The organism is Pseudomonas sp. BIGb0381 (assembly GCF_024809815.1).
Lineage (GTDB): Bacteria > Pseudomonadota > Gammaproteobacteria > Pseudomonadales > Pseudomonadaceae > Aquipseudomonas.
The window spans coordinates 1-57671 of sequence record NZ_JANUEN010000018.1 but is presented as its reverse complement, the minus strand read 5'-3'; the positions used below and the strand labels follow the sequence as shown (position 1 = coordinate 57671).

Annotated in this window: 44 protein-coding genes and 3 pseudogenes (1 of these 47 running past the window's edge); 27 read left to right on the top strand and 20 right to left on the bottom strand. The window is 63.4% G+C overall.

Annotated elements, in window-relative coordinates; genetic code table 11:
- Positions 1-943 carry the 3' portion of an L-arabinose ABC transporter permease AraH gene (gene araH / locus M2397_RS29055; protein ID WP_131700749.1) on the top strand. Its footprint begins 26 nt before the window's first position, so 943 of the gene's 969 nt are visible here — the last part of the coding sequence; its start codon lies off the left edge, out of view; it ends in the stop codon at positions 941-943.
- A gap of 125 nt (positions 944-1068) precedes the next feature.
- On the opposite strand, the gene M2397_RS29050 is transcribed toward araH, so the two are convergent.
- Positions 1069-2217: an aldose epimerase family protein gene (locus M2397_RS29050; RefSeq protein ID WP_131700750.1), complete on the bottom strand. Its 1149-nt coding sequence runs from the start codon at positions 2215-2217 to the stop codon at positions 1069-1071.
- A gap of 136 nt (positions 2218-2353) precedes the next feature.
- Between M2397_RS29050 and M2397_RS29045 the strand changes: the two genes are divergently transcribed.
- Positions 2354-3121: an SDR family NAD(P)-dependent oxidoreductase gene (locus M2397_RS29045; RefSeq protein WP_131700751.1), complete on the top strand. Its 768-nt coding sequence runs from the start codon at positions 2354-2356 to the stop codon at positions 3119-3121.
- A gap of 138 nt (positions 3122-3259) precedes the next feature.
- Here M2397_RS29045 and M2397_RS29040 read toward each other — a convergent pair whose 3' ends face one another.
- Together M2397_RS29040 and M2397_RS29035 are read right to left on the bottom strand one after the other, a co-directional pair.
- Positions 3260-3856: a glutathione S-transferase family protein gene (locus M2397_RS29040; RefSeq protein ID WP_259244923.1), complete on the bottom strand. Its 597-nt coding sequence runs from the start codon at positions 3854-3856 to the stop codon at positions 3260-3262.
- A gap of 113 nt (positions 3857-3969) precedes the next feature.
- The gene (locus tag M2397_RS29035) at positions 3970-4932 is read right to left on the bottom strand and encodes an AraC family transcriptional regulator (protein WP_131700768.1); all 963 of its coding nucleotides are present in this window, start codon (positions 4930-4932) and stop codon (positions 3970-3972) included.
- Positions 4933-5032: 100 nt separating this feature from the next.
- On the opposite strand from M2397_RS29035, the gene M2397_RS29030 reads away from it, so the two are divergent.
- Entirely contained in the window at positions 5033-6268 is a 1236-nt protein-coding gene (locus M2397_RS29030) for an MFS transporter (RefSeq protein WP_259244922.1), read from the top strand.
- A 46-nt stretch (positions 6269-6314) separates the two neighbouring features.
- On the top strand, positions 6315-7142 hold the full coding sequence (yghU, locus tag M2397_RS29025) for a glutathione-dependent disulfide-bond oxidoreductase (protein ID WP_131700753.1): 828 nt from the start codon (positions 6315-6317) through the stop codon (positions 7140-7142).
- 68 nt (positions 7143-7210) lie between these two features.
- Here yghU and M2397_RS29020 read toward each other — a convergent pair whose 3' ends face one another.
- Genes M2397_RS29020 through M2397_RS29010 form a run of 3 tightly spaced genes read right to left on the bottom strand, consistent with a single transcriptional unit; the run spans position 7211 to position 9952 of the window.
- Complete coding sequence (locus M2397_RS29020) at positions 7211-8137, bottom strand: sugar ABC transporter substrate-binding protein (protein ID WP_053139452.1); 927 nt, start codon at positions 8135-8137, stop codon at positions 7211-7213.
- A gap of 19 nt (positions 8138-8156) precedes the next feature.
- Positions 8157-8936: a TIM barrel protein gene (locus M2397_RS29015; protein ID WP_259244921.1), complete on the bottom strand. Its 780-nt coding sequence runs from the start codon at positions 8934-8936 to the stop codon at positions 8157-8159.
- Positions 8936-9952 (bottom strand): Gfo/Idh/MocA family oxidoreductase, encoded by a 1017-nt coding sequence (locus M2397_RS29010; RefSeq protein WP_167654889.1) that lies wholly within the window; start codon positions 9950-9952, stop codon positions 8936-8938. Before M2397_RS29010 ends, M2397_RS29015 begins: the two co-directional genes overlap by 1 nt.
- 185 nt (positions 9953-10137) lie before the next feature.
- Between M2397_RS29010 and M2397_RS29005 the strand changes: the two genes are divergently transcribed.
- Entirely contained in the window at positions 10138-12111 is a 1974-nt protein-coding gene (locus tag M2397_RS29005) for a sigma-54-dependent Fis family transcriptional regulator (protein ID WP_259244920.1), read from the top strand.
- 342 nt (positions 12112-12453) lie between these two features.
- Here M2397_RS29005 and M2397_RS29000 read toward each other — a convergent pair whose 3' ends face one another.
- Positions 12454-12750: a DUF6124 family protein gene (locus M2397_RS29000; RefSeq protein ID WP_259244919.1), complete on the bottom strand. Its 297-nt coding sequence runs from the start codon at positions 12748-12750 to the stop codon at positions 12454-12456.
- A gap of 463 nt (positions 12751-13213) precedes the next feature.
- Positions 13214-13762 (bottom strand): annotated as a pseudogene (locus M2397_RS28995) (substrate-binding domain-containing protein); the annotation flags it as partial.
- On the opposite strand from M2397_RS28995, the pseudogene M2397_RS28990 reads away from it, so the two are divergent.
- Both M2397_RS28990 and M2397_RS28985 read left to right on the top strand, forming a co-directional pair.
- A pseudogene (locus tag M2397_RS28990) lies at positions 13762-14016 on the top strand (sugar phosphate isomerase/epimerase); the annotation flags it as partial. The pseudogenes M2397_RS28995 and M2397_RS28990 overlap by 1 nt on opposite strands.
- Before the next feature lie 49 nt (positions 14017-14065).
- On the top strand, positions 14066-15028 hold the full coding sequence (locus tag M2397_RS28985; RefSeq protein WP_259244918.1) for a Dyp-type peroxidase: 963 nt from the start codon (positions 14066-14068) through the stop codon (positions 15026-15028).
- A gap of 78 nt (positions 15029-15106) precedes the next feature.
- Here M2397_RS28985 and M2397_RS28980 read toward each other — a convergent pair whose 3' ends face one another.
- Entirely contained in the window at positions 15107-15979 is an 873-nt protein-coding gene (locus M2397_RS28980; RefSeq protein WP_259244917.1) for an undecaprenyl-diphosphate phosphatase, read from the bottom strand.
- Between the two features lie 178 nt (positions 15980-16157).
- Between M2397_RS28980 and M2397_RS28975 the strand changes: the two genes are divergently transcribed.
- A complete protein-coding gene (locus M2397_RS28975) occupies positions 16158-16664 on the top strand; it encodes a GNAT family N-acetyltransferase (RefSeq protein WP_184745992.1) in 507 nt (168 codons plus the stop codon).
- Here M2397_RS28975 and M2397_RS28970 read toward each other — a convergent pair.
- Positions 16642-17586: a GlxA family transcriptional regulator gene (locus M2397_RS28970; RefSeq protein ID WP_053128789.1), complete on the bottom strand. Its 945-nt coding sequence runs from the start codon at positions 17584-17586 to the stop codon at positions 16642-16644. The genes M2397_RS28975 and M2397_RS28970 overlap by 23 nt on opposite strands.
- A gap of 172 nt (positions 17587-17758) precedes the next feature.
- Between M2397_RS28970 and M2397_RS28965 the strand changes: the two are divergent.
- The 3 genes and pseudogenes from M2397_RS28965 (at position 17759) to M2397_RS28955 (ending at position 20263) form a co-directional block, all read left to right on the top strand.
- Positions 17759-18386 (top strand): annotated as a pseudogene (locus tag M2397_RS28965) (TetR/AcrR family transcriptional regulator).
- Positions 18383-19060: a type 1 glutamine amidotransferase domain-containing protein gene (locus M2397_RS28960; RefSeq protein WP_145338738.1), complete on the top strand. Its 678-nt coding sequence runs from the start codon at positions 18383-18385 to the stop codon at positions 19058-19060. The pseudogene M2397_RS28965 and the gene M2397_RS28960 overlap by 4 nt, the downstream one beginning before the upstream one ends.
- Before the next feature lie 78 nt (positions 19061-19138).
- A complete protein-coding gene (locus M2397_RS28955) occupies positions 19139-20263 on the top strand; it encodes an alkene reductase (RefSeq protein ID WP_145338737.1) in 1125 nt (374 codons plus the stop codon).
- A gap of 1014 nt (positions 20264-21277) precedes the next feature.
- On the opposite strand, the gene M2397_RS28950 is transcribed toward M2397_RS28955, so the two are convergent.
- Positions 21278-22276, bottom strand: a complete 999-nt coding sequence (locus M2397_RS28950; protein ID WP_090405799.1) for an NAD(P)H-quinone oxidoreductase — start codon at positions 22274-22276, stop codon at positions 21278-21280.
- Positions 22273-23505, bottom strand: coding sequence for an MFS transporter (locus M2397_RS28945; protein ID WP_259244916.1), 1233 nt, complete (start codon positions 23503-23505; stop codon positions 22273-22275). The genes M2397_RS28950 and M2397_RS28945 overlap by 4 nt, the downstream gene beginning before the upstream one ends.
- 112 nt (positions 23506-23617) lie before the next feature.
- Between M2397_RS28945 and M2397_RS28940 the strand changes: the two genes are divergently transcribed.
- A complete protein-coding gene (locus M2397_RS28940) occupies positions 23618-24493 on the top strand; it encodes a LysR family transcriptional regulator (protein ID WP_131700659.1) in 876 nt (291 codons plus the stop codon).
- A gap of 81 nt (positions 24494-24574) precedes the next feature.
- Positions 24575-24961, top strand: coding sequence for a DoxX family protein (locus tag M2397_RS28935; RefSeq protein WP_184745984.1), 387 nt, complete (start codon positions 24575-24577; stop codon positions 24959-24961).
- A gap of 42 nt (positions 24962-25003) precedes the next feature.
- Here the strand turns inward: M2397_RS28935 and M2397_RS28930 are convergent, their stop codons facing one another.
- From M2397_RS28930 to M2397_RS28920, 3 genes are all read right to left on the bottom strand, one after another.
- On the bottom strand, positions 25004-25822 hold the full coding sequence (locus tag M2397_RS28930) for an alpha/beta fold hydrolase (protein WP_131700660.1): 819 nt from the start codon (positions 25820-25822) through the stop codon (positions 25004-25006).
- Positions 25823-25912: 90 nt separating this feature from the next.
- On the bottom strand, positions 25913-27298 hold the full coding sequence (locus tag M2397_RS28925) for an alginate export family protein (RefSeq protein WP_259244915.1): 1386 nt from the start codon (positions 27296-27298) through the stop codon (positions 25913-25915).
- Positions 27295-28191 (bottom strand): VOC family protein, encoded by an 897-nt coding sequence (locus tag M2397_RS28920; protein ID WP_259244914.1) that lies wholly within the window; start codon positions 28189-28191, stop codon positions 27295-27297. Before M2397_RS28920 ends, M2397_RS28925 begins: the two co-directional genes overlap by 4 nt.
- Positions 28192-28337: 146 nt before the next feature.
- Here M2397_RS28920 and M2397_RS28915 point away from each other — a divergent pair, with 146 nt between their 5' ends.
- Positions 28338-29405 carry an NAD(P)-dependent alcohol dehydrogenase gene (locus M2397_RS28915; protein ID WP_259244913.1) on the top strand — a complete coding sequence of 356 codons (1068 nt, stop codon included), beginning with the start codon at positions 28338-28340 and terminating at the stop codon, positions 29403-29405.
- Between the two features lie 137 nt (positions 29406-29542).
- On the opposite strand, the gene mntP is transcribed toward M2397_RS28915, so the two are convergent.
- Positions 29543-30106 carry a manganese efflux pump MntP gene (gene mntP, locus M2397_RS28910; protein WP_145338731.1) on the bottom strand — a complete coding sequence of 188 codons (564 nt, stop codon included), beginning with the start codon at positions 30104-30106 and terminating at the stop codon, positions 29543-29545.
- Positions 30107-30330: 224 nt separating this feature from the next.
- The gene (locus M2397_RS28905) at positions 30331-30630 is read right to left on the bottom strand and encodes a hypothetical protein (protein ID WP_131700665.1); all 300 of its coding nucleotides are present in this window, start codon (positions 30628-30630) and stop codon (positions 30331-30333) included.
- Between the two features lie 216 nt (positions 30631-30846).
- Here M2397_RS28905 and M2397_RS28900 point away from each other — a divergent pair, with 216 nt between their 5' ends.
- Genes M2397_RS28900 through M2397_RS28890 form a run of 3 tightly spaced genes read left to right on the top strand, consistent with a single transcriptional unit; the run spans position 30847 to position 32997 of the window.
- Positions 30847-31491 (top strand): secretin and TonB N-terminal domain-containing protein, encoded by a 645-nt coding sequence (locus tag M2397_RS28900; RefSeq protein ID WP_131700666.1) that lies wholly within the window; start codon positions 30847-30849, stop codon positions 31489-31491.
- A complete protein-coding gene (locus M2397_RS28895; RefSeq protein ID WP_027607555.1) occupies positions 31488-32033 on the top strand; it encodes an RNA polymerase sigma factor in 546 nt (181 codons plus the stop codon). Before M2397_RS28900 ends, M2397_RS28895 begins: the two co-directional genes overlap by 4 nt.
- Before the next feature lie 37 nt (positions 32034-32070).
- A complete protein-coding gene (locus M2397_RS28890; RefSeq protein WP_131700667.1) occupies positions 32071-32997 on the top strand; it encodes a FecR family protein in 927 nt (308 codons plus the stop codon).
- Between the two features lie 62 nt (positions 32998-33059).
- Here M2397_RS28890 and M2397_RS28885 read toward each other — a convergent pair whose 3' ends face one another.
- Both M2397_RS28885 and gspH read right to left on the bottom strand, forming a co-directional pair.
- Positions 33060-33671, bottom strand: coding sequence for a type II secretion system protein GspJ (locus M2397_RS28885; protein ID WP_259244912.1), 612 nt, complete (start codon positions 33669-33671; stop codon positions 33060-33062).
- Positions 33668-34120 carry a type II secretion system minor pseudopilin GspH gene (gene gspH, locus M2397_RS28880; protein ID WP_184745971.1) on the bottom strand — a complete coding sequence of 151 codons (453 nt, stop codon included), beginning with the start codon at positions 34118-34120 and terminating at the stop codon, positions 33668-33670. Before gspH ends, M2397_RS28885 begins: the two co-directional genes overlap by 4 nt.
- A 93-nt stretch (positions 34121-34213) precedes the next feature.
- Here gspH and M2397_RS28875 point away from each other — a divergent pair, with 93 nt between their 5' ends.
- The gene (locus tag M2397_RS28875; RefSeq protein WP_259244911.1) at positions 34214-34645 is read left to right on the top strand and encodes a type II secretion system protein N; all 432 of its coding nucleotides are present in this window, start codon (positions 34214-34216) and stop codon (positions 34643-34645) included.
- Here M2397_RS28875 and gspI read toward each other — a convergent pair.
- On the bottom strand, positions 34632-34997 hold the full coding sequence (gene gspI, locus M2397_RS28870) for a type II secretion system minor pseudopilin GspI (protein ID WP_092489620.1): 366 nt from the start codon (positions 34995-34997) through the stop codon (positions 34632-34634). The genes M2397_RS28875 and gspI overlap by 14 nt on opposite strands.
- A 148-nt stretch (positions 34998-35145) precedes the next feature.
- Between gspI and gspG the strand changes: the two genes are divergently transcribed.
- The 9 genes from gspG to M2397_RS28825 all read left to right on the top strand — a co-directional run bounded on the left by gspG (position 35146) and on the right by M2397_RS28825 (position 57265).
- On the top strand, positions 35146-35595 hold the full coding sequence (gene gspG / locus M2397_RS28865) for a type II secretion system major pseudopilin GspG (protein ID WP_099491840.1): 450 nt from the start codon (positions 35146-35148) through the stop codon (positions 35593-35595).
- An 8-nt stretch (positions 35596-35603) separates the two neighbouring features.
- Positions 35604-36482 (top strand): type II secretion system minor pseudopilin GspK, encoded by an 879-nt coding sequence (gene gspK / locus M2397_RS28860; protein WP_259244910.1) that lies wholly within the window; start codon positions 35604-35606, stop codon positions 36480-36482.
- Positions 36479-37549 (top strand): type II secretion system protein GspL, encoded by a 1071-nt coding sequence (gene gspL, locus M2397_RS28855; protein WP_184745964.1) that lies wholly within the window; start codon positions 36479-36481, stop codon positions 37547-37549. The genes gspK and gspL overlap by 4 nt, the downstream gene beginning before the upstream one ends.
- Positions 37542-38054: a type II secretion system protein GspM gene (gene gspM, locus M2397_RS28850; protein ID WP_131700673.1), complete on the top strand. Its 513-nt coding sequence runs from the start codon at positions 37542-37544 to the stop codon at positions 38052-38054. Before gspL ends, gspM begins: the two co-directional genes overlap by 8 nt.
- Positions 38051-40363 (top strand): type II secretion system secretin GspD, encoded by a 2313-nt coding sequence (gene gspD, locus M2397_RS28845; RefSeq protein ID WP_259244909.1) that lies wholly within the window; start codon positions 38051-38053, stop codon positions 40361-40363. The genes gspM and gspD overlap by 4 nt, the downstream gene beginning before the upstream one ends.
- Positions 40364-40535: 172 nt before the next feature.
- Positions 40536-41954 carry a type II secretion system ATPase GspE gene (gene gspE / locus M2397_RS28840; RefSeq protein ID WP_131700675.1) on the top strand — a complete coding sequence of 473 codons (1419 nt, stop codon included), beginning with the start codon at positions 40536-40538 and terminating at the stop codon, positions 41952-41954.
- Positions 41954-43165, top strand: coding sequence for a type II secretion system inner membrane protein GspF (gene gspF / locus M2397_RS28835; RefSeq protein ID WP_131700676.1), 1212 nt, complete (start codon positions 41954-41956; stop codon positions 43163-43165). The genes gspE and gspF overlap by 1 nt, the downstream gene beginning before the upstream one ends.
- Before the next feature lie 473 nt (positions 43166-43638).
- Positions 43639-44820, top strand: coding sequence for a substrate-binding domain-containing protein (locus M2397_RS28830; RefSeq protein ID WP_090405738.1), 1182 nt, complete (start codon positions 43639-43641; stop codon positions 44818-44820).
- Between the two features lie 205 nt (positions 44821-45025).
- Positions 45026-57265 (top strand): filamentous hemagglutinin family protein, encoded by a 12240-nt coding sequence (locus M2397_RS28825; protein WP_259244908.1) that lies wholly within the window; start codon positions 45026-45028, stop codon positions 57263-57265.
- Positions 57266-57671: the final 406 nt, after the last annotated feature.

Here is a 57671-nt window from a genome sequence, read left to right as displayed (position 1 = left end):
GACGGCACGCAAACCCCTCGATATGCGCGCACTGCTCGACAACTGGGCGATGCTGTTGGCTGCAGTGGGCATCTTTGTCCTGTGCGCCTTGCTCATCGATAACTTCCTCTCGCCGTTGAACATGCGCGGGCTGGGCCTGGCGATTTCCACGGTGGGCATCGCCGCCTGCACCATGCTGTTCTGCCTGGCGTCGGGGCACTTCGACTTGTCGGTAGGCTCGGTGATTGCCTGCGCCGGCGTGGTGGCGGCGATTGTGATGCGCGATACCGACAGCGTCATGCTGGGCATCGGCGCGGCGCTGCTGATGGGCCTGGTCGTGGGGCTGATCAACGGCATCGTGATCGCCAAGCTGAGGGTCAATGCGTTGATCACCACCTTGGCGACCATGCAGATCGTGCGCGGCCTGGCCTATATCTTTGCCGACGGCAAGGCGGTGGGGGTGTCTCAGGACCAGTTCTTTATCTTTGGCAATGGCCAGTTGTTCGGCGTGCCGGTGCCGATCCTGATCACCATCGTGTGCTTCCTGTTCTTCGGCTGGCTGCTCAACTACACCACCTACGGGCGCAACACCATGGCCATCGGCGGCAACCCGGAAGCGGCGCTGCTGGCGGGGGTGAACGTCGACCGCACCAAGATCCTGATCTTCGCCGTGCACGGTCTGATCGGTGCCTTGGCCGGGGTGATCCTCGCCTCGCGCATGACCTCGGGCCAACCGATGATCGGCCAGGGTTTCGAGCTGACGGTGATTTCTGCCTGCGTGCTGGGCGGCGTGTCGCTGAGTGGCGGCATCGGCATGATTCGCCACGTGATCGCCGGGGTGCTGATTTTGGCGATCATTGAGAACGCGATGAACCTGAAGAACATCGACACCTTCTACCAGTACGTGATCCGCGGTTCGATCCTGCTGCTGGCGGTGGTCATCGACCGCATGAAACAACGCTGAACTTCTTGTCATGTGAGGCTCAAAATGTGGGAGGGGGCTTGCCCCCGATGGCGGTGTATCAGAAGCAAATATGCAGACTGACACTCCGCAATCGGGGGCAAGCCCCCTCCCACAGTAAAGCGGTTTTAATCGGCGGTGAATTTGAAGACGGTGTTCTGGGTATACGTCTGCCCTGGATTCAAACGGGTCGAGGCAAACGTCGGTTGGTTAGGCGCATCCGGATAGTGCTGGGTCTCCAAGGTGAAACCACTCCAGTGCAGGTAGGTCTTGCCACCTTTGCCCTTCACCGAACCATCCAGGAAGTTGCTGGTATAGAACTGCACGCCCGGTTCGCTGGTGTAGAGCTGCAAGCGCCGGCCTGACGCCGGGTCATGCACCTCGGCGGCCAGTTGCTTGACGTCGCCTTTGGTGTCCAGCGCCCAGTTGAAGTCAAACCCACCCTGTTTTGGCTCGGCAAACTTGAGCTGCGGATGATCCTCCTTGATGTGCTGCCCAATCGGGGTGGGCTTGAGGAAGTCCATCGGCGTGCCCTTGACCGGTGCGAGTTCGCCGGTCGGAATCAAGGTGGCGTTCACCGGGGTGTAATGGCTGGCATGCAAGGTCGCGACTTGCTTGAGGATGTCGCCGTTACCCGCACCGGCCAGGTTGAAGTAGCTGTGGTTGGTGAGGTTGAGCACCGTCGGTTTGTCGGTGGTGGCTTTGTAGTCGATGTGCAGTTCGTTCTTGTCGTTGAGGCGGTAGGTGACTTCGGTTTTCAAGTTACCGGGAAAACCCATCTCACCGTCCTTGGACAGGTAGCTCAGCTTCACGCCGACCGAGTCCTTGTCCTTGACCGACTCGGCCTTCCACACCTGCTTGTCGAAGCCCTGGGCGCCGCCATGCAGTGAGTTGGGGCCGTCGTTGAGCGGCACCTGGAAGCGCTTGCCGTCGAGTTCAAAGGCGCCGCCGGCCAGACGATTGCCGAAGCGGCCGATGGTTGCGCCGAAAAACGCCGTACCGCTTTGATAGCCTTGCACGTCGTCAAAGCCCAGCACCACATCGTCGACCTTGCCGTTTTTGTCCGGCACTTTCAGCGATTGCAACACGCCGCCGTAGGTGATCACCGTGGCTTGCATGCCGTGACTGTTGCGCAAGATGTATTGTTCGACGGCAGTGCCGTCGTTGGTTTTACCGAAAGGTTTTTGCTCGCTGCTCAGACCGGCCGCCTGGGCGCCGCCGCTGGCGATCATCATGGACAGCGCCAGGCCGGACAGCAGGTATCGAGGGTGCTTCATGGTCGAACTTCCTTTTGTTGTTTTGAGTGGAATAGTTCTACTAATAGCGATATTTTGTCGTTGTGACAGCGAATTTATAGCCTTTTACCCCGGTTTCGTAAAATAAAATAAGACTAATTGATCGAGGCATCCTTTTATGAGTACTGAACACGCCGTTTATCCCGACCTCAAGGGCAAGACCGTATTGATTTCCGGGGGCGCCTCGGGGATCGGCGAATTCATGGTTCGGGCCTTCGCCGTGCAGGGTGCCAAGGTCGGGTTTGTGGACCGCGCGCAAAGCCAGGGTGAACGCCTGGCGGCGCTGTTGAGTTCCCAGGGGCATGCCGTGGAGTTCGTGTGTTGCGACATCACCGATGAAATCGCCTACAAGGCGGCGATAGGGCGCTTCGAGCATTCCCTGGGGCCGATCACCGTGCTGGTGAACAACGCCGCCAATGACGTGCGCCACACCCTGGAAGAAGTCGATTCGGAAACCTTCGACAAGCTGATCTCAGTCAACCTGAAGCACGCCTTCTTTGCCGCCAAGGCCGTGGTGCCGATGATGAAACGCGCCGGCAGCGGCTCGATCATCAACCTCGGCTCCGTCGGCTGGATGATGGCCTCCGCCGGCTACCCGGTGTACGCCGCCAGCAAGGCCGCCGCCCACGGCATGACTCGCGCGCTGGCACGCGAGCTGGGGCCCAACCGTATCCGTGTGAACACGCTGGTGCCGGGCTGGGTGATGACCGAAAAACAGCTGGCCATGTGGGTGGATGACGCCGCCAAGGAACTGATCAGCCGCAGCCAGTGCCTGCCCGGCAGCGTACTGCCGGAACACATCGCCAATATGGCGCTGTTTCTTGCTTCCGATGCGTCGGCGATGTGTTCGGCGCAGAACTTTATTGTGGATGGCGGCTGGGTCTGAGCCGAACACCCTCTCTCAGACAACACAGACCAATGTGGGAGGGGGCTTGCCCCCGATAGCAGTCTTTCAGTAATACATCTGCTGACTGACACACCGCCATCGGGAGCAAGCCCCCTCCCACATTTGAAACTGTGTCGCTTATTCGATGGGGTAACGCTTGAACGCCGGATGCTGCTCCAGCCTTTCGGTATGCCGTTGCAGGTTGGGAAACGCATCCGCCTTGACCACCGACGCCACGGTGAACTGGCTGAACGACCACGCCACCGCCGCCGTAATCGACGCCTGGGTCAGTGCTTCGCTGTCGCCCAGTTGCTTGTCCAGCAACCCATAGGCCGCGAGCAATTGGCCGGTCACGCGCTCAAGCCACGGTGCATGCAGTTTCTCGGCCGGGCGCAGGTTGTGTTCATAGACGATCTGCACGCTCTTCTCACAGGCTGCCAGCGCCAGTCCCAGAACGTGCAAGTCCTTGGCCAGTGCCGCCGGTTGTTGGGGCAGCAGCTTCCTGTCAGCCGGGGCCAGGGCTTCGAGGTACTCCAGGATCAGGCTGGAGTCCATCAATACCGTGCCATCGTCCAGCACCAGGGTAGGGGCCTTGACCACCGGGTTGATCTGCGCAAATTCGTTGAAGGTGCGGAACACGGACAAGGGTTCATGCACGAAATCCACCCCGTACAGGTCCAGGGAAATTGCCACGCGGCGTACGTAAGGCGAGTCCAGCATGCCGACCAGTTTCATGAAGCCTCCATTGCTATCAGGGTGATGGGCTCAAGAGATTAAGGTTACTCGGTCACCCTGCGCAATGGCCGTTACGTCTCCACCCACTGCCCAATCGGTCGGCAAGGATGTCCTCATGCCGGGCTCCTGAAGCCTTGGCGGCTGGCGCCCGGCGGTTGCCCGGTGATGCGTTTGTAGGCGCGACTGAAGGCCGCCTGGGAGGTATAGCCGAGGCGGTACGCCACTTCTTCGATGGGCAGTCGCTCAAGGGTCAGCCACTGGCTGGCGAGGCGCATGCGCAGCTCGGTCACGTAACGCAGCGGCGGTACCCCCAGGGTCGCCTGGAAACGATCCGCGAACACCGAGCGTGAGGTATGACAGTGCGCCGCCAGTTCGGCCACGCTCCAGTCGCGTCCCGGTTGCTGGTGCAGGGCGAGCAGGGCGCCGGCCAGGCGGGTGTCGCGCAACGCGGCCGCGAGGCCCGACGCATTAGCGCAGGCGCACTCGACCCAGCCCCGCACGATCATCGCCGCCACCACATCGGCCAGGCGCGCAAGGATGCCGGCATAACCGACGCGGGCGCTGGAGACTTCGCGTTCCATCACCGCCAGGATCGGCATCAAGCCGGGGTAACGCTGGCCTCCGGCGTCGATCAGCATCAAGGCCGGCATCAGGTTGCCGAGGCCCTGGATGCTGTCGAGCTCGAACTCCATGCAGGCGCTGAACAGCAGGGTGCTGGAGGGAGCAAAGGGCGAGGCATTCACCGCGCACACGGTATCGCCCAGCGGTGCAGCGTCGAAGCTGGCGATGTCCTGCACGGGATCATCCGGGTTGGACAGCAGCGCATGGGCGCCACCGTGGGCGATAAACACCGCATTGCCGGCCGACAACTCAAAGAGGCTGCCGTCGTGCAGGCGCAGGGTCGCGCAGCCGGCGGCCAGAAAATGGAAATACGCATGGCCTGGCTTGGCCGCAAAGCTGATGCCGAACACCGGCCCGGCCTGGATGCGCCGGTACTGCACGCCGCGCAGGCGCATGCTGCGCAGCAGCTCATTGATCAGCTCGGAGGACAGGGTGAATGCGTTGTCGGCTGGCATATTCGGGGTTTCGGTCAATAACTCAAGGGTTTTAATCATAGATCATCCTGATGGGCAAGCCTAGACTGGCGGTCACGTAAATGCCTGAGGATGTCCTGTGATGAATGATTGTGTGTCCCATGCCCCTGTCGATGGCAGGGCAGAACCGACCACGCCGGCCTGGATGGCGGTGTTTTCTCTGGCGATGGGCGTGTTCGGCCTGCTCACGGCGGAGTACCTGCCGGCCAGCCTGCTGACGCCGATGGCCTTGGACCTGGGCGTGTCGGAAGCGTTGGCCGGGCAAGCGGTCACGGTTACGGCGGTGGTGGCGTTGTTCGCGGGTTTGCTGGTGCCAGGCCTGACGCGCGGTATCGACCGGCGCTTGGTGCTGTTGGGGTTCTCCACGCTGATGATTGCGTCCAACCTGCTGGTGGCGTTCTCGTCCAGCCTCCTGGTGCTGTTGTTGATGCGTATCCTGCTGGGCATTGCCCTCGGCGGTTTCTGGAGCATGGCGGCGGCCGTTGCGATGCGCCTGGTACCGGCGGCATTGCTGCCGCGTGCCTTGTCGATCATCTTCAGCGGCATTGCGGTGGGTACCGTGGTCGCGGTGCCATTGGGCAGCTACCTGGGGGACCTGTATGGCTGGCGCAGTGCATTTGTGGCTGCGGCCGCCGTCGGCGTGGTGACCCTGGCCTTCCAGCTGTTCACGCTGCCGCGCCTGGCACCCAGCGGCACCGCGCGCCTGCGCACCGTGCTTGATGTACTGCTGCGCCCCGGCATTGCCATCGGCATGTTCGGCTGCGTGCTGGTGCACACCGGGCACTTCGCGCTGTTTACCTACATTCGCCCGTTTCTGGAAAGCGCCACCGGGGTCGGCCCCCAGGGGCTGGCGTTGATGCTGCTGGGGTTCGGCGCGGCGAATTTTGTCGGCACGCTGCTGGCCGGGTGGTTGCTGGTGCGCAACCCCCGGGGAACTCTGGTGTTGATGCCGGTCCTGGTGGGCGTCGCTGCGTTGGCCCTGGTGTTGCTGCCTGCGTCACTGCCGGGTCAGGCATTGCTCCTGGCGCTGTGGGGCATGGCCTTCGGCGGGGTGCCGGTGGCGTGGTCGAACTGGGTGGCCCGTGCGGTGCCGGATCAGGCCGAAAGTGCCGGTGGCATGGTGGTCGCTTCGGTGCAATCGGCCATCGCGGCGGGTGCGGCGGGCGGGGGCGCGATGTTCAGTGCCACCGGCATCGACGGGGTGTTTCTGGGCGCGGGTTGCTTGATGCTGCTGGCGGCCTTGTTGATCGCGCTGCGAGTGCAGGTGCCCCGGCACGCTGCGGCGGGGAGTGTGACGCACCACCCGTCTTTGGTTTAGTCTCAAGCGCTTCGCTGATCGCAAACGCTTCTGGAGCCGTAAGCACATGACCGAATATGTACCCCCGAAAGTCTGGACCTGGGACGCCGAAAGCGGCGGCACCTTCGCCAGCATCAACCGACCCATCGCCGGCGCCACCCATGAAAAGGAACTGCCGGTCGGCAAGCATCCGCTGCAGCTGTACTCCCTGGCCACGCCCAACGGGCAGAAGGTCACCATCCTCCTTGAAGAGCTGCTGGCCCTGGGGCACAGCGGCGCGGAGTACGACGCCTGGCTGATCAAGATCGGCGACGGCGACCAGTTCGGCAGCGGCTTTGTCGCGGTCAACCCGAACTCCAAGATCCCGGCCTTGATGGACCACAGCGGCGCCCAGCCGATTCGTGTGTTTGAATCCGGCGCGATCCTGCAGTACCTGGCCGAGAAGTTCGGCGCCTTCTTCCCCACCGAGCCTGCTGCCCGCGCGGAGTGCCTGTCGTGGTTGTTCTGGCAGATGGGCAGCGCGCCGTACCTGGGCGGTGGCTTCGGGCATTTCTATGCCTATGCGCCGAGCAAGATGGAATACCCGATCAACCGCTTTGCCATGGAAACCAAGCGCCAGTTGGATGTACTGGACCAGCGCCTGGCCGTGAGCGAATACATTGCCGGGGATGAATACACCATCGCCGACATTGCCATCTGGCCGTGGTACGGCGGGCTGGTCAAAGGCCGCTTGTATGGGGCGGCGGAGTTTCTGTCGGTGCACGAGTACAAGCACGTACAGCGCTGGGCCGACGCGATTGATGCGCGGCCTGCGGTGCAGCGTGGGCGGCGGGTGAATCGGGTGTCGGGCGAGGAACAGTTGCCCGAGCGGCATGACGCAAGTGACCTGGACTGAAGGCCTGCACTGTAAAAAATGTGGGAAGGGGCAAGCCCCTCCCACATTTGGATGTCCTTATCTTCGATTTACTTGTAGCGCTGTTCGAACACCGCCACCTGTTCCGGCTTAATGAGCTCGAACGGCACCCACACCTCCGACTCGATCGGCTCGCCCTTGATCATCTTGATCGCCGACTGCACCGCTTGCGTGGCCTGGGCCTTGGGGTCCTGGAACACCGAGGCGGTGAGCATGCCTCGCTTGATCGCCGCCAAACCGTCGGGCAAGCCGTCGATGCCAATAATCGCGATCTCACCCTTGGCCTTGCCCGACTGTTGCAAGGCCATGGCCGCGCCAATCGCCATTTCATCGTTGTTGGCGACGATGGCATCAAACTGCGTGCCCGCCAGCAGCCAGTTGCTGGTCAGGTCCATGCCCTTGCTGCGTTGCCATTCGGCGCTTTGCTGCTCGACCACCTTGATGCCGGGAAAGTCCTTGAGCACCTGCTTGGCGCCTTCGGTGCGGTCATGGGTGGCGTTCTGCGCGAGGTCGCCCATGATGATCGCCACATTGCCTTTGCCGCCGAGTTTTTCCGCGAGGTAGCGCATCTGCAATTGCCCGGCTTCGATATCGTTGGACGCCACGGTGACCACGCCCTTGGGCAAGGTGCGCTCATCCGGGTGGCGGTTGACGTACACCAGCGGCGTCTTGGCTGCCACGGCGGCGCGGGTCATGTTGGCGGTGGCGGCGGTGTCCACCGGCAGCACGATCACGGCGTCGACTTTCTGGTTGAGAAAGCCTTCGACCTGGTTGAGCTGGCGCACCACGTCGCCCTGGGCGTCTTCGAACTGGATCTGCACGTCCTGTTGTTTAGCGGCATTTTCCAGGCCGGTGCGCACGTAGGTCATGAAGTTATCGTCGACCCGCGCGATGCTCACGCCGATGCGATACGCGGCGAAGGTCCATTGGCTGAACAGCAGTAAAAACGCAGCAACAAGCAATGAATAGCGATGCATGAGGGTGTTCCTTTTATTGTTATAGGGTGAACGCTTGACGGAAACGCTCCAGGGCCAACTCGCTGTCGCCGCTGGCCCAGCCTTCGAGGCCGACCACGCCGTTGTATCCCATGGCGTGCAGGGCCCTGGCAATGGCCGGGTAGTGGATTTCGCCGGTGCCGGGCTCCTTGCGTCCGGGCACGTCGGCCACCTGGATTTCACCGATGGCGCTGCCTGCGCGCTGGATCAGCTCGATCAGGTTTCCTTCGCCGATCTGCGCGTGGTACAGGTCCAGGTTCATTTTCAGGTGCGGGCTGCCCACGGCTTCGATCAGCGCCAGGGTGTCGTCGGCGCGGGCGAACGGGGTGCCGGGGTGGTCGACCTCGGTGTTGAGGTTTTCCAGCAGGAACACGCGACCGGCGTCTTCGCCCAGGCGCGCGATTTTTTCCAGCGCCTTGCACGCGCTCAGCCACATGCGTCCGGTGGTCTGGCTCAGGGGCTGCACCGGCAGGCCGCCGTCCCCCAGGCCGGTGCCGTGCAGGTTGAGGCTGGGGCAGTTCAGGCGCTCGGCGACGCCGATGGATTCGCGCGCGCTGTCGAGCAGTTGGCGGATGCCGTCGGGGTCGGTGAGGGTACCGCTGATATAGCCGGTCATCGAGGTGAAATCGGCGCCGGTGGCGGCCAGGGCGCTGATGTCTTTATTGGTCCAATTCCAGATCTCCGCGCTGAAACCCAGTGCATGGATGCGCTTCACGCGCTCGATGAAGGGCAGGTCGAGAAACACCATCTCGGCACTGATCGCCAGTTTGAACGGGCTCATCAACGGGCTCCCTGCACGGCCACGGCCTTGCCGGTTTCGAACGACTCGATACAGGCGCGGGCGATCGCCAGGGCGGCACGCGCGTCTTCACCACTGGCCATGGGCTTGGCGCCGCTGCGCAGGCAGTCGACAAAGTGGTTGAGTTCGGCGATGTAGGCGTCGCGCAGCAGGTCGGTGTCCATACGCTGGGTGTCGGCCTGGATGCCCTGGGCCAGGTAGCGCACCAGGTCGGAGTCGTTGAGGCTGCCCATGCTCAGCATGCCGGCGCTGCCGAACACTTCGCCGCGTACGTCGTAGCCATACACCGCCTGGAAGTTGGCCTCGGCGGTGGCGATGGCACCGTTGTCGAAGCGGATCGCGACCACGGCGGTGTCGAGGAAACCTTTGCTTTTGTATTCCGGCGCGATCAGTGCGTCGGCCATCACATACACCTGCACCGCTTCGGCACCGGGGTTGAGGTAGCGCAGGGTGTCGAAGTCGTGGATCAGGGTTTCCAGGAAGATCACCCATTGCGGCGAATTGGCCGGGTTGTTGAGTGCCGGGTCGCGGGTCAGCGAACGCAACAATTGCGGCGTGCCGATGCGGCCGGCCGCCACATCGAGGTGGGCAGTGCGAAAACTCTTGGCGAAACGTCGATTGAAGCCGACCTGCAGCGGCACGCGCGCATCGGCCGCGGCGGCAATGGCGCGGTCGGCTTCGTCGAGGGTGATGGCCATGGGTTTTTCGCAGAAGATCCCCTTACCGGCGCGGGCGGCGCTGATCACCAGTTCGGCGTGGCTGCGGGCGGGGGCGGCGATGATGACGCCGTCGATGTCCGGGTCGTCGAGCAGCTGCTGCGGGTCGGTGTAGACCTTGTTCACGCCCAGTTCGACTGCCAGGCGTGCGGCTTGACCGGGAGTGGGGTCGGCGATGGCGGCGAGGGTCGCGCCGGGGATGTGTCGCGCGGCGGTCAGGCCGTGGAAACTGCCCATGCGACCAGCACCGATCAAACCCAGGCGGATGTTCTGTGTACTCATGAAATGACCCCTTTTTATTGTTGGCCGTAGGACAGTCCTGACTGGCAAAGGGGCAGGAGCAAAGGTTATGCCAATTTATAAGTGTCTGATAATTAAGGATTTATAAAATACAATAAACAAAATGTGTTCATTTTGATGACATGCCTATACTGACATGTCAAAAACATGAACATGGATACCTCCCGATGAGCATGGCGTTCAGCGTACAAGACCTCGACTACCTGACGGCCCTGGGGCCTGCGGCGCTGAACGACGGCCCCGTTGCTGCGCTGGAACAGGCGTGGCGCGCGTGCCTGGCCGGGCAGGTGCAGCGGCCGGCCGAGGTGCGGCAGGTAATCTGGGACTCGTGGCGGCGCAGCGTCGAAGCCGCTATCGACCCGCAGGACAGCCAATACCGCTTCGCCGCCGCCGACACGCTGGCGGCCACCCTGGCCAGCCATCGCGTGCTGATCGCCGCCGCCGCGCAAGTCATGCACGGCTTGTTGGCCTACAACCCTCGGGGCCATATCAACCTCACCGACGCCGATGGCATCACCCTGTATTTCTGCGGGCTGGACATCACCCCCGTCGGCAGTCGCCTGCTCGAATCGGTCCAGGGCACCAACTGCACCGGCCTTGCCCTGGCCGAGGACCGCCTGGTGTACGTGCTGGCCGAAGAGAACTTCGGCAGCGGCCTGCGCCAACGCCGCATGCACTGCGCCGCCGCGCCGATCAGGAATGCCCAGGGCCAAACCCTGGCGATGATGACCCTCACCGCCGAACCCGGCTGGTTTCACTTTCACACCCTCGGCACCGTGCAAGCGGCTGCCGAAGCGGTCTCCCGCCAAATGGCCCTGCAGGCGCTGTTGGCAGAGCAGCAAACCGTGCTCGAAGTCCTTAACGAAGGCCTGGTGGTGCTCGATGAGCATGGCTGCATCAAGGCGCTCAACCGTTACGCCCGGCAACTGTTCGGGGTGGGGCTGGAACTGATCGGCAGCTCCTTCCAGCACCTGGGCCGCAGTGAGTTGAGCGACGCCATTCTTTTACGCGGCGGTGAGCCGGTGCGCGACCTCGATTGCACCTTTCACCTGCACGACCGCAGCCAGCTCGCTTGCCTGGTCTCGGTGTGCCCGCTGGAGCAGGGCGGGGTGATCGTGTCGCTGCGCGAGAACCGCCGCATCCGTGAAATCACCCGGCGCATCATCAGCACCCAGGCCCGCTACACCTTTGACACCATTCAGGGCACGTCGCGGGCGATCCAAGACGCGCTGCACCTGGGGCGCATTGCCAGTCGCAGTGAATCCACGACCCTGATCCTCGGCGAAAGCGGCACCGGCAAGGAGCTGTTCGCCCAGGCCATCCACAACGCCAGCGACCGCGCCAACGGCCCGTTCGTGGCGGTCAACTGCGGCGCGATCCCGCGCGATCTGGTGCAAAGCGAGCTGTTCGGGCATGTCGAAGGCGCATTCACCGGCTCGGCCCGGGGCGGGTCGGCGGGCAAGTTTGAACTGGCCGATGGCGGCACCATCTTTTTGGATGAGATTGGCGATATGTCCTTCGACGCTCAGGTCAGCCTGTTGCGGGTGTTGCAGGAAGGCGAGATCACCCGCGTCGGCGCGAAAAATTCACGGCCAGTGGACGTACGGATCATTGCAGCCACCCACCGCAACCTCAGCCAGGCGGTGGCCGAAGGCGCGTTCCGTGAAGACCTCTACTACCGCCTCAACGTACTGAACCTGACCGTGCCGCCGCTGCGTATGCGCCGTGAAGATATTCCGCTGCTGGCACGGCACTTCCTCACGCGCTGCGCCCGTTCGCTGCGCAAATCGGTACAGGGTTTTTCCCCGGACGCGCTGGAACTGCTGTCGGCCTACGGCTGGCCGGGCAATGTGCGAGAGCTGGAAAACAGCATCGAGCGCGCCACCAACCTGGCGACGGGCGAACTGATCCAGGCGGCCGACTTACCCCTGGAAACCAGACCGCGCGCCACGCTGCGCCACTACGAACCCCAGCCTGCCCAAGACTTGAGCAGCCACGAAATGCACGCCATCGTCGCCGCACTCAAAAGCACCGGCGGCAACATCCGCCTGGCCGCCCGGCAACTGAACGTATCGCGCGGTGGGCTGTACAACAAGATGAGTCGATTCGGGCTGAGTGCCGGGGATTTTCGCGGGGCGTAAGGTCAAAATGTGGGAGGGGGCTTGCCCCCGATAGCCATAGGTATCTACACAACGTTGGCTCAACGCTGAAAGCGCGGCAGATAGGGCTGTTGTGGTGAGCGGGCTTGTCCCGCGTTGGGCTGCGCAGCAGCCCCAAAACCAGCCTCTACAGAGTATCTGATACACCGCGATCTTCTTGACTGGGGCTGCTACGCAGCCCAACGCGGGACAAGCCCGCTCGCCACAGGGAGATTTGTCAGGGGCTGAAAAGTTGTGTAGATACCCTTGCCCCGATAGCGGAGTGTCAGTTGACATCCACTTAACTGACCCACCGCCATCGGGGGCAAGCCCCCTCCCACATGTCTAACCGCGTTTCAGGCAGTTGATGGAGCGATCCACAGTGGTTTTGGCAATTTCCAGCAAATGCCACACCGCCAAGATCTTCGCCCGCTCCGGGCTTTCCAGCTGTTCCCCGCAATCCAGCGCAGTCGCCGACGCACTGTCGAGCAAACTGGCGGTGTAGAGCAGGGCATCTTCAAAGCTCAGGTCTTCGTTGACGGAGTGAAAGCCTTGGGTGGGGAGATAGTGATCGATGGCGCGGTTCAAGGCGGCGCGGTCTTTGGCGGGGTCGAAGGGTGGGTCGGGGACGACTTTATTCATTGTGCAACTCCTATTGAGTAAAGGAGCTACCGCCAACGCTGCTAAACGAGGGTGGCAGCTGTACGCGGGTTAGCAGACCGGTCAATAGGAAAACCAGCGCACCCGAAGGTGCCCCGCGCACAGCCACCATAAACGCAGATGTGAACCGTGTGCCTATTGACGTCAGGCTGCTAAACCCGATCACTGATGAGCAGTGACGGACCGCAGACTAGCCATCGATTCCAGCAGGCACAAGGCGGCCAGGATTGTCTAGGAAACGTCCTGCAATTAAAAGGGACCGGCCTTGCTGGCCCTTTACAAACCATGACAAAACGCCACCAAGCCAGCAATGGAACGCGGTCGATGTGGGAGGGGCGGTGCGACGATTCGACTTGCCCCCGATAGCTGAGTGTCAGTTGACATCTACTTAACTGACCCACCGCTATCGGGGGCAAGCCCCCTCCCACATTTTGATCTCCATGTATCAGGCACACATGTTCTCCGAGGTGACAATCTGCGGCGCGATATACACCCGATGCCGCCCCGGATCAAACCCCTCGGCACTCTGCAATTCCACCAGCAACTGCACCAGCGCGTTCGCTGTCTGCCTGGGCTGTGAATCCATCACCACATCGATCAACCCCTGGCTCAGCGCCTGGCGTGACAGCTGCGTGGACTCCTGCAAAATGCAGCACAACGCCGGGCGCTTGGGCAGTTGCGCGAGGGCGCTGATGATGCCGTCGCCGCCACCGCCCACCACGCACAGGCCACGCAGGTCGGTGTGGCGGGTGAGCAGGTCGAGAGTGGCTTCTTCGGTGATGTCGCAGTTGTCCAGGTTGATCAGCGGCTCCAGCGGTTTGAGACCGGGGGCGTGTTCGGTGAGGTAGCTGTGCAGGCCTTCGACCCGTGCCTGGTGACCGAGAAAGCGATGGCCGCCGAGCAGGATCCCCACGCTGCCTTTGCGTGCGCCACAGGTGCGGGCGAGCAGCCAGCCCATGGTGCGGCCGACCACGTGGTTGTCCTGGCCCACGTGAACAGGTGCAGGTGTCGCTGGACTTCCCCCAGCACCAGGCCTGGGTGCAGCGCTTTACCGCGTGGTGGCGCTACGGGATCGAAGACTGGCTGGCCCGCCCCGACACCCCGCACAGCCTGTCCTTCACCTGCGAACTTGGCCCGCCGCCCTATGCAATCACCGGCGCCGACGGGCGTGAAATCAGTGATCGCTGGGCCGAAGCATTGCAGCTCAAGGCATTGATTCGCGGAGTGTGGCAGGCGTGTCGGAAATGATCTGCTAACCTGCGCGGGTTCACTTCCGCCCCTAGCCTGGATTTGCCCCATGCCGACTTCCTCCGTTCAGCCGCCTCTTGAACCGCAGTCCGTCTGCCACCCGATCACCAGCAGCGCGATCTTTATGGTCGCCACCATCGCCCCCGGCAGTGAAGACGGCGTGCGCGCCTGGTGCGCAGACATCGCCGGGCTGGTGCGTTCGGTGGGCAAACGCGTGCCGGCGGGCAACCTGACCTGCGTTTGCGGCTTTGGCTCGCAGGCCTGGGACCGCTTGTTCGGCGCGCCGCGCCCGGCGGCGTTGCACCCGTTTCGGGAGTTCGGTGTAGAAGGGCGCATGGCGGTGTCGACGCCGGGCGACATCCTGCTGCATATCCGCGCCGAGCAGATGGACCTGTGCTTTGAACTCGCCACCCAACTGATGACAGCGCTGGGCGATAGCGTGAGGGTGGTGGATGAAGTCCAGGGCTTCCGCTACTTCGACATGCGCAGCATCATTGGCTTTGTCGACGGCACCGAGAACCCGGTGGGGCGCAAGGCCGTAGGCTTCACCATCGTTGGCGACGAAGATCCCGAATTCGAAGGCGGCAGCTACGTGCTGGTGCAGAAGTACCTGCACAACATGACCGCCTGGAATGGCTTGACGGTGGAAGCCCAGGAAAAGGTGATCGGGCGCACCAAGTTGTCGGATATCGAGTTGGATGATGCGGCCAAGCCGAGCAATTCCCACAGCGCGCTGACCGTGATCACCGACGAAGACGGCGAAGAAGTGAAAATCCTGCGCGACAACATGCCCTTCGGCCGCCCGGGTGCCGGGGAGTTCGGCACCTACTTCATCGGCTACGCACGCTCGCCGCAGCCGCTGGAATTGATGCTGGAAAACATGTTCGTCGGTCGCCCGGCAGGCAACTACGACCGCTTGCTCGATTTCAGCACGGCGGTCACCGGCGGGCTGTTTTTCGTGCCATCGGCCGACCTGCTCGAAGCACTGGCGGAGCGTACGGGCGGGCTGTAAGGCAAAGCAGTTCAAATGTGGGAGGGGGCAAGCCCCCTCCCACATGAGATTTATGCTGGGTTGAGACGGGGGTTTGTATCAACTCAGCAGCCCGGTACTTACCGCCACAATCAGGAACACCCCCAGCAGCGCGCGATAGATCACAAACGGCCAGGTGGAGAACCGCTCCAGGAACTTCATCAGGCCCCAGATCGCGAAGAACGCCGAGACGCTGGCCACCAACAGCCCGAACAGCAAATGCGGCCAGGCATGGGCGGGCATATCGGCATGCAGCAGCACCCACAGCTCCTTCAAGCCGGCGAGGGCGATGGCGGGCAGGCCCAGCAGGAAGGAAAAGCGTGCGGCTTCTTCGCGTTTGAAGTTAAGGAACAGGGCGGCGGTGAGGGTCGAACCCGAACGCGATACGCCCGGAATCAACGCGCCGATCTGCGCGACCCCGACGATCAGCGCATCGCGCAGGCGCATCTGGCTGACCTCGCGGGTATGCTGTGCACGCAGCTCGGCCGCCGCCAGCAACACCGCCATCACCACGCAGGAAATCCCGATCACCATCAGCCCGCGCAGCGGCGAATTGCAGGCGTTCAGGGTCGATGACAAGGCCAGCCCGGCAATCCCGATCGGGATAGTCGCCAACACAATCGCCACGGCCAGCTTGAACCATTGATCGTTGTAGTCGCCCCGGCGCACCGCGCCGATGCTGCCCGTGATCACTTGGCGCACATCGCGCCAGAAGTAACTGACCACCGCCGCCAGTGCCGCCAACTGCATGGCCGCCGAAAACGCCGAGCCGGGGTCTTGCCAGCCGAGCAGGGCGGGCACTACGCGCATATGGGCGGTGGAGGAGACCGGCAACAGTTCGGTAATGCCCTGGATCACGCCCAGGATGAAGATCTGCAAGTAGTCCAGGGAGGCGAAGCCCACATCCAGGCCGGCGGAACAGACGTTCGTCAAAATACGTGTCCTTGAGGAAAGGTAGAGATCGGCGAATTCTATTCGAAATGTTTCAGAGCTTTGGCAGGGGCCGCCGCTATTTGCAATCGGTTCAGCAAGTAGAAAGGTTCGTGGCGCTATTGGACTGCGCCGAGGTTTTGTGAACAATGGCGCCCTGCGTTTTTTGACCGAGAGCCCAATGCCTGAAACTACCGTGGAACTGATCCAGACCGGCCCTGAAGAATCCGAGTTGATCCGCAATCTCTACCAGTACTACGCCTATGAGTCGTCGGACTGGGAGCAGGAAGATGTCGAGGCGGACGGCCGTTTCTACATTCATGACGAACACCTGACGCGCTACTGGCAAGACCCGCAGTGGAGCGCCAACCTGTTGCTGGTCGATGGTTATATCGCCGGCTTCCTGCTGATCGAAGGCAGCGAGTTGCCGGGCATCGACGCCTTGGAACTGGCCGACCTGTTTATCCTCAAGCGCTATCGCCGCAAAGGCATCGGCCGCGCCATCGCCACCCAGGTGCTGTGCAGCGGCGAGGCGGATTGGCTGGTGCGGTTTTATGACCAGGACGAAGTGTCCCAGGCGTTCTGGCGCTCGGTGCTGGATAACCTGCCGCGCCCGGTGCAGGCCCTTGAACTGGCGGATGATCCGCAGTTGATGAGTTACCTGGTTACGCGGGCGGTGTTGCATTAAAGGTTTGCTGCATCGCCTGCGGCGGCTGCCCGAACGCCCTTAAAAACGCCTGGCGCATGCGCTCGCGGTCACCGAAGCCGGTTTCGCGGGCCACCACTTCCACCGGGTGCCGGCTGGTTTCCATCATCGCCCGCGCAGCCTCAACCCGCAGGGATTCGATGGCCTTGGCCGGGGTTTGCCCGGTTTCTTCGCGGAATACCCGGCTGAACTGGCGCGGGCTCAGCCGGGCCACGTCGGCCAGGGCGTCCACCGACAGGTCGTGTGTGAGGTTTTCACGGGCGTAGGCCAGGGCCAGTTGCACGCGGTCGGACTTGGGGTCCAGCTCCAACAGTGCAGACAACTGCGATTGCTCACTGCCCCGACGCTGGGCGATCACCAGCTTGCGCGCGATGCGCCGGGCGAGGTCGCTGCCCAGGTCGTTCTCCACCATGGCCAGCGCCATGTCCACCCCGGCACTCATGCCGGCGCCGGTCCATACCTGGCCGTCGACGATAAACAGCTTGTCTTCTTCCAGGCGGATGTCCGGGTAGCGCTTGCGAAAGGCAGGCGCGTGGATCCAGTGGGTGGTGGTGCGCTTGCCGTCGAGCAAGCCGGCTTCGGCCAGCACGAAGATGCCCATGCACAACGAGGCGACGCGCCGCGATTGGGCCGAGGCGGCCTTGACCAGTTCCAGCAGGTTGGCCTCCGGCAGGCGAAACTCCAGGTAACCGCTGACAATCAGCGTGTCATAGCCTTGTGGTCGCAGAGGCGAGGTGTTCACCGAGAAACCCTGGGACGTCATCACCGCGCCGCCGCTTTCCGACACCAGGTGAAACTCATAGGCAGGTTCACCGCGCAGCAGGTTCGCGCACTCGAACACCGAGCCGAGGCTGAGGCTCAGGGATTGGAAGTTCGGGTAAACCATCAGCGCAACGCTGTGCATCGCATGTCTCCAGGGGCGTGGGAGGGTGGATTGTCGGCGCGTGCCCGGTAAACGGCAACCCACTTCGGGTCATGTCCGGAATCCTTGCGCATATGACATTGTGAGGGTTTGGCGCCGCCCCTAACATTCCCTCAACGAACTAGACGACTGGTCTAATCGGACGGAGTGAAGCATGAACAGCGAAACTAAAAGTGCACGGCAGACCATTCTCGACACGGCGCAGTTGATTGTTGGCCGTAAAGGATTCTCTGCGGTGGGCTTGAACGAAATACTTCAAGCCGCCCAGGTGCCTAAAGGTTCGTTCTATCACTACTTCAACTCCAAGGATGGTTTCGGTGTCGTGTTGCTCGATACCTACTTCGACAACTACGTGCACGGCATGCAGCAACTGTTCGACCAGCCCGGCTTATCCCAGCACGCCAAGTTGATGCGTTATTGGCAGGCCTGGATCGACAACCAGACCGGCTGCACCGATGCGGGCAAATGCCTTGCCGTCAAACTGGGTGCTGAGGTGTCAGACCTTTCAGAGCCCATGCGCCTGGCGCTGGAACGTGGCACGTCGCGCACTATCGATTTACTCGCCATCGCCATACAGCGCGGCCTGGAGGACGGTTCCCTGAACGTCGATCAAGCCCCTGCAAGCCTGGCCCGGCGCCTGTACGCGCTGTGGCTGGGGACCAGCGTCATGAGCAAGATCACCCGTACATCCGCGCCTTTTGATGAGGCGTTGCTGCTGACCCGACAGCTGTTGGGTTGCCCTGGATACACTGACATTCACTGATCGAGGCACTGGAAAATGAAAGTATTAATGGTACTGACCTCTCACGACCAGCTTGGCGACACCGGCCGCAAGACCGGCTTCTGGCTCGAAGAATTTGCTGCACCCTATTACGTGTTCAAGGACGCCGGCGCCGAACTGGTGCTGGCTTCCCCGGCCGGTGGCCAGCCGCCGCTGGACCCGGTGAGTGACGCGCCCGACGCGCAAACCGAGCAGACCCGCCGCTTTGCCGCCGACCCTGCCGCGCAACAGGCCCTGGCCAACACCGTCAAGCTGGACACAGTCAACGCTGACGACTTCGACACCGTGTTCTACCCAGGTGGCCACGGCCCGCTGTGGGACCTGGCAGAGTCGCCGGTGTCCATCGCCCTGATCGAGTCCTTTGAACGGGCCGGCAAGCCCATTGGTTTTGTCTGCCACGCACCGGGCGCCTTGCGTCACGTCAAGGCCGTCAATGGCGAGCCGCTGGTCAAGGGCCGTCGCGTCACCGGCTTCTCCAACTCGGAAGAAGCGGCGGTGGGCCTGACCGAGGTGGTGCCGTTCCTGATTGAAAATGATTTCAAAGCACTGGGCGGCAACTATCAGAAGGGCGCCGACTGGCAATCCTTCGTGCTCGAAGATGGTTTGCTGATCACTGGACAGAACCCTGCCAGTTCCAGTGACGTGGCCAAGGCGCTGCTCAAACTCACCGCATAAGTTAATTAACCCTGCTAATCATTGGCGACTTGCAACAGTCGCCAATGCTTTTGTTCGTCCCGAATTTGGATTATCCCAATGACTAACAGCGTTTTAAGTACCCCGGTAAAACTGGGTCATCACACCTTGAACAACCGTATCGTATTGCCGCCGCTGACGCGCCAGCGCAGCGCACAACCCGGCGACATCGCGACCGACCTGATGGCCAAGTATTACCGCCAGCGCGCTACGGCCGGTTTCATGGTCAGCGAAGGCACGCAGATCGAACCGCGTGGCCAGGGCTATGCCTGGACGCCGGGCATCTACACCCCGGCGCAGATCGACGGCTGGCGCAAGGTCACCGACGCGGTGCATGCCGAAGGCGGGGTGATCTTTGCCCAACTGTGGCATGTGGGCCGTGTGTCCCATAACGCCTTGCAGCCTGAAGGCGCCGCACCGGTGGCACCGTCGGCCATTCAAGCCCAGCAAGCCAAGGCCTTTATCGAAACCGGGCCTGGCGAGGGTGAATTGAAGCAACCGCCGGTGCCTCGCGCCTTGAGCGTGCTCGAGATTGAAGAATTGGTCGGGCACTACGCCCAGGCCGCACGCAATGCCCTGGACGCCGGGTTCGACGGCGTGGAAATTCACTCGGCCAACGGTTACCTGGTCAACCAGTTCATCTCGGCCCATTCCAACCAGCGCGACGATGAATACGGCGGCTCGCTGCATAATCGCCTGCGCTTTTTGCGCGAGATCGTCGAAGCCGTCAGCAAGGTAGTCGGGCCGGAACGCCTGGGTGTGCGGTTCTCGCCGCTGTTCAGCGGCACCGACCAGGACCGTGTGTACATCGGCCTGGTGGAAGAAGATCCGCACCACACCTACATCGAAGCGATCAAGGTGTTGGAGGAATCGGGCATCGCCTACGTGTCCATCGCCGAAGCCGACTGGGACAACGCCCCCGTGCTGCCCGACAGCTTCCGTGAAGCCGTGCGCAGCACCTTCAGCGGCCGCATTATCTATGCCGGTCGTTATACCGCTGAACGCGGCGCGAAACTGGTGGAAGCGGGGCTGGCGGATTTGATTGCATTCGGACGGCCGTTCATTGCCAACCCGGACCTGCCGCAGCGGCTATTCAAGGGCTGGCCGTTGAACCCGCTGCGGGAAGAGGGGATGTATGGTGGGGGTGAGGTTGGCTACATCGACTACCCCACTTACTCCGAGTAAGAACGCGGTCAATGTGGGAGGGGGCTTGTTTCCCTGGCGGCCTTCGGGCCGACCATGTCGTTGGATTTGATTGAGTACATATCCGTTGCTGCGGTCACGGCCACTTAGGGTTCCGCTCTTACAGCGGGTCACTTTTGGAAGAGCGCCAAAAGTAACCAAAAACGCTTCGCCCCAACACTCGGCACCTCGCTTAGGCTCGGTGTACCCTCACTCCGGCTTTGGAGCGTGGGCCGCCGCAATGGGCCATCCTTGGCCCAGTGCGGCTAACCCGGCGTCCTGCCGGGTTACCCACGCTCCAAAGCCTGCGTTCGGCCAGCGTGTTTGACGGGGCGATTTTAGATCAAAAGCCAAAGCGCGGCGGCCTTAGAGCCGACCGGAGTTGGGTCTGGTTTACTGGGTTAAAAATGTGGGAGGGGGCTTGCCCCCGATTGCAGTGGGTCAGAACCAAATCCATCAACTGACACTCCCTCATCGGGGGCAAGTCGAATCGTCGCACCGCCCCTCCCACATTTGGATCTCCATCCAGCAGGTAGACCTCAGCCTGCTTTTGCTCTGCTTTTGCTCTGCTTTTGCTCTGCTTTTGCTCTGCTTTTGCTCTGCTTTTGTTCTGCTTTTGTTCTGCTTTTGTTCTGGCTTTTGATCTTGATCCTAGGCGCCCCGTTAACCACGCTGGCCGAACGCAGGCTTGAATCCGTGGGTAACCCGGCAGGACGCCGGGTTAGCCGTCCTGGGCCAGGGATGGCCCATGACGGCGGCCCACGGATTCAAGCCGGAGTGAGGGCATACCGAGCCTAGGCGAGGTACCGAGTGGTGGGGCAAGAGCCCTTTTGGTTACTTTTGGGGCTCTTTTCCAAAAGTGACCCGCCGTAAGGGCGGAACCATAGGTCGCCGTGACCGCAGCAACGGATATGTACTCGCTAAAACTCCAAAAAAGCGGTCGGCCCGAAGGCCGCCACGGGAGCAAGTCGAATCGTCGCACTGCCCCTCCCACATTGGCTTTGTAGTGCCTGCTGCTTACTCCACCCGCAACACAATCTTGCCGATATGGTCCCCACCTTCCATCCGCGCATGGGCCTGGGCGGCGTCCGTATATTCGTACACCTTGTCGATGATCGGCAGGCAACGCCCGGCCTCCAGCACTGGCCACACATACTCGCGCAGCTGCTCGGCAATCGCGGCTTTTTCAGCCTTGCTGCGCGCACGCAACAGTGAGCCGGTAATCACCGCGCGTTTGCCGAGGATGGTCAGCAGGTCGACGTCGTTGGCCTTGGCGCCGCCGAGGAAACCCAGCATCACCAGGTGGCCGTCCATGGCCAGGGCCTTGAGGTTGTTGTTCAGATACGAGCCGCCCATGATGTCGAGGATCACATCCACGCCCTGGCCGTCGGTCTGTTGCGCGATGACCTCGGCAAAATCCTGCTCGCGATAATTGATCGGCTCGCCGCCCAACTGGGCGATGGCCGCGCATTTGTCGGCGCTGCCGGCGGTGGCGAAGGCCTGGATGCCGAACTCGCGGCACAGCATCAGCGCGGTCGTACCGATGCCGCTGGTGCCGCCGTGGATCAGCACGCGCTGGCCGGTGTGCGCATCGCCGAGGCCGAACAGGTTGGCCCACACGGTGAAGAAGGTTTCCGGTACGGCAGCGGCTTGAATCCAGTCCATGCCTTCGGGGATCGGCAGCGCCTGGCTGGCGGGCACCGTGCAGAACTGCGCATAGCCGCCGCCATTGGTCAGGGCGCAGACCTTATCGCCCACGGCGTACTCGGTCACGCCGTCGCCCAGTGCGGCGACTTCGCCCGCCACTTCCAGGCCAGGCAGCGGGTTCATGCCGGGTTTCATCGGGTACTTGCCGGCGCGTTGCAGGGCGTCGGGGCGATTGACCCCGGCCGCGTGCACGCGAATCAGGATCTCGCCGGGGCCCGCCACCGGTACCTCCGCGCGGCGCGGCTGCAGCACCTCGGGGCCACCGGGGGTGGTGATTTCGATCAGGGTCATTTCTTTAGGAAGCGTCATTTCAGATTACCTGCAGCGATGAGCGTATGGGTTGGGACCGCGTCGGACGGTCGGCGGTTCAGCAGGCGCATGCCCGGTTCCAGTGCCAGGGCGACCACTATCGCCCCGGCAGCGATCATGAACAACAGCGCATGCTGACCACCGCTGACGTTGAACAGGGCGGAATAGGCAAACCCCGAGAGCGCCTGGAAAGTCGCAAAGGACACCGTGGCACGGCTCCACGCGACCTGCTGCTGATGATGGTTGGGGAGCAGTTCGTGCACCCGCGCCAGCGCCAACGGCACGATGCCCGGCGGGAACGAACCGAGGATCAGCGCGAGGACCGCCAGGCCAGTCAACGAGCCGGCAAACGGCAACGCCCCGACGGCAATCGCCTGCACCACCAGCACCACGCGGATGCTCAAGCGCGCCCCCAGTTTGTCTGCCAGGAACCCGTAGGTGACCGGCCCGACAATCGACCCCAGGCCGTACATCACCCAGATCATCGCGCCGATATGCGCCCCGGCCCCCAGGCCACGGGCGACGTAATCCACCAGGAACACCATCGCCGGTACCAGCCCCGCGGCCATAAAGGCGTATTGGGCGAACAGCAGGTACACGCCGGAAGGCGTCGCTACGGCCGTGTCGGATGGCGGTGTGTCTTCATGCAGCGTGCCCGAAGGCCAGGCGAACCAGCTGGCGGCGGTCAACACCACGGCCAGCAGGCCCAGGCCGAACCAGGTCTGCTGCAAGCCCAGGCTCAGCAGCGGCGGCACCAGCGTGCCGGAGCCGGCGATGCCCAGGCCGATGCCGAGGAAGATCGCGCCACTGGCCAGGCCCCGGCGTGCGGCCGGTACATGGGGCAACACGGTCGCCGCCACCAGCACCATGATTGCGCCACCGGCAATCCCCGACAGCAGGCGCCAAGCGAAGAACCACACCACCGACAGCGGGAAGCCACAGGCGAAGAACGCCAGGGTCACCGCCACCATCATGATGCGCAGCGCGGTTCTGTTCGAGGTGCGCTGGGCGATGGGCCGCCCGATCAGCGCGCCGATCAGGTAACCCACCAGGTTGGCGGCACCGAGGTACACCACGTCATTGGCGCTGAACCAGTGGGCCTGGATCAGCGACGGAATCAACGGCGTGTACGCAAAGCGCGCCAGGCCGATGCTGACCAGGCTGGCGCACAGGCCGGCGAAGATCGGCAGCCATACGGAGTGGCGGGGTGGGGCATGAGTGTCGAGCATGATGGCGGTCCTGGGTATTTTTCTCTGGTGCCCAGCATATCCAGGTTTATCGATGCAATAATGCAGCGATTACACGTCATGGCGATGCATATATGCAGCGCAAGGAGTCAGCATGAATTGGGATGATGCACGGGTGTTCCTGGCGGTCTGCCGCGAGTCGACGCTGCGCGGTGCCGCACGGGCATTGGGTGTCGACCAGGCCACCGTGGGCCGGCGGGTCAATGCCCTGGAAAAGTCCCTGAGTGCAACGCTGTTTCTGCGCACCTCCGAAGGCTACGCACTGACCGCCGTCGGCGAGGCCGCGTTGCTCTCGGTGGAAAAAATGGAACGCTCGGCGCTCGACCTGGAGCGTCAGATCCAGGGCCTGGATGACCGCCTGACCGGCACCGTACGGGTCAGCACCACCGACTCCCTGGCCATCGACTTCCTGATTCCTGCGATTGCGCGCCTGCACGCCCAGCACCCGGATGTGCGCGTGCAACTGGACGCGTCGACCCAGTTCCTGAGCCTGGCCAAACGCGAAACCGACATCGCCGTGCGCAACACGCGCCCGGACAGTCCTGACCTGATTGCCCGGCGTCTCGCGCGCTGGCCGGTGGGGTTGTTTGCGTCCCAGGCGTATATCGATCGCCAGGGCGCGCCGGAGCCGGGCAGCCTGTTTGAAGGGCATGACCTCGTGGTCTATCAACCGTACCTGCAAACCCAGAAGGACATGACCCTGGTCTCTGAACCCCTGGGCCGTGGGCGCATCGTCGCCGCCCTGAGTTCCAGCCTGCTGGTGCGCCGCGCCATCGCCGCCGGGATCGGCATCGGCGAAATCCCCATCCTCACCGGCGAGCGCGACGGGCTGGTGCGCCTATGGCCTGCGCGCACGCGGCCGTTGCCCTACGATGTCTGGCTGGTGACCCACGCTGACCTGCGCCACACCGCGCGGGTACGGGCGGTGATCGATGAAATCGTCGCGGGGTTTGCCGGCACCGGGGAGTGAGGTCAGCACACGGTTGCAAGCGTACGTACCGCTCTGTGGACACAATCGACGTCGATAACGTGTCAACCCACCGGAGCGCATATGAACGAATCAAGACACCAGGACCTGGGGCTGTTGTTTCTGCGGGGCAGCGGGGCGTTGTTCCTGCTGTGGGTGCATGGCTTGCCCAAATTGCTCAACTACAGTGAGCAGTTGAAGCTGATCGAAGACCCGTTTCACCTCGGCGCCCATATCACCTTGCTGCTGGCGATTTTCGCCGAAGTGCTGTGCCCGCTGCTGATCATCGCCGGGGTGCTGGTGCGCCTGGCGTGCCTGCCGATACTGGCGGTGCTGTTGATTGCGATGGTGGTGGTGCATCCGGAATGGACGTTGTTGGAAGGGCAATTCGGCTGGCTGCTGTTGATCATTTTCACCACGCTGCTGATCAGCGGGCCGGGGCGCCTGGTGCTGAGCCAGCGTTTCTCCTGAGCCAAAAAAGGCCGGGCGAGCCCGGCCAAAGGAGCGGGTGTTTCAGCGATTGAGGAACGCCAGCAGGTCCTCGTTCAGGGCCTGAGCGTGGGTAACGGCAAAACCGTGCGGCGCATCCTTGTACACCTTCAGCTCGGCGCCCTTGATCATCTCGGCGGCTACCTTGCCGGTGGTCTCGAACGGCACGATCTGGTCGCCGTCACCGTGGATCACCAGGGTCGGCACGTCGATCCTGGCCATGTCCGGGCGGAAGTCGGTCTCGGAGAAGGCGGTGACGCAATCCACGGTCGACTTGAGGGACGCCAGCATGGCGATCTGCAGGGTCTGGGTCAGCGTACCCTCGGAAACGACCTGGCCCTTGTTGATGCCGAAGAACGGCGTGTTGAAGTCAGCGATGAACTGCGCACGGTCTTTCAGCAACCCGGCCTTGATGCCGTCGAACACGTCGGTCGGCACGCCCTGGGGGTAATCGGGCTTCTGGCCGAAGATCGGCGTGACTGCGCCCAACAGCACCAGGCCTGCCACGCGTGCACTGCCGTGGCGTGCGATGTAGCGGGCCACGTCGCCGCCGCCCATGGAGAAGCCCACCAGGGTCACGTCCTTGAGGTCCAGGTGTTCGATCAGCTGCGCGATGTCGTCGGCGAAGGTGTTGTAGTCGTTGCCGGTCCACGGCTGGTCCGAGCGACCAAAGCCACGGCGGTCGAACGCGATGGTGCGAAAGCCACGGCTGCTGAGGTATTCCATCTGGTATTCCCACATGTCGGCATCCAGCGGCCAGCCGTGGCTGAACAGCACGGGTTTACCGCTGCCCCAGTCCTTGAAGTAGATCTGGGTACCGTCTTTGGCAACGAATGTGCTCATGGAAAACTCCTTGATTTGAGGGACTGAAAAACCAGCCTCACTATTGCCCTAAACCGGGCCAGGGGCTTGTACGGGTGTGCTTGCCTGGGGTCACCAACTGAACTTGAGCTCGACCCCCAGGTAATTGCTGTCATCGCCGCCGGCGTCGCGCAAGGTCCGGCCCACGGCGTAATGCACCGCTTCAACCGCGCCGGTGAGGTTCGGCGTAAACACATAGTCGGTACGCAGCTGACCATAGGCACCGGTCCAGCGTTCACCTTGGCCTGCGGTGCCGGCGACGGGCAGGTTCGGCTGGGTGTACAACGCGTCGCTGGTGGTCTGGCGCCACAGCAGGCCGACGGCGGTCTGCACGCTGAGTTTGTCGATGGGTTTGACGGTGATCGACGGTTTGACGTGAATCAGGTTGCTGTAGCCCGTATAGCCGGCCAGGGAAAAATAGTAGCCGTTGGGGAACAGCGGGTTGAACGTACCCACGGTGCCGTCCCCGGTTTTGCGGTCGCCCGAGGCAATGTCCAGCTGCAGGCCGATGCGCGGTTTCCACGCCAGGCTGTCGAAGGTGTAGCCGGTGCGGCTGCCGCCGGCCCAGGCGCGAATATCCTTGCTGCCCACCGAGCCGCTTTGCAGCATGGCTTCGATGTCCCAGTCGAATCCCTGGGCCGCACCGCCCAGGCGCGCGTCGAACAGATGGCGGGTTTCATCGCCGTCCGCATAGTGCGCAGCGCTGCGCTCGTATACGCCGTAGTAGGCCGACAGCTCATTCTTGCCGCCCACCAGCCGCTCGACCCGCAGCATGTGGAAGCGCGCGTCACGGTTGGATTTGTCGTCGAAGTGCCGCCCGTCCTGATACTGCACCGGCTGGCTGGCAATCCCGATAAAGCGCCAGTTGGACGTCTCCCAATCGGCCCACAGCGCATCGAAGGATTGCCGCACATTCGGGCCGTCCCGCGATGAGATGAAACGCTGCAAATCGAAGGCGAAGTCCTGGCGCCCGACACGCGCCTTGAGCGTGCCGCCGCTGAACGCGTTGACGTATTCGGCAAAGGCCAGGCGCAAATCGACGCGGTTCTGATCGGCGCCGCCGACCGTGGTCTTGTCGTAGGCGCGTACATCTTCGAGTTGGGTGAAGAGCCGCCAGTTTTCATTCAAGTGCAGGTCGGCGTGCACCTGGAAGCGCTGGATCAGGTAGCGATCTCGCTTCACGTCCTTCACCCCAAAACCACTGGCATCGTTCATCTCGAAGCGCTCCCGCAACGTCGCCCCCAATGACAAATAGGTGAACGGGTTGGCGCTGGACAGCGGGATGTACTTCAAGCTGTCCAGCGGCTGCGTGCGCAGCGCCGGATCCTTGAGCACCGACCAGTCCTCCTGCCAGCGGTTGGCCTTGATGGCCGGGCGTGTCGGTTGCTCGTCGGCATGCACGCCGCCGGTGAGCAACGGCCACAGCACGGCCAGGCCCCAGCCTGTACGGCGAATCATTTTGCGGCGTGGAGCTGGTGAATTTCCGCGACGTAGCCGCCGGGGAATTCAACCACGGCACTGCGACGGCCCTTGCTGTCAAAGGCCGGCACCAAGACCTTGGCGCCGGAGCCCGTGGCCTTGCCCAGCGTGGCCGTCAGGTCAGGCACTTGATAACCGGTGGTCTCGTGGCCGAAGGGGTAGGGCAGTTGGCCGTTGGTGACCAGCACCGCCATGCGTCCGAACGGTGACTCGATATCGACGCGACGATACGTGCCAGTGGCTTGACCCACATCGACGCCGGGCGCGTGCTTGTCATCGGCCAGGACTTTGCCGTGGGAGAAGCCCAGGAACGCTTTGATAAAGGCGTCAGCGCGATCGGTGGACAGGTACACGCGGTTTTCCGGTACGGTCTGGAACGCCGCGTAGTCCGGGGTCTTGGTGTGCCAGTAGAGCTGCATGTTCACGCCACCCGGCCATTGCACCACGGCGTCACGCCCGATCGGGTCCGGGAAGTCGCTGACGATAACGGCGGCGCCGTTTTCTCGCGCGGCTGTGAGCGCCGCGTCCATGTCCTTGACCAGGTAGCCGTTGCGTTCCTGCCCGAACGGGTGCGGGATGGGCGTGGTGAAACCGAACAGCGACACCGTGCCCGCCGGCGTCTGCAGCAGTTGCGAGGTGGTGCTGCTCGGCACCGGCAGCACGTTCACCACCACCTGGGGCGTGCTCTTGCCGCCAAAGGTGGCGAGGAAACTCTGGGCGAAACGGTCCACATCCGCCGGGGCCACATACACGTGGCTGGTGTCGTATTGCGGCGCCACCGCCACGCTTGGGGTTGCCGCAAAGGCATTGCCCATCATTGCGCTCGCCAGCAGCGTCAATGCCACAGATATCTTGATTACTTTGCTACGCATGCCCACTCTCCAACACTTCTACGCGATTGAAGCCGTGAGGTTAGGGGCAGGGGCGCGATGGAAATTGTACAGGCGTGCTTGGTTGAACGGTTCAGCGTCTATGCTGGTCCACTGACCTCTACCGTCAGATCACACAGGTGAACGAAATGGCCAAGACTTACAGCTACGCCGCCCAGAACGCCAAGGATGCTCTCAAGCCCTTTACCTTCGAGCGCCGCGCGCCGGGGGCGGACGACGTACAGATCGACATTCTCTACTGCGGCGTGTGCCACTCCGACCTGCACACCGCGCGCAACGAGTGGAACAACACCCTGTACCCGTCGGTCCCCGGCCACGAAATCGTCGGCCGCGTGACGGCAGTCGGCGCCAATGTCAGCAAATTCAAGGTCGGCGACCTCGCCGGCGTCGGCTGCATGGTCGACAGCTGCCAGCACTGCGCCTCGTGCGCCGAGGGCGAGGAGCAATACTGCGAGAGCGGTTTTACCGGCACCTACAACGGCCCGGTGTTCGGCGGTGAAAATACCTTTGGCGGCTATTCGGACAGCATCGTGGTCAAGGAGAAGTTCGTGCTGCGCATCTCCCACGACGATTCCAACCTGGCGGCCGTCGCGCCGTTGCTGTGTGCGGGCATCACCACCTATTCGCCGCTGCACCACTGGAAGGTCGGGCCCGGCAAGAAGGTCGGTGTGGTGGGCCTGGGCGGCCTGGGGCACATGGCGGTGAAGATCGCCCACGCCATGGGCGCCCATGTCACGCTGTTCACCACCTCACCCAACAAACGCGAAGACGGCCTGCGCCTGGGCGCCGATCAAGTGGTGGTATCGAAGAACCCGGACGAAATGGCCAAGGTCGCCAACAGCCTGGACTTCATCCTCAACACCGTCGCCGCACCGCATAACCTCGATGCGTTCCTCAACCTGCTCAAGCGCGACGGCACCATGACCCTGGTCGGCGCCCCCGACAGCCCGCACCCGTCGCCGACCGTGTTCAACCTGATCTTCAAGCGCCGCAGCCTGGCCGGCTCGCTGATCGGCGGCATCCAGGAGACCCAGGACATGCTCGACTTCTGCGCCAAGCACGGGATTGTCTCGGACGTGGAAATGATCGACATCCAGGGCATCAACGAAGCGTATGAGCGCATGCTCAAGGGCGATGTGAAGTATCGGTTCGTGATCGATATGGACAGCTTGAAAAAGGAAAGCCACGCGGCTTGAAAACCCGATCTCCAAACCACTGGAGAACCCCTGTGGGAGGGGGCTTGCCCCCGATAACGGTAGTACAGTCAGAGCATCATTGACTGACCCACCGCAATCGGGGGCAAGCCCCCTCCCACATTTGTCATGTGTGCACGTCAGACCGAGAGATGCTCGTAAAGAATCGTCGCACCCACCAGCATCAACACCACGCCACCGACCATCTCGGCACGCTTGCCCACCACCGTGCCCAGCACGCGGCCGAGCATCATGCCGATGGTCACCATGGTCATGGTCGCCAGGCCAATCGCGGCGGAGGCCACCAGGATATTCACGTCGACGAACGCCAGGCCCACGCCCACCGCCATCGCATCGATGCTGGTGGCGAACGCCGTGACGGCGAGGATCATGAACGAGTGCTGGGTCGGCTTTTCGGCTTCCTCATCATCGGCCTTGAGCCCGTTGTAGATCATATGCAGGCCCAACCCGACCAGCAGGGTGAAGGCGATCCAGTGATCCCAGCTTTCCACCCAACGAGTGGCCACATGGCCGATCGCCCAGCCGATCATCGGGGTGATGGCTTCGATCACACCAAAAATCACACCGGCACGCAAGGCTTCGGTCAAACGCGGTTTGTGCAGGCTGGAGCCTTTACCGATGGCCGCCGCAAAGGCGTCCGTGGACATGGCCAGGGCGAGGAGAATCAGGGAAATGGGGTTCACGGTCAGGCTTCCAGTCGGGCTATGGGACACAACGACACAGCCACACGCCCGACTTTAGGCATGGATGTGTCGCTGGTCTCACCAACCGAAAAGACGGTGTTCGCACCACGGCAGGTTGCCGAATATGTTGATACGAACGCTTCCAACAGGGTCAGAAGCCGGTTACTCCCCAACGAGGTGGGCGATCATAGGGGGGCAGAGATGAAAATTTTGTCAAAAGGCGCTCAAGGCCGCTGCGGCTTTACCGAGCTGCCGAACGTGTTGCCCATACGCACGCTGGTCGCCGCCGGGGTGGCCAGGCCGACCTTGTTGGGCTGGCGCTTGTCCACGGCAATGCCTTGCGCCTCGCGGTTTTTCTGCGCGGCTTTGGCCGCGTTCGTGTCGTTGCCCATCTGCTGGCTCAGGCAGCCATAGTCGGGCGCCTTGTAGCCATCCACCGAGACTTCGGCGCAGTTGCCGGCATGGGCGTGCAAGGGCAGGGCCGCGCACAGCAACAGGCTGGCGAGGATCGGTAAGCGTTTCATCACGGCCTCCTGGCGGGCCCGAAGGAGTGGGCCGGCAGGTGTGCAAGTCTAGTGCAGCGGGCCTCTCGTCACCGTGATGTTTTTTTTGCTATCACCGTAACATCAGGTTCATACACTGGCCTCAGGATGACGGTTTTCTAGGGCGCGTCGGCCGTGCAGCGATGCAGAACAGGGGGTGAACAGGGGGGCTGGAGGCGCGCCGTATGCGCCCTGGTCTTGCTGTTGCTGCTGGCCGGTGGTCGCGTCGCGCAGGCAGAGTCACCGCTGCTGCTGTTGAACCTGCCGGCGCAAGACCTGGAACATGCACTGCAAGCCTACAGCCGCGCCACCGGAATGGCAGTGCTGGTCGACCGCGAACTGACGCGGGGCCGGCGTTCCATCAGTGTGCGCGGGCATTTTACGGCGCAGGAGGCTCTGGCGATGTTGCTGACGGGGAGTGGCCTGATGGCGCGTTATGCACGCGATGATGCGTTCACCTTGCAGTTGCCCGAGGTCAGCCAGCCGCCTGCCACCCGTGGTGCGGCAGCACGCAACGCCGCGCGGATCAACAACAGCTACGCCACGGCCTTGCAGCAGGCCATTGAGATCAGCCTGTGCCGCTCGCCGCTGACCCGGCCCGGCAGTTTTCGGGCGCTGGTGCAGGTGTGGGTCAGCCCCCAAGGGTTGATCGAACACAGTCGGTTGGTCAGCTCCACCGGCGATGAACAACGCGATGAAGCACTGGTACGCAGCCTGGGCACCGCGCGGGTCGAACGCCCGGCACCAAGTTCCCTGCGCCAACCGGTGACTTTACTTTTGATGCCTGACACAACAGGAACGCGCATGGAATGCACAGCAGCAAACGGAGCCTGGGGCGGATGAAAAATACCGGGCACAGTACGATGGTCGGCTTGTTCCTGGCCTCCTACGATGACTTCAAGGTGCGTTTGCGCAAGCGCCTGGGCTCGGAGGACCTGGCCAACGATGTCCTGCACGAAACTTACCTGCGGGTCGACCGCATGGAAGTGCCGCCTAACCTGGCGCAACCCAATGCCTACCTGTACCGCATGGCCTTGAACATCGCCGCCGACCGCCGCCAGGCCGACGCGCGCCTGCTCACTGGCAGCGAGGTCGAAGAACTGCTGCAAAGCGCCGACGAAGCCCAGGACCCGTCACGGGTGGTGGGCGGCCAGAAAGAAATCCAGTCCCTGGTCAAGGCGCTCTACGAACTGCCGGCACGCCGCCGCAAGATCCTCATCGCCGCACGCCTGGAAGAGGCGCCACACCTGGAAATCTCCCAGCGTTTCGGCATTTCCACGCGCATGGTCGAGAAGGAAATCAAGGCCGCCCTGGGCCACTGCGCCAAGCGTTTGGAAAGAAAAGTGATCCAGCGGTTCGGTCCCGGGGCCGGAAAACCGTCTTAGAGTTGAGTCCCTGATAAAACCGTGAGTATTTGCGCGCTTGAACATTTTTAGCCTCTCCGCCGCCCGGCACTCCGCCGCCAGCCCCCTGCACGATGAAGCCCGCGACTGGCTGGTCCTGCTGACCTCGGGCCGCGCCACCGTGGCCGATGCCAAGGCGCTCAAAGCCTGGTGTGCGCAAAGCCCCGAGCACGCCCAGGCGTTCGAGCAGGCCAAGGCGATGTGGCAGCAGTTGGCACCGGCGCTTGAGCAGGTATCGCAACCGCGCAGTTTCGGGCGCCGTGCATTCCTGGGCGGCGCGATTGCCGCATCGGCCGCTGTGGTGATGGTGCAGGTCGGCTCCCCCGGTGGTTTTGCCGGCCTCACGGCGGACTATCGCACCGACGTCGGCGAACAACGCCAAGTGCTGTTGAGTAACGGGGTCAGCCTGGAACTCAATACCCAAACGCGCGTGAGCCAAGTGGGGCAGGGCCTTGAATTGCTTGAAGGCGAAGTCGAAGTGATCGCCCATTCCGCACAGCCGCTCAAGGTGCTGGCGGGCGAAGGCTGGGTGAGCGCGGCGCAGGCACGTTTCAACCTGCGCAACACCGACCGCACGGTGTGCGTGACCTGTATCGAGGGATGGTTGTCGGTGGCCGTGGCCGGGCGCAGCGTGCGCCTGGAGAGCGGCCGGCAATTGAGCTACGACGCGGCCGGCATGGGCGAACCGGTGGTGGTGGACACCCAGGCGGTCGTGGCCTGGCGCGAACAGGTGCTGGTCTTCAACAACGCCACCCTGGCCACGGTGGTAGACGAGATCAACCGCTACCGGCCGGGGATGCTGGTGCTGCTCAACAAGGAACTCGGCCAACGACGCGTACAGGCGCGGTTCAGCCTGCAGCAACTGGCGGGGGTGGCGTTGTTGATTCGGGATGCGTATGGGGCCAAGTGTACGGAGTTGCCGGGTGGGGTGGTGTTGTTGAGTTAGAAGTACCTGCCTATTTTCAATGTAATAACAAGATATCTACGGGGGGGGCGTGTTTGGGACGGCTATCTCAGTGGCCCCACCACCTGCCGATACCTCTCCACCCCCTGCGGCGTCTCCCGCACCAAACTGATCTCCAGCCCCAACGGATCCTCACGCCGATTCCCGCTCAACTGCCGCCAGCCCTTATCCGCCTCCCACACCCGCACCTGCAAATCACGGACCCCGCTCAACACCACCACGCCATCCTTCGCCGCCGGCAGCGGATAGCGGTCTCGCGCGGGGGCCGCGGCGCGATACAAACTGTCGCCCTTGAGCCACCAGCGTACCCGTTGCAGGCCATCGCCGGCGACGGGCGCGCTGCGAATGATGTCCAGCCGAAAGCCTTTGCTGTCGGAACTGCGCACGGTGACCGCCGCCAGTCCATCGACCTTTTCTGCACTGTTCTTTGAGGGGGGCGGGGCGTTGAGTTCGACGCTGGCGCGCAGGCTGATGTCGCGCTGCATCTGGTTCAGTGCGCGCAGCAGCACTTCGGTCTGTTCGCTGCTTGCCTGCAGGTGCTGGTCGGCGCGGGTGACGCTGTCCAGTCCGCGCCAGGCGATCACGCTGACCACGGCCATAAGCATGATCGCTACCATCACTTCGATCAGGGTGAAGCCTTGTTCGGAGCGCTTCATGGCTGGCTCACCACGCGCATCAAGCCGGCGGTGTCGCGTTGCAGGCTGAGGCTGTGTTGGCCGTCGGACAGCACGATGCGCACGGGTGGGTTGATCCATTCGGCGTCGAGCACCAGGGTTTGCCGGGGTTCGATATTGATCTGCATCGGCGTGCTTTCCCACAGGCGCGGGCGCAGTTGGGTGTCGTCCTGGAAGGCTTCGACGCCGCTGCCATCGTCGGTGCGGCGGTTGAAGCGAAAGCCCTTGGCATCCGCGCGCCAGGTGATCGGACGGCCGTCCGCGCGGGCTTCGGCCTGGGCCACTTGCAGCAGTTGGCTCAGGCGCTCGGCGTCTTTGCGCAACAGGTGCAGCGGGTCGGGCTTGATGGTCAGGCTGATGGCGGCGCTGGCGATGCCGATGATCACCAGCACCACCATCAACTCGATCAGGGTGAAGCCTTGCTGTTTCATCGGTAGGCCCCTCGAAAGCTGGTGAGCTTGTGAAATAAAAACGTGCGAATTGGCCTGTAGGCTGGTGCCATGGACAAACAGGAGGTCCTTCCCATGGCATTCACCCTGCGTTTCTCACCGGCCCACGGTGTGCAAGTCGTGGCGTTGCTGGCGGCATTGGCCGGTGTGGCGGTCTGGACGCCGCTGTTGCTGACGTCCGCCGAGTCCCATACGCCCCAGGCCGCACCCCAGGTGCTGGCGGCGCGCAGCGATAACCCGGCGCTGCAATGGTTCTCCAACGCGCCGGCGGCGTTGCAGGTCAAAGTCTCTGGCGTGCTGGCCGGCGCCCGTGGTGCGGTGGCGATCCTCAGTCTCAACGACGGCCCGCCGCGCAGTTTCCTGTTGGGCGAGCGCCTCAGCCCCGGTGTACGGCTCACGGCCATCGAAGGCGATGGGGTCGAGATCGAGCGCGGCGGCGAGAAGCTGCGCGTCAACCTCGACAAGTTGCCCGATGGACCGGGCTTGCCGCGACTCACTCGGCCCTGACCTGTGTCTCCACGCGGGCCAGCGGCGGCGCCTCGCGGCTGGCGTCCAGCACCTGCACGTTGACTTGAAACAGGCGGCCATCGCGACTGATGGTCTGCTCGCACCGCAGTTTCAAGCGCCCCTGGTCACAGCTGAAGGTCTTTGTGCCGTCGCGCAAATGCCCCTCCAGGCGTAACTCCGCCAGGCGACTCTGCGCCGCCAGCAATGCCATGGATTTGTCCCGCAGTAAGCCGTTGCCCTGGGTCATCAACCCGGCCACGCGGATGGCGGCGGCCATGGCTACGGCGATGATCGCCAGCGCCACCAGCACCTCGATCAGGGTAAAACCTTGCTCCTTGCGACGGCCGTACATGGCGTTCTCAAAGCCGGGAAACAGGCCCGCAGACTAGCGCCGGCAGTTGACCGATTGGCGACCGAAACTCCCGAGGATTTTCAATACGACTGACATGTGTTCTTGCAACACTGCGCCACGAAATGCACCCAAGCCAAGGAATGTCGAGATGGATATCGCACGCCTAACATCCCCATTGCCAGGCCCTCGCGGCCAGCGTGGCTTCACCTTGATCGAGATCATGGTGGTGGTGGTCATCCTCGGGATCCTCGCCGCGATGGTGGTCCCCAAGGTCCTCGATCGCCCGGACCAGGCACGGGCCACCGCCGCGAAGCAGGACATCGGTGGGTTGATGCAGGCGTTGAAGCTGTATCGCCTCGACCACGGCACCTACCCGAGCATGAACCAGGGCCTGAAAGTGCTGGTGGAACGCCCGGCGGATGCCAAGAACAGCACCTGGCGCGCCTACCTCGAGCGCTTGCCCAACGACCCCTGGGGCCATCCTTATCACTACCTCAATCCGGGCGCCAACGGTGAAGTCGATGTGTTCTCCCTGGGCGCCGACGGCCAACCGGATGGCGATGGCGTCAATGCCGATATCGGCTCCTGGCAGTTGTAAGGCGCGCCATGAAACGGTATTCGCCCCCAGCGGCGAAGCAGCGCGGCATGGCGATTATCAGCGCCTTGCTGATCGCGGCGGTGGTGGCGGTGATCGCCGGCGGCATGCTCACGCGCCAGACCGTATTCACCCGCAGCCTGGAAGCCGAGCAGTCGCGCGTGCAGGGCCAATGGCTGTTGCTGGGCGGCCTTGAACGCAGCCGGCAGATGCTCTGGGAAGCGCGCCAGAAGGACGTGCTGACCCGCCTTGACCAACCCTGGGCGCGGACCCAGGCCGGCGTGTTCGAGGGGCGGATAGACGATGAACAGGGCAAGTTCAACCTGCGCAACCTGGTTAACCGCCAACAGCCCGATGCCGAACAATTGCAGAGTTTCGAGCGCCTGTGCCGCACCCTGGGCGTGGCCCCGGCCGTGAGCCGGCGCATCAGCCAGCGGGTGATCGCGTCCTATGAACAGAAGGGGTTGCCCGCCAAATACCCGATGTTGCGCAGCCTCGACGACCTGAGTGGCCTCGAAGGCCTGACCCCTGAGATGTTGCAGCACCTACAGGCGTACATCAGCGTGCTGCCCGGCAATACCTGGGTCAACGGCAACACCGCGAGTGCCGAAGTGCTCAGCGCGGTGGTGCCGCAGCTCAGCCTGTCCCAGGCCCATGGGTTGGTGGCCGAGCGCGACAATGGCCATTGGTTTATCAACCGTGGGGATTTTGTAAACCGCCTGCACTTGCCCCAGGTCGAGTTGGAATCGGTGCAGGTGGGCATCACCAGCGAGTGGTTTCGCTTGCAGGGCCAGGCGCGGCGCGAGCGCCGGCGGGTGACGATTGATGCGCTGCTGCACCGCCCCGAAGACCGTGAGCCCAAAGTGATCTGGTCGCGGGTGGGCGTATGAAACGCTTGCGCATTGCCTTGCCGCCGCTCGATCAGCTTGGCGCCGAAAGCCAGGTTAAATTTGCCTGGCTCGAGCGTGGCGTGGTGGTGTCCGAAGGGCATGAAAGCCTGACGCAATTGGGCAAGCGCCGGCAGGCGGTGGAGTGTTTTCTGCACCCGCGTGACAGCCTGCTCACCAGCCTTGAGCTGCCGCCATTGCCCGCAGCAAAAAACCAGGCGGCGGTGGCCTGTGCGGCGCAGGCGCTGATCCTCGGCCCGGTGGAACAGATGCACGTGGCCCACGGCCCGCGTGAAAGCGATGGGCGCGTGCAGGTGGGCTGGGTGCCCAAGGCCGGGCTGGAACGGCTGGGCCAGGTCTTGGCACAGGGACAGCTCAAGCTGCGCGGCCTGTACCCGGCGCCCTATGCCTTGCCGGTGGGGGCGGCGGCGTTGGACGACGGCTACCTGTTGACCCGCGACAGCCTGCAACAAGGCGCTGTGCACCCGCTGGGGTTGCAAGCGCTTGATGTGCCGCTGGTGGCAGAGGCGCAGCGTTGGAGCGGCGCGGTGCCGGCCTGGGGTTTGCACGCGCGCGTCAGCCAAGCGTCTGGCGCCGGATGGGGCAGGGCGCTGGCCTGTGTGGCGCTGGCCGCTGCCATCTGGACCGTCGGCCTCAACCTCTACGCCGCACGCCAGGTCGACGAAGGCCAACGGCTCAAGGCGTTGATGAACCAACAGGTGCGCCAGGCGTTTCCTGAATTACCCGTGGTGCTCAACCCCTTGCAGCAGGCCCGTCAACAGTTGGCCGCGCGCCAGAGCGGTGCGGCTGCCGATTCGGGCCAACGCTTCAGCAGCCTGCTGCAACTGGCGGGCAGCAACTTGCCCTTTATGGTGGGCAGCGTCGACAACCTGAACTTTGAACAGGGCACCTTGCACCTGGCGTTGCTCGCCGACAGCCGTAACCCGGCGGCCGAGGGCGAGTGGCAGGCCGCGTTGGCCCAGGCCGGTTTTGCCGCCACGCGCGATGAGCAGGGCTGGAGCATCGGCCCGGCGCCGGCCACGGAAAAACCGGAGGCCGGCGATGAATAGGTGGCTGCGCCTGCGCAACCAGGCCCAGGTGTTCTGGAGCGGCCTGGCCCTGCGCGAGAAACGCCTGCTGATCGGCGCCGGGCTGGTGTTGGCGAGTCTGCTGACGTGGCTGGTGCTGGTGCAGCCGGCGTTGAAAAAGATCGACTACTGGCAGGCCGAAACCCCCAGGCTGCGCGCCCAGGCCGAAGCCTTGCGGGTGCTGTTGCAGGATGTCGCCGCGCCGCGCCAGGCCGACGAAACCGCGTTGCGCCAGGCCCTGGACACTGCCGGGCTGCAAGGGCATTACCAGTTGCAGGTGCTGGACGCCGGCGGTTGGCGCCTGACCTTCGACAATGCCCCGGCCGACGCTGTGGTGGGCTGGCTGCTGGGCAATCCCCGTTCATTTTCCCTGGAGGTGTCCGAGGCGCGTTTGCAACGTGCTGCGGATGCCGTCGATAACTCGGCCGGCACTGTGTCCGGGACCGTTCGCATGGATCAGGCGCTTGGCGCTAAGGAAGCTTCATGAAGTGGTCAGTCCTCCCTTTTCGCAAGGCCGCGCCGTTGCTGTTACTGGCCTTGAGTGCGTGCAGCAGCCCGTCAACCACGCCGTTGCTGGTGGACAGTGAACTTGGCCAACCCCTGGCCGACACCCGTCGCAGCGGCGATACCCTGCTGGATCGCCAGCGCGACGAAGCGCCGAAACCGCGGGTCCAACACCCGGTGACCAACAGCGTGCGTGGCCAGGCCCCGGCGCCGGTCAAGGCGCGCAACCCGCTGGGTGACCAGCCGGTGCAGCTCAACTTTGTCGATGCCGATATCCAGGCAGTGGTGCGCGCGCTGTCCCGTGCCACCGGCCAGCAGTTTCTGGTGGACCCGCGGGTAAAAGGCAAGCTCACCCTGGTCAGCGAAGGCCAGGTACCGGCGCACCAGGCCTACGACATGCTGCTGGCGGCGCTGCGCATGCAGGGCTTCAGCGTGGTGGATGTGGGCGGCGTGGCCCAGGTGGTGCCGGAGGCCGATGCCAAGTTGCTCGGCGGGCCGATCTACAGCGCGGGCAGCAGTGGCATGCAGACGCGCACCTTCCGTCTGCAATACGAAAATGCGGTGAACCTGATCCCGGTGCTGCGCCCCATCGTGTCGCCGAATAACCCGATCAACGCCTACCCCGGCAACAACAGCATCGTCATCACCGACTATGCGGAAAACCTCGCGCGGGTCGCCCAGATCATCAGTGGCATCGACACCCCCAGCGCCATCGATACCGATGTGGTGCAGATTCAAAACGGCATCGCCGTGGACATCGCCGCCATGGTTTCCGAGCTGCTGGAAACCCAGGGCGCCGACCAGACCCAGAAGATCAACGTGGTCGGTGACCCGCGCTCCAATTCGATCATCATCCGTTCCGGCAGCCCCGAGCGTACGGAGCTGGCGCGCAACCTCATCTACAAGCTCGATAATGCCCAGAGCAACCCCAGCAATATGCACGTGGTGTACCTGCGCAACGCCCAGGCGGCCAAGCTGGCCCAGTCGCTGCGCGGGCTGCTCACCGGCGAGAGCGATTCCGGCGTGAGCGACGACGCGCGTGGCAAGCTCAGTGCCATGGGCGGCAATAGCAAGAACAGCCAGGGCACGAGCAACGCCCAAAACAGCAGCGGCACACCCACCGGCAGTGGCGTGCAGTCGGGCTATGGGCAAACCACCGGTTCCAGCACCAATACCGGCAATACCGCCAACGAGCAGGACACCGCGTTCAGCGCCGGCGGCGTGACCATCCAGGCCGACGCCACCACCAACACCTTGCTGATCTCCGCGCCGGACCCGCTGTACCGCAACCTGCGGGAAGTGATCGACATGCTCGACCAGCGCCGCGCCCAAGTGGTGATCGAAAGCCTGATCGTGGAAGTGGGCGAGGACGATGCCACCGAGTTCGGTGTGCAATGGCAGGCCGGCAACCTGGCGGGCAAAGGTGGGTTCGGTGGCGTTAACCTGGGTGGCAGCGGTGTCGTGGGCACGCCCGCCAGTCCCACCAGCATCGATGTACTGCCCAAGGGCCTGAATATCGGCGTGGTCAATGGCACCGTGGATATTCCGGGGATCGGCAAGGTGCTCGACCTCAAGGTCCTGGCCCGTGCCTTGAAGAGCAAGGGCGGCACCAATGTGCTGTCGACGCCGAACCTGCTGACCCTGGACAACGAAGCGGCGAGCATTTTTGTGGGGCAGACCATTCCATTCGTTACCGGTAGCTATGTGACCGGTGGCGGCGGCACCAGCAATAACCCGTTCCAGACCGTGCAGCGCGAAGAGGTGGGGCTCAAGCTGAACGTGCGCCCGCAGATCTCCGAAGGCGGCACGGTGAAGCTGGATATCTACCAGGAGGTCAGCACCGTGGACACACGGGCGTCGGTGTCGGCGGGCACGGTGACCAACAAGCGCGCGATCGACACCAGCATCCTGCTGGATGACGGGCAGATCATGGTGCTCGGCGGGCTGTTGCAGGACGGCTATACCCAGAGCAATGACGCGGTGCCGTGGCTGTCGGATATTCCAGGGCTGGGGGCGTTGTTTCGCAATGAGAAGCGCAGTGTGAGCAAGACCAACCTGATGGTGTTTTTGCGGCCTTACATCATTCGCGACAGTGGGGCGGGGCGTAGCATTACCTTGAACCGCTATGAGTTTATGCGCCGGGCGCAGAGTGGGTTGCAGCCGGAACACAGCTGGGCGATGCCGGATGTACAGGCGCCGCAGTTGCCGTCGGTGGAGAAGGCGATTCCGGGAGGGCAGCAGCAGGGGCCGAGGGCGGTCATCCGCGCGGTGCCGGTAGGCGCACGGCCATGAGCCTGCTGTTCGCTGGGCCAAATGTGGGAGGGGCGGTGCGACGATTCGACTTGCCCCCGATAGCGGTGGGTCAGTTTGTACACCTGTGGCTGACACACCCTCATCGGGGGCAAGTCGAATCGTCGCACCGCCCCTCCCACATTTGCACTGTATATTCCTGTGGGAGAGGGGTATGAGCCTGCTGCCCTACGCCTGGGCCAAATCCCAACGCATCCTCCTGCGCCCCGGCGAGGACGGCATGCTGCTCACCGTCTGCCCCTCCACCCCCGGCTGGTCGATCAGCGAAGTGCAGCGCCAGTTCGGCCAGTCGCGGGTTGAGCAGGTACGCGACGACGAACTCGACGGCCTCCTCGCCAGCGCCTACGCCGACACCGGCAGCGCCGCCGCTGTGGTGGGCGCGGCGGAGAACGAAGTCGACCTCGACCGCCTGATGCAGGACATGCCCGAGATCACCGACCTGCTCGACACCCAGGATGGCGCGCCGGTGATCCGCATGATCAACGCCTTACTTACCCAGGCGGCGCGGGACGAGGCCAGTGATATTCACATCGAGCCGTATGAAACCCATTCGGTGGTGCGCTACCGCGTCGACGGCACCCTGCGCGATGTGGTGTCGCCGCGCAAGGCGTTGCATGGCGCGCTGGTGTCGCGGATCAAGATCATGGCCCAGCTCGACATCGCCGAAAAACGCCTGCCCCAGGATGGTCGTATCGCGCTGCGCGTGGCCGGGCGGCCGATTGATATTCGTGTGTCGACGGTACCCACCGGGCACGGCGAGCGCGTGGTAATGCGCTTGCTCGACAAACAGGCCGGGCGTTTGCAGCTGGAGACCCTGGGCATGGAGCCGCAGTTGCTGGCGCGCCTCGACACCTTGATTCGCCAGCCCCACGGCATCGTGCTGGTCACCGGGCCCACGGGCAGCGGCAAGACCACCAGCCTGTACGCGGCGTTGGCACGGCTGGATGCGAGCACCAGCAATATCCTCACCGTGGAAGACCCGGTGGAATACGACCTGCCGGGCATCAGCCAGATCCAGGTCAACGCCAAAATCGACATGACCTTCGGCCTGGCGCTGCGGGCGATCCTGCGCCAGGACCCGGACATCATCATGATCGGTGAAATCCGCGACCTGGAGACCGCGCAAATCGCGGTGCAGGCCTCGCTCACCGGGCACCTGGTGCTGGCGACCCTGCACACCAACGATGCGGTATCGGCGGTCAACCGCCTGATCGACATGGGCGTCGAACCGTTCCTGTTGGCCTCGTCACTGCTGGGCGTCCTGGCGCAACGCCTGGTCCGCCGCCTGTGCCCGCATTGCAAACAGGAAGACCCCGCCGCGCCTGGCACCTGGCGCCCGGTGGGCTGCGCGCAGTGCAATCAGATCGGCTACAGCGGGCGGACCGGTATCCATGAATTGTTTTGCGTCGACGACGAGGTGCGCAGCCTGATCCACCAGGGCGCCGGCGAGCAGGATCTGCGCGTGGCGGCGCGCCGTGCGGGGATGTTCAGCATGCGTGAGGACGGCGAGCGCTGGGTACGCAGCGGCGCCACCGCGCCCGAAGAAATCCTGCGCGTGACACGGGACGCCTGATGAATCGCTACCGCTATGAAGCCGCCGATGCCAGCGGCAAAGTCGAGGCCGGGCACCTGGAGGCCGACAGCCAGAGCGGAGCGTTTGCGGTGCTGCGCAGCCGTGGTTTGACCGCGCTGCTGGTGCAGGTCGAGGGCGGTCAGCAAAGCGCCGCCGGCAGCAGCCTGTTCAGCGCCAAACTGTCGGACAACGACCTGGCCTGGGCCACGCGGCAACTGGCGAGCCTGCTCGGCGCCAGCCTGCCCTTGGAGGCGGCATTAAGCGCAACGGTGGAGCAGGCGGAGAAAAAACACATCGCCCAGACCCTGGCTGCCGTGCGCGCCGATGTACGCGGCGGCATGCGTTTGGCGGATGCGTTGGCGGCACGGCCACGGGATTTTCCGTCGATCTACCGCGCACTGATCGCGGCGGGGGAGGAGTCCGGTGACCTGGCCCAGGTGATGGAACGCCTGGCCGACTACATCGAGGAACGCAACAACCTGCGCGGCAAGATCCTCACCGCGTTTATCTACCCCGGCGTGGTCGGGCTGGTGTCGATCGGCATCGTGATTTTTTTGCTCAGCTACGTGGTGCCTCAGGTGGTCAGCGCGTTTTCCCAGGCGCGCCAGGATCTGCCCGGGCTGACATTGGCGATGCTCAATGCCAGCGACTTTATCCGCGCCTGGGGCTGGCTGTGTTTCGGCGCCATCGTCGGTGGTTTCTGGGGTTGGCGCCTGTACCTGCGCAACCCCGTGGCACGCCTGAACTGGCACAGCCGCGTGCTGCGCTTGCCGCTGATCGGGCGCTTTGTGCTGGGCCTGAATACCGCACGATTTGCCTCGACCCTGGCGATTCTCGGCGGTGCCGGCGTGCCGCTGTTGCGGGCGCTGGAAGCGGCGCGGCAAACCCTGTCCAACGAGCGCCTGAGCCAGTGCGTCAACGATGCCACGGCCAAGGTGCGCGAAGGCGTCAACCTGGCCCCGGCGCTGGCGGTGGAAAAGGTCTTCCCGCCGGTGCTGATCCACCTGATCGCCAGCGGCGAAAAAACCGGCTCGCTGCCCCCGATGCTGGAGCGGGCGGCGCAAACCTTGTCGCGGGATATCGAACGGCGGGCCATGGGCATGACGGCGTTGCTGGAGCCGCTGATGATCGTGGTGATGGGCGCGGTGGTGCTGGTGATCGTGATGGCGGTGCTGTTGCCGATCATCGAGATCAACCAACTGGTGACCTGAACACACCAAAAAACCAATGTGGGAGGGGGCTTGCTCCCGATGACGGTGTATCAGCTACCACTGAGCTGACTGACCCACCGCCATCGGGAGCAAGCCCCCTCCCACATTGGACCCTGTCTGTTCAGTTCATTTTGGGGCTGGCCGATATCGCCGGCCCTCAACCTCGGGTTCCTCATTCCGTCACATCCAGGCCCCGCGTCACAGCCCGCGCCGCCTTGACGAAACCCACGCTGAAACCTCGCTGTCACCTGCCGCCAAACTGCTCAAAACCGTGACCAAAACACCCGAGAATCTTTTTAAAATCAAGCCCTTCCTCCCGAGGTTTTTTCCTATAACCGTCATCGGAAACTGCGACTTTCTCTCCATGGTTTTCACCCCCGGCCACCCCCGCAACATGGCTTGGGACCGAAGCCATGGCGTCATGCAAGAGCCATCTACCCCAAACGTACAAACACGACGAAAGGAGATTCTTCATGTTTAAGCGCAACGTTCTCGCGGTATCCATGACCCTCGCTGCACTGTGCTCGGCACAGGCTGCAATGGCTGACATCAATGGTGGCGGCGCAACCCTGCCGCAAAAACTGTATTTGACGCCGGAAGTATTGCCTGCCGGTTTTGCCCCGTATATCGGTGTGGGCAGCGGCAAAGGCAAAATCGCGTTTCTGGAAAACAAGTACATCCAGTTCGGCACTGACACCACCAAGAACGTGCACTGGGCCGGTAGTGATTCGAAGCTGACCTCGACAGAGCTGGCCACCTACGCTACCGATAAAGAGCCGGGCTGGGGCAAACTGATTCAAGTACCTTCGGTTGGAACCGCGGTTGCCATCCCTTTCAACAAAAGCGGCACTGCGGCTGTTGACCTGAGCGTCAACGAGTTGTGCGGCGTGTTCTCGGGCCGTATTGCTGACTGGAGCGGCATCACCGGTTCTGGTCGTACGGGTGCGATCAAATTGGTTTACCGCAGCGAAAGCAGCGGCACTACCGAACTGTTCACTCGCTTCCTCAACGCCAAGTGCACGGCTGAAACCGGTACCTTCAACGTCACCACCACCTTCGGCACCAGCTACACCGGTGGCTTGCCTACCGGCGCCGTTTCCGCCACGGGTAGCCAAGGTGTGATGACGACCTTGTCTGGCACCGACGGCGGGATCACCTACATGAGCCCTGACTTCGCCGCGCCAACGTTGGCCGGTCTGGACGACGCGACCAAAGTTGCTCGCGTGGGCAAGAACGTCGCCACCAACACCCTGGGCGTTTCGCCAGCCGCCGCCAACGTCTCCGCCGCCATCAGCGCAGTACCGCTGCCTGCCACAACCGCGCGTGGCAACCCTGACGCCTGGGTGCCGGTGTTCGGTGCAACGACGGGCGGCGGTGTAGTGGCCTACCCATCGTCGGGCTACCCGATCCTGGGCTTCACCAACCTGATCTTCAGCCAGTGCTACGCCGACGCCACCCAGACCAGCCAAGTGCGAGAGTTCTTCACCAAGCACTACGGCGCATCCGCGAACAACGATGCGGCTATCGAAGCCAACGCGTTCGTACCGTTGCCATCCAACTGGAAACTGGCTATTCGCGGCAGCTTCCTGACCGCCAGCAACGCCCTGAGCATCGGCAACACCAACGTCTGCAACGGTAAAGGTCGTCCGCTGTAACCCACGCTTTCACCGACCTGCAACACCTGATCAGCAACGGCCTGTGCCGTTGCTGGTTTTTGCGTTTGTACGGGTTTTCGATCCGCTATCAGGCCTTTATGAACTTTGCATGACAGAAGTTCAGTCCCGCCCCTCGCCAACCGCCTAACCCTCATACGTGAGCCTGTCTTGCTCCCTGCGTGATAACAAAGAAGGAAGATCCCCGATGGTCCGCTGCAAATCACCGGTAAACCTGAAAGCCCAAGAAACTGTCCTGCGCCTCAAGCCCCTGGCCCAGGCCATTGCCTTGTTGATGGTGGCGGGCAATGCCCATGCGGCCACGGCGTTCAGTTCCAGCTGGTTTGCCGAGAAAGGTGCGAGCCAGGCGACGACGGCGGCGCGGATCAGTGCCGGGCAGGTGCCGGGGGTTCCTTCGCTGAACCAGCAGGCGTGGGTCAACCAGCAGTTGGCGCGTTCCATCAGCACCTTGAACACCAGCGTCGCGGCGATTGCGGCGCAGCAGGCAGCGCAAGCGGCGGGACGCCAGGCGGCGTTCGGCCAGGTCTCGACGATTCCCGATGGCCTCGGCAAAGGCGGCCTGCAGGTGGATAACAGCCTGACCCAGGGCTGGACCAACGCCAAGGGCCCGACCCAAACCCAGTCCGGTGGCAAGACCACGGTGAGTATCGAGCAGACCGCCGACAAGGCGATCCTCAACTGGGAGACGTTTAACGTCGGGCGCAACACCACGGTGGATTTCCAGCAGCAGTCCAGTTGGGCGGTGCTCAACCGCGTCAACGACCCCGATGCACGACCGAGTGAAATCCAGGGCCAGATCAACGGCGCCGGCACGGTGATGATCGTGAACCGCAACGGCGTGGTCTTCAGTGGCACCAGCCAGGTCAACGTACGCAACCTCGTTGCCGCCGCTGCGAACATCACCGACCAGCAGTTCACCCAGAGCGGTATTTACGTGGATGGTAACGGCACCCAGCCGACCTTCACCGACGCGGCGGGCAAGGTCGAGGTGCAGCGCGGTGCGCTGATCCAGACCCACAACCCGGCCACTTCGACGGATGCGGGCGGCTATGCCTTGTTGCTGGGTGCGGAAGTGGACAACGCCGGCACTATCAGCACCGCCAAGGGGCAGACCACCCTGGCCGCCGGCGACAGCTTCTACATCCGCAAGGGTGTCGGTACCACTGGCAACGACCGCTCCACCACGCGCGGCAATGAAGTGGCGACCAGCCTCAAGGCTGGCAGCAGCGCCGGCAAGGTCAGCAACAACGGTCTGATCATGGCGTCCACCGGGGACATCACCCTGACCGGGCACCAGGTGCAGCAAAATGGCGTGGCCCTGGCCAGCACGTCGGTGGACACCCGTGGCACGATTCACCTGCTCAATTCCGCCACCGATACCACCGGCAGTGTGACCCTGGGCGAGGGCAGTACCACTTCGATCCTGTTGGACAGCAGTGGCAGCACTGCGCTGAACAGCCAGCAAAGCAATGGCCTGATCAAGCTCGACGGCATGCCCGCCAACTTGATCACCGGGCAGTTCAACAACCTCAGTGCGGTGGCCGACCGTACCGACCAGTCGCGCATCGAGATCGTCAGCGGTGGCACCGTGGATTTCCAGAAAGGCTCGATCACCCTGGCCACCGGTGGGCAGGTCGCGGTCAGTGCCGCCGGGCGTAGTCTGGTGCGCGATGGGGCGATGATTGATGTATCCGGGGCTGTCGGCGTCAAGGTGTCGATGGAGTCCAACAACATCAAGATCAACGTACAGGGCAACGAGCAGCGTGACGCGCCGGTCAACCGTGAAGACGGGAAGCTGATCAACAACGATGTGTGGGTCGACCTGCGCGATCTGGTGTTTGTGCCCGCAGGCACCAACGGCTATGCAACGGATCGCTGGTACACCGCCGGCGGCCTGCTGGAAGTCGGTGGTTACCTTGGCACCCAGGGCCACTCGGTGGGTGAGTGGATGGCCCAGGGCGGCACCGTGACGTTTACCGGCAAGGATGTGGTGACTCAAAAGGGCGCGCAGATCAACCTCTCGGGCGGCACCGTGGACGTGCAGGCCGGGTATATCCAGCAGACCTGGCTCAAGGGCCCGGACGGGCGCCTGTATGAGCTGTCCAACGCGCCGGGGGACATTCTCTATTCCGGGTTCTACAAGGGTTATGAAGACACCAGCAAGCGCTGGGGCCAGACCGATTACTACTACAACCCGATGATCGCCAAACAACGCCGTTTCGAGAGCGGTTACACGGTGGGCCGCGATGCGGGCAAGCTGGTGGTCGGCACCACCAGCGCGGTGCTGGAAGGCCAGGTGATCAGTAATGTGTTCCAGGGCGATCGCCAGACCCAGGCGCCGAACATCAACCTCGACGGTTACCAGCAATCCCAGAAGGCCATGGCCCAGCGCGCGCAGTTGATCATTGGCGGGTACACGCCGGTCTACAACAAGACCACCGGCACCCTGCGTTATGCGCTGACCGGCACTGCCGATGAAGTATTGATTGACCGCAACACGCAGAAAATCGCCGATGGCCTGGACCTCACCACCGCATTGCCGGCGGATCGCCAGGGCAAGATGGTGCTCGACAGTGATCAGCTCAATGGCTATCAACTGGGGGCGATCAAAGTCGGCGTCACGCAGAAGATCACCGTCAAGGGTGCGCTCAATGTGGCGGACGGCGGTGAGATCACTCTGTTTGGGCCTGAGGTCAACATCAACGCCAACCTCACGGCCCATGGCGGCACCCTCAACGCGGGCAACATCCTCAATCAGGTTAATCTCAACTCCGGCAATACGGTCGGCGATGTGATCCTCGCGGGCAGCGGGCGGGCCGATGTGGCGGCAGGCGTCAAGCTGGACGCCACCGGGCGTTGGAACAACCTGATGCTGGGCCCGAACAACCGCGAAGGCGTGGCGTATGTGAACGGCGGCAAGGTATCGCTGCGCGGCACCGGCAACGTGAACCTGGCGGCCGGCAGCGTGGTGGATGCGTCTTCCGGGGCCACCCTCGGCGTGGATGGCAAGCTCACCGGCGGCAAGGGCGGCGACGTGACCTTGGGCGCGCTCGGCTCCTTGGTGCTGGACGGCGAGATTCGCGGCTATGGCGTCAATGGCGGCGGCACCCTGGCGTTGCAGGCGCTCAAGGTACAGATCGGCGAGAGCGCCACCGCGCCCGACGTCGGTACCGTGCAACTGTCGGGCGATTTCTTCAACAAGGGCTTCTCGGCCTATGACATTACCGGCAACGAAGGCCTGCTCGTCACGAATGGCACTCAGGTGGATGTCACTACGCCGGTCTACCGTTTGGGCGAGCAGACGCTGGCCGCGCCGAGTGGCAGCGACCCCGCCACGGCCTTGGAGCGCTGGACGCCGGCGCTCTACCAGGAAAACCCGACCCAAGGCGTGCTGACCCAGCGTCGCGGTGCCAGCCTGACGCTGACGGCCGGCTCCAAGGATTCCACCGCCGCACAACTGGCGAGCACCGCTCTGACCGTGGGCCAGGGTGCGGTGATCAATGTCGACCCCGGCCAGGGCATCAACCTGCGCAGCGTTGGTCAGTTGACCCTGAACGGCAGCCTGAATGCCTGGGGCGGCAGTGTCAGCCTGGGTGGCCTGAACCTGGCGCCGCAGGCCTGGGAACAGCCGATTGCCGCCGGTCATGACCGCTCGATCTGGGTGGGCGAGAACGCGCTGATCGACGTTGCAGCGCGCGCGGTCACGGCGGTGAGCAACCGAGGCAGCGTGTATGGCCAGGTCCTCAATGGCGGCAAGATCAGCATCGGTGGTGATATCAACCTGGCCACCGGCATTGCCAGCGCCGGCGATGTGTTTGTGGTGGTGCGCGAAGGCGCGCGCCTGGAGGCGTCCGGTGCCCAGGCGGTGCTGGATGTTCCAGGCCAGGGTCGTGTGCCGGTCGCCAGCAATGGCGGCAGCATCAGTTTTGCGTCCAACAATGGTCTGTACCTGGACGGCAGCTTTGTCGCGCGTGCCGGGGGCGCCGGCGCGGCGGGCGGCAGCTTGTCGCTGGCGCTGGAAAGCCCCTATTACGCGAAAAACGCGGTGAACGACCGGGTGCTCAAGGTGCGCGAGCTGGTACTCAGCCAGACCCATCAACCTGGCGCCTTACCGACCGGCGCCAGCCTGGAGTACGGTCACGGCCGTCTCGGTGTCGACCAGATCACCGCTGGCGGTTTCGACAACCTGGCCCTGCTCAGCAACGGCTTGCTGAGTTTCGACGGCGATGTGTCGTTGAACATGGGCCAAAGCCTGCGGTTGTACAGCGCCAGTTACAACCTCAGCGAGGGGGCGGCGGCCAATTCGCGGGTCAGCCTGTCGGCGCCTTACTTGCTGCTGGCCGGCATTCTTGCGCCTGCGCAAAGCAGTAAGGAAGCCTATGTGCGTGCGGTGCCGCTGCTGCCCAATCCGTCGCCGCTGACAACGGCGGCGCAGTTGCGTGCCAGCGCCAACTTGATCGATGTACGCGGCAATGTGGTGTTTGGCAACAAGAGCAACGTGCCGCTGGCGAATAACGCTCAGGTCGCGGTCGAGCGTCGCGGGTTCGACAATGTGCAACTGACCAGCCAAGGCGACCTGCGCTTCCTGGCCGGTGCCGATGCGAATGTGATCTCACAGGGCATCAGCACGCAACTGGTGACCAGCGGCGACATGACCCTGCGCGCCGCGCAGCTGTACCCCGCGACGGAAGTCGGGGCGCGCGTGCTGGCGGGGTTTCAGAACGAGAACTCGGGTTTTGACCCGACGCGCACATTGAGTATCGAACGCATCGGCGACGCCACAGCCGCTGTACCGTACTCGGCCTTCGGTCGCCTGCAACTGGGCGGTGCCAATATCCGCCAGGGCGGCGTGGTGCGTGCGCCACTGGGGCTGATCGAAGTCGGCATCCTGACGTCGGGCAAGGTTGAACTGTTGCCGGGTAGCCTGACCTCCGTGAGTGGCAAGGGCCTGGTGCTGCCTTACGGCGGCACGGTGGATGGTCAGGTCTATATGTACAACGGCAAGAAAGTCACATTCGTTGGCCAGGGCGCAACGGATAACAGCGGTGGTTTGTATATCGGGATGGTATTGGGTGGGCAGTCGGTGGCGGTGCAGCCGGAAGCAACGGTGGATTTGTCCGGCGGTGGCGAATTACTCGGGGCTGGGTTCATTTCCGGACGTGGCGGCTCTACGGATGCGCGCCTTAACCCGTTGGTGCAATTCGGCGCAAATGGCGGTTTTGTGTTGCCGGGCCTGAGCACCAACCCGATCTACGCGATTGTGCCGGGTGTGCAACCCGGCTATGCGCCGGTGGCGCCAGAAGGCGGTGCGGTAGATCCGTTGATCGGCCAGCAAATCAGCATCGGTGCCGGTGTGCCGGGGCTGGCAGCCGGTACCTACACCCTGATGCCTTCCACCTACGCGCTGATGCCGGGCGCGTTCCGGGTGGAGATCAACGGGCTGGCGGGGCTCGGCGGCGATGGCTCGACCCAACCGTTGCGTAATGGCTCATGGGCCAGCACCGGGCGCCTGTCCATCGCCAATACCGGCATCGGCAACAGCCTGTCCAGCCAGGTTATCCTGACCTCCGCCGACACCTTGCGCCGATACTCTCAGTACAACGAAACCGGTTACGCCCAATTCGCCGTGGCCGATGCAGTCAGGCTTGGCGTGCCCCGTGCCTTGCTGCCCGTGGATGCCAGGACCTTGCAACTGGCCTTGCGTCCGGGGGCGGGCGCGCAGGCCTTCTCGTTCGATGGCACCGGTCGCTTCGAGGCCGCTGACGGCGGTTATGGCGGTACCGTGGCACTGATCAATAAAGACGGCGGGATTGGAAGAGATATCGAGATCGTGGCGACCGGCAAGGGTGCCAGCGAGGGCTTTAACGGTGTCAGCGTGCATGCGCAAAGCCTGAACGCCCTAGGCGCTTCACGTTTGTTGATTGGCGGGATGACGGTGGTCAATTACGGCCAGGCCGGTAATTACATTAACGTCGCTGGTGGCACCACCGGCGCCATTATTCTACGTGACGGTGCCCAACTGACAGCGCCGGAAGTGCTGCTGCTGACCGGCATCGGAAGCATCGTTGTCGAGCAAGGTGCCTCGATCAACACCATTGGCCGTGGCAAGGCCAGTTATGACGCCCGTGACGGTTTTGTCTATAACGTGGGGAACATGCTGGCGGTGTCCAACGGTTTGCTCAACGTAGTCGCCGCGCCGTCATTGGGCGAAGTCATCAGTGGGGGCATCCAGTTAGGCGTGTGCAACAGCGCGCCCTGCAGCGGCCAGACAGCCCTGTATTCCGAAGGCAGCATCGTTACCTTGACCGACAGCTCCCTGCAGATGGGCGATGATGTGCGCTATGGCACCCGCCACCTGAACCTGGGTGTGTCCAGCATCAACGTCGGCAGCCCCGAAGCCCTGGCCGATGCAGCCGCCAACAATCGCCTGCCGGTGGGCATGACCCTCAACCAGCAAGTGCTGGAACGCCTGCTGCGCGGTGACACCCAATTCGGCGCCCCGGCGCTGGAAACCCTGCAACTGTCGGCGCGTGACAGCTTTAACTTCTACGGCACCACCACCCTGGACACTTATGACGCCGTGACCGGCAAGTCGTTGCTGAGCAACCTGATGCTGTCCACGCCGGCGATCTACGGCTCTGGCGGCTTGAACGACGTGGCGACTATCCACACCGCCAACCTGATCTGGCAAGGTGCCGTCGCGCCGCCTGTGGCGGCGGTGACCGGCGGTGCCGGCAGCGGCAGCGGGCGCCTGGACATCAATGCCGAGCGTATCGAATTCGGCTATGGGGATTTTGCCCAGCCGAGCACGACCAAGACCTTCGACCGCCTCGCCCTGGGCTTTGCCAACGTCAACCTCAATGCCAGTGAGCGCATCACCGCCAACCACAAGGGTAGCCTCTCGGTGTACCAGAGCCAGGGCGCGTTTGATGCGATCAAGGGCTTTGCCTACAGCGGCGGCAACCTGAATATCCTCACGCCGCTGATGACCGGTGAGGCCGGTTCGGTCAACCGTATTACCGCCGGTGGCGCGATTGATGTCAGCGCCTCGGCTGGCGCAGTAGGCAAGGTGGATGGCATCGGCGGCGAATTGTCATTGCAAGGCGATAGCCTTCGCCTGGCCACTGCCGTGGTACTGCCCAGCGGCAAGGTCACCTTGGGCGCGCGGGGCGACGTGCTGTTGACCGATGCCGCCTCGATTGATGTGTCCGGCCGGGCCATTGCCTTCAATGACTTGACCAAATACAGCGCAGGCGGCGAGGTTTTGCTGGAGAGCCGTGCCGGCAATGTGCAGCAGGCCGCCGGTTCGACCATCGACCTGTCGGCGCAGCACAACCAGGCGGGCAAGTTGCGCGCGGTGGCGGTGGACGGCGCTGCAGGGATCGTCGACCTGGCAGGCAAGATCATCGCCGGCAGCAGCGGTGACTACGATGCCGGTGGCACGCGGGTGCCATACCTCGCGGGTGCGGTGGAGATCCAGGCCCAGCGCCTGGGCGGCAGCGGTACGCTCAGCGACCAGTTCGCAGCGCTCAACCAACGCCTCAACCAAGGCCAGGTTTACGGTGCGCGTAGCTTCCAGCTCAAGCAGGGCGACCTGACCATCGGCAATGACGTCAAGGCCAACAGCGTCAACGTCTCGATCGACAATGGCAGCCTGCGCGTGACCGGCCTGGTGGATGCCAGCGGCGAGCGCGTGGGCAGCATAAACCTGGCCGCCAAGCAGGGCCTGACCCTCGACGGCAGCGCCGTGCTGGACGCCCATGGCACACAATTGCGCGTGGACAGCTACGGCAAGATCATCGATTCGCCTAACCGCGCCATCGTGGTCCTCAGCTCAGGCCAGGGCCAGTTGACCCTGGCCAACGGCGCGCGCATCGACCTGCGCCATGGCACCGAGGCCGCGACCGGCAATGACGGGCGCAGCCGTGGCACGCTGGAACTCAACGCGCCGCGCGTGGGCGGCAATGACATCGCCATCGACGCCCGTGGGCCGTTGACTATCCAGGGCGCGCGTTCGATTGCGCTCAACGGCATGAGAACCTATGACGATGCCCCGACCAACACCGATAAAACGCCCAATGGGCGCCCGTACCAAGTGATTGATCAGGACTACCTCACGAAAGTCGTTGATCCAGCAAATACGAATTTCATCAACGCCGCGCGTGTTAACAGCAACTTGCTGCAGAAGCTCGCCGGCTTGAACAACGCCACGTACGGCGATGTGTTCCACCTGCGCCCCGGCGTAGAGATCATCAGCAAAACCCCGGATGGCGACCTGGTGGTGCAGGGCGATCTGGACCTCTCCGGCTATCGCTACGCCAGCCTTAAATCAACGGCCAAGACCGAGTCCGGCAGCCTGACCCTGCGCGCCGGTGGCGACCTGAATATCTATGGCAGCATCAACGATGGTTTTGCCGCGCCACCGGCCACCGACGATGACAATGGCTGGGTGCTGCGCGCCGGTATCGACTACACCGGTGGCACCGTGGTGGTACCGGGCAGCGGCGTGACCCTGGAGGTGGGCACCGTGTTCCCTGCGGGCGCTGCGCTTAATTTCGATGTACTGACTAACCCCCTGTTTCTGCCGGCGGGCACCCGATTGCCCGTCGCGGCTACGCTCAAACAACCGTTGGTACTCCCGGCGGGTACGGTGTTGGCGGCGGCTGTTCGGGATGCCTCGGGCAATGTGCTGTTCGCGGCGGGCACGTTGCTGACTCAGAGCCAGACCCTCGCCATCGGCAGTGTCCTGGATGCCGGCAGCCTGTTGAGCACGTCAGCCAGTGTCGACGGCTTGATCTGGCCCAAGGGCGTGCCATTGGCCACCAAGGTGACCCTGGCCGCCAGCCAAGTGCTGCCCCGGGGCGCCCTGTTGCCGTCGGGGACAGACGTGAAGCTGCCGGGCGGCGTGGAGTCGGTGGCGTTGCGTGACGCCGGCCATCCGGGCAAAAACTGGGCAATTGCTCCCATGCTGGAGGAGGGTGCGCAGTCGTGGTCGATTCGCCTGGTTGCGGGGGCCGACACTGAGGCAGCCGACAGTCGCCTGCTGCAACCGCATCCGGTAAGCGGCAATCTGCGATTGGCGGACAGTCATTATGGTATGTACGGACAGGCAGCTGTGGTCTGGACCGAAGAGGGGTCCGTCGGCTGGTTTGGCGATGACAGCATGACGGGGCAGCCTATTGATTTTGCTGGTATTAACTACCCGGAGGTGTGTACTGATTTTCCTGAGTTCTGCTCCACGCAAGGTGATGGCTATACCCTGGTTTCGGGTAGCAGCACCCGCTTCAGCGTAATACGTACCGGTGCAGCGGATCTGGATCTGCTGGCCGCCGGTAACCTGAGCATGGAGTCGCTGTTCGGTGTCTACACTGCCGGCAACGCATCCGCCGGCACCTCCGCCAACGCCCCCTATAATCTCAAGCGCGCCTTGGGTAGCAATGACAAGGTTCTCGGGGACGCAGGGGCGAACGAAAAGCTGGTCAATGGTGGCACTGACAGCCTGTACCGCGCGTGGTACCCGGAGATGGGTGGCAATTTGCTGGTTAAAGCGGGTGGCAACCTGACTGGCAATATCACCAGCCCGTCGCTGATTAGCATCGGGCGTCCGTTAGGCGATCTCGGTGTGGACTCAACCAACGTCGGCAACTGGTTGTGGCGTCAGGGTAATGGCCTCAGTGGCAGCCAGGCGCAAGCCACCGCCTGGTGGATCAATTTTGGTTCCTATGTGGCAAGCCAGCGGTCGGACCAGATGGTCGGGTTCACCGGGTTCGGCACCTTGGGTGGCGGCAACCTCAATGTTGATGTCGGCGGCGATGCAGGGATCATCAGCCCTGTGTCGTCAACAGCCCAGAACGTCAGCGCCCGCAGCCAAGGCCTGGTATTGGCCGTCGGCAGCACCGGCCGCGTCGCCACCGATGGCAGCGTCCAACTGACCGGTGGCGGCGATCTGAACCTGCGGGTCGGCGGAGCGTTAAACCCAGCCAGCCAGATCAACACAGACCACCTCAATGGCGCACTGGTGAATACGCGAGGGCATGTACAACTCACTGGCGGCGCTCTGGGTAGCCTGACGCTGCTGTATGGTAACCAGGCCAGCTACCAGAGCCCGAGCGAAGTGCGCGCCTACGATCCGCTGCGTTCCACGTCCGCCAGGGCGGCTGGTGGTTTGAGCCTGTTGCCGGGTGACGCTACTTTCAGTCTGGCCACCCGCGGTGACCTGGTGTTGCAGGATGTCGCCGACCCGGGCCGCGCGCCGCAAGTCAACGCGTTGGCCTACGCGAGCGGTGGCATCAACGGGATTGGACACAGCTGGTTCAGTCTGTGGACCGACCGCACGGCGGTGGACCTGTTTTCCGCCGGGGGCAACCTCACGCCCCTGACCCAGACGCTGGACACCGACATGGCAGCCGTCTATCCCGCCACCTTGCGCGCCGTCGCCGCCAGCGGCAGCCTGTATTACGGCCGTGCATCAAGCGGTGACCCAAGTACGGTGCCGCCGCTCAGGGCAATGGTGCTGGCGCCTTCGGCCAACGGGCAACTGGAACTGCTCGCCGGCGACTCGATCTACGGCGGCGACCTGCCCATCAGCCGCTCCAGCGCAGCCCCGCAAAGCCTGGCGACGATTTTGCACCCGGCGTTTCTCGGCTTCCTGAGCAATCAGATCCCGGTAAGCGGTAGCGGTAATCTGTCCAGCGATGGCAGCAAAGCCACCTTCATGGTTTCCCCGCTGTTTGCCTTTGGCCCCAACACGGTCAGTATGGCCTGGGGTGACGCCCTGGAACCTGCACGTTTCTATGCGCTGAGCGGGGACCTGCTGGGCGTCAACAGTGGGCGTGCCCTCACGATTACGGGGGCGGGTGACGCTCGGTTCGGGCAAACCTTTTACGAAGGCGCAGGCCCGGTGTGGATGCAGGCCGGGCGCGATATTGTCGGCAGCGGCACGCGCTTGAGTGGTGCCAGCGGTGGTGTCACGGACACGGGGCAATACACCTTCATCGGCAACCTGTTCGTACACAACAGCCCCACCGATATCTCCATCGCCAGCGCCGGCCGCGACATCCTCTACAGCAGCTTCAACGTTGCCGGCCCCGGCACCCTGGAACTGACGGCGGGGCGCAACATTCAGATGGAAGACAAAGTCGCCGTGAACAGCCTGGGTGCTGTGGCGGCGGGCGACAGCCGCCCTGGCGCAAGCATTGTCATGCAAGCCGGCGCGGGCCTCAACGGCCCGGATTACCGTCGCTTCGTCGAGGCTTACCTAAACCCCGCCAACCTGGCGCAATCGGGTGAGTCGTTGCAGGGCAGCAAAGTCGCCAAGACCTACGAGAGTGAACTGGTGTCTTGGCTCACCGAACGCTTCGGCTTTGCCGGCGACAGCGAACAGGCCCGTACCTACTACGCCGCACTGCCCGCCGAACAACAACGGATCTTCGCCCGCGACGTGTACTTCGCCGAACTCAAGGCCGCCGGCCGTGAGTACAACCAGGACGGCAGTGTGCGCCAGGGCAGCTATGTGCGTGGTCGTGCTGCGATTGCCCGGTTGTTCCCCGAGACCGACGTGGCCGGCAACCCGATCACCTACAAAGGCGACATCACGATGTTCGGCGGCGCGGGCGTGCACACCAACTTCGGTGGCTCGATCCAGATGCTCACGCCGGGTGGCCGCCAGACGTTCGGCATCGAAGGCGCCGCACCGCCGTCCACGGCTGGGGTGATCACCCAGGGCGCTGGAGATATCCAGCTGTACTCCCTGGGCAGCATCCTGCTCGGCCAGAGCCGCATCATGACCACCTTCGGCGGCTCGATCATGGCCTGGACCAGCGAGGGCGACATCAACGCCGGTCGTGGCTCCAAGACCACCGTGGTGTACACGCCGCCCAAGCGCGTCTATGACAACTGGGGCAACGTGAGCCTGTCGCCGTCGGTGCCGAGTACCGGTGCGGGGATCGCCACGCTCAACCCGATCCCGGAAGTGCCGGCGGGGGATATCGACCTGATCGCACCGATGGGCACCATCGATGCGGGGGAGGCGGGCATTCGGGTGTCGGGCAACGTCAACATCGCCGCCTTGCGGGTGGTGAACGCGGCGAATATCCAGACCCAGGGCAAGTCGTCCGGGGTGCCGGTGTCGGCCACGGTCAACACCGGCGCCATGAGCTCGGCCAGCGCAGCGGGGGCGGCGGCGTCCCAGGCCGCAGAAGACGCGGCGCGCAGCCAGCAGGCGGCGGCCAAACAGGGCCGGCCGTCGATCATGACCGTGGAGGTGCTGAGCCTGGGCAGCGAGCCGGTGCCGCGCGATCCGGAGCCGCAGCAGAAAAACTCCAGCTACAACCCCAACAGCCCGGTGCAGGTGCTGGGTGCGGGGCCGCTGAGTGAACAGGCGCGGGCGCGGTTGACGGATGAGGAGCGTAAGCAGATCAGTTTGTAGAACTTTAGAAGGACCTCTCGATGTACCGTTCGGGGCGATCAGTGATCGCCCCATTTTTTTGGCGGAAGCAGAAGGGTGGCGAGCTTATAGCCGAGCGGTATTGGGGGGGGCTCGGTTAAAACTGTGGAGGCGACGATTCGACTTGCCCTGTGGAGGCTCGGGAGCCGACGACTCTCTAACGGGTGCCCTGGGAGTGAAATGTGGGAGGGGGCTTGCTCCCGATGGCGGCCTCTGGGCCGACCATTTGCTGGGGTTGGAATGAGTACATATCCGTTGCTGCGGTAACGGCGACTTAGGGTTCCGCTCTTACAGCGGGTCACTTTTGGAAGAGCGCCAAAAGTAACCAAAAACGCTTCGCCCCAACACTCGGCACCTCGCCTAGGCTCGGTGTGCCCTCACTCCGGCT

Coding starts and splice junctions, on each gene's coding strand:
- M2397_RS29050 (WP_131700750.1), bottom strand. CDS start 2,217: ATGAAGCACCCTCGATACCTGCTGTCCGGCCTGGCGCTGTCCATGATG.
- M2397_RS29045 (WP_131700751.1), top strand. CDS start 2,354: ATGAGTACTGAACACGCCGTTTATCCCGACCTCAAGGGCAAGACCGTA.
- M2397_RS29040 (WP_259244923.1), bottom strand. CDS start 3,856: ATGAAACTGGTCGGCATGCTGGACTCGCCTTACGTACGCCGCGTGGCA.
- M2397_RS29035 (WP_131700768.1), bottom strand. CDS start 4,932: ATGCCAGCCGACAACGCATTCACCCTGTCCTCCGAGCTGATCAATGAG.
- M2397_RS29030 (WP_259244922.1), top strand. CDS start 5,033: ATGAATGATTGTGTGTCCCATGCCCCTGTCGATGGCAGGGCAGAACCG.
- yghU (WP_131700753.1), top strand. CDS start 6,315: ATGACCGAATATGTACCCCCGAAAGTCTGGACCTGGGACGCCGAAAGC.
- M2397_RS29020 (WP_053139452.1), bottom strand. CDS start 8,137: ATGCATCGCTATTCATTGCTTGTTGCTGCGTTTTTACTGCTGTTCAGC.
- M2397_RS29015 (WP_259244921.1), bottom strand. CDS start 8,936: ATGAGCCCGTTCAAACTGGCGATCAGTGCCGAGATGGTGTTTCTCGAC.
- M2397_RS29010 (WP_167654889.1), bottom strand. CDS start 9,952: ATGAGTACACAGAACATCCGCCTGGGTTTGATCGGTGCTGGTCGCATG.
- M2397_RS29005 (WP_259244920.1), top strand. CDS start 10,138: ATGAGCATGGCGTTCAGCGTACAAGACCTCGACTACCTGACGGCCCTG.
- M2397_RS29000 (WP_259244919.1), bottom strand. CDS start 12,750: ATGAATAAAGTCGTCCCCGACCCACCCTTCGACCCCGCCAAAGACCGC.
- M2397_RS28985 (WP_259244918.1), top strand. CDS start 14,066: ATGCCGACTTCCTCCGTTCAGCCGCCTCTTGAACCGCAGTCCGTCTGC.
- M2397_RS28975 (WP_184745992.1), top strand. CDS start 16,158: ATGCCTGAAACTACCGTGGAACTGATCCAGACCGGCCCTGAAGAATCC.
- M2397_RS28970 (WP_053128789.1), bottom strand. CDS start 17,586: ATGCACAGCGTTGCGCTGATGGTTTACCCGAACTTCCAATCCCTGAGC.
- M2397_RS28960 (WP_145338738.1), top strand. CDS start 18,383: ATGAAAGTATTAATGGTACTGACCTCTCACGACCAGCTTGGCGACACC.
- M2397_RS28955 (WP_145338737.1), top strand. CDS start 19,139: ATGACTAACAGCGTTTTAAGTACCCCGGTAAAACTGGGTCATCACACC.
- M2397_RS28950 (WP_090405799.1), bottom strand. CDS start 22,276: ATGACGCTTCCTAAAGAAATGACCCTGATCGAAATCACCACCCCCGGT.
- M2397_RS28945 (WP_259244916.1), bottom strand. CDS start 23,505: ATGCTCGACACTCATGCCCCACCCCGCCACTCCGTATGGCTGCCGATC.
- M2397_RS28940 (WP_131700659.1), top strand. CDS start 23,618: ATGAATTGGGATGATGCACGGGTGTTCCTGGCGGTCTGCCGCGAGTCG.
- M2397_RS28935 (WP_184745984.1), top strand. CDS start 24,575: ATGAACGAATCAAGACACCAGGACCTGGGGCTGTTGTTTCTGCGGGGC.
- M2397_RS28930 (WP_131700660.1), bottom strand. CDS start 25,822: ATGAGCACATTCGTTGCCAAAGACGGTACCCAGATCTACTTCAAGGAC.
- M2397_RS28925 (WP_259244915.1), bottom strand. CDS start 27,298: ATGATTCGCCGTACAGGCTGGGGCCTGGCCGTGCTGTGGCCGTTGCTC.
- M2397_RS28920 (WP_259244914.1), bottom strand. CDS start 28,191: ATGCGTAGCAAAGTAATCAAGATATCTGTGGCATTGACGCTGCTGGCG.
- M2397_RS28915 (WP_259244913.1), top strand. CDS start 28,338: ATGGCCAAGACTTACAGCTACGCCGCCCAGAACGCCAAGGATGCTCTC.
- M2397_RS28905 (WP_131700665.1), bottom strand. CDS start 30,630: ATGAAACGCTTACCGATCCTCGCCAGCCTGTTGCTGTGCGCGGCCCTG.
- M2397_RS28895 (WP_027607555.1), top strand. CDS start 31,488: ATGAAAAATACCGGGCACAGTACGATGGTCGGCTTGTTCCTGGCCTCC.
- M2397_RS28885 (WP_259244912.1), bottom strand. CDS start 33,671: ATGAAGCGCTCCGAACAAGGCTTCACCCTGATCGAAGTGATGGTAGCG.
- gspH (WP_184745971.1), bottom strand. CDS start 34,120: ATGAAACAGCAAGGCTTCACCCTGATCGAGTTGATGGTGGTGCTGGTG.
- M2397_RS28875 (WP_259244911.1), top strand. CDS start 34,214: ATGGCATTCACCCTGCGTTTCTCACCGGCCCACGGTGTGCAAGTCGTG.
- gspI (WP_092489620.1), bottom strand. CDS start 34,997: ATGTACGGCCGTCGCAAGGAGCAAGGTTTTACCCTGATCGAGGTGCTG.
- gspG (WP_099491840.1), top strand. CDS start 35,146: ATGGATATCGCACGCCTAACATCCCCATTGCCAGGCCCTCGCGGCCAG.
- gspK (WP_259244910.1), top strand. CDS start 35,604: ATGAAACGGTATTCGCCCCCAGCGGCGAAGCAGCGCGGCATGGCGATT.
- gspL (WP_184745964.1), top strand. CDS start 36,479: ATGAAACGCTTGCGCATTGCCTTGCCGCCGCTCGATCAGCTTGGCGCC.
- gspM (WP_131700673.1), top strand. CDS start 37,542: ATGAATAGGTGGCTGCGCCTGCGCAACCAGGCCCAGGTGTTCTGGAGC.
- gspD (WP_259244909.1), top strand. CDS start 38,051: ATGAAGTGGTCAGTCCTCCCTTTTCGCAAGGCCGCGCCGTTGCTGTTA.
- gspE (WP_131700675.1), top strand. CDS start 40,536: ATGAGCCTGCTGCCCTACGCCTGGGCCAAATCCCAACGCATCCTCCTG.
- gspF (WP_131700676.1), top strand. CDS start 41,954: ATGAATCGCTACCGCTATGAAGCCGCCGATGCCAGCGGCAAAGTCGAG.
- M2397_RS28830 (WP_090405738.1), top strand. CDS start 43,639: ATGTTTAAGCGCAACGTTCTCGCGGTATCCATGACCCTCGCTGCACTG.
- M2397_RS28825 (WP_259244908.1), top strand. CDS start 45,026: ATGGTCCGCTGCAAATCACCGGTAAACCTGAAAGCCCAAGAAACTGTC.